We start from the raw sequence: 57,671 nt of genomic DNA on the forward strand, positions 1-57,671 counted from the left end.
AAAAATAGTCTCGTCTGGAGACTTAATAGTAAAGAACCCTTTTTTTTCCTGTGCGTGTAATAAAACAGATTTCCCATCTTTTTTAGACATCTGGAATTGACCCGGAGCTAATTCCACACAATAATTACACCCAATACACTTATTTCTCTGTAAAGTAATTACGACCATTAGGCTTCTACTACGTTTTCTACTATTTTATACAACTTATCCGATGGACGAATTTTAAAGTCTGTTTTTAGGGTAAAAGTTTCTCCTTTACTTGCCTTTTTGGCCGATTGCTCATCCACATACAACTCTTTTACTTGCATTTCTTGAGCTCCTGTTGTTGGACCCGTTATTAAAATAGTATCGCCTACAGCAACATCGTAAGCCTCTATTTTAAACTCTCCTATTTGAGCTTTAGAGAAATAATGCATTCCTTTTCCTAAATACACTTTTTTCTGAGTGGCATGAGAACCTGATCCTTTAGACCATTCTCCTAGTTTCTGACCCAAATAGTACCCGCTCCAAAAACCTCTATTATATACTTTTTCCAACTCTTGCATCCAAGAAATTACTTTCTCTTTATCAAAAGTTCCTGCGTATAAACTATCAATAGCTTCACGATAGCACTTAATTACCTTTGCTACATACTCTGGTGCTCTTCCTCTTCCTTCTATCTTTAAAACCTTAATCCCAGCATCGGCAATTTCGTCTAAAAAGTCGATGGTACACAAATCTTTAGGAGACATAATATACTCGTTGTCCAACTCCATTTCAAAACCAGTCTCCTGATCTATGACCGTATATTTCTTTCTACAATTCTGCTTACATGCTCCTCTATTTGCCGATGAGTTTGCAGAATGTAAACTCATATAACATTTTCCAGAAACGGCCATACACAAAGCACCATGTCCAAAGATTTCAATCTCTACCAACCTACCAGAAGGCCCTTTAATTTCTTCTTTTTCTATTTGCTCCGTAATTTTCTTTACCTGACGTAAACTCAATTCACGACTCAACACCACTGTATCTGCAAACATAGCATAGAAACGTACCGACTCTATATTGGTAATGTTTATTTGAGTAGAAATATGCACCTCCATACCTTCTGCTCTTGCCATACCTATTACTGCCTGATCCATACAAATTACAGCAGTAATTTTAGCTTCTTTTGCTCTTTTAATCAACGTTTTTACAATCGATAAATCGTGATCGTAAATTATGGTATTTAAGGTTAAATAAGAGCGAACTCCTTTTTCCTCACATCTTCTAGAAATTTCTTCTAAATCGTCCAATGTAAAGTTAATAGATGCTCTAGCTCGCATGTTTAACTGCTCTACCCCAAAGTAAATAGAATCGCATCCGTTATCTAAAGCCGCCTGTAAAGATTCAAAATTTCCCGCAGGAGCCATCAACTCAATTTTGTTCATAGCACTACTTTTTAAATTTCAAAACCTCGGATCTTCCTTTCTTAAAAATCTTATTGCTATTGGATTTACCCTTTCGCAATTCTTTTTGTTCTTCGTATGGCAATGCATTTATTTCTTTACAATCATCAGAACAACATTCGTCCATTTTTTCTTTACAAGAATCGCACTGAATAAATAATAAATGGCAAGCTTCGTTAGCACAATTTACATGTACATCGCAAGGAGCACCACATTGATGACAGTTAGAAATAACATCCTCAGAAATTTTTTCAGACTTACGGTGATCAAAAACAAAGTTCTTTCCTTTAAACTTATTTTCTATTCCTTCTTCTTTTACCTGACGGGTATATTCTATAATTCCTCCTTCTAATTGAAATACGTTTTTAAAACCTTTGTGCTTGTAATAAGCACTTGCTTTTTCACATCGAATTCCACCTGTACAGTACATTAACAAGTTTTTATCTTCTTTGTGTTCTTTTAAATCTTCTTCAATAATATCTAACGAATCTCTAAAAGTATCTACATCTGGTGTAACCGCCCCTTCAAAATGTCCTATTTCACTTTCGTAATGGTTACGCATATCCACACAAACAGTATTAGGATCTGCTAACATTTTATTAAAATCCGATGCGTTTAAATGCACTCCTTTATCCGTTACATTAAAAGTCTCATCGTTTAAACCGTCTGCAACAATTTTATCTCTTACTTTAACTTTTAACTTTAAAAAAGATTTATTGTCTTGCTCTACGGCAATATTTAATCGGATGTCTTTTAAAAAAGGAATACTATCTAAATGCTCTTTAAAAGAGTTAAAGTTCTCTGCCGGTACAGACAATTGCGCATTAATTCCTTCTTTGGCAACATAGATTCTCCCTAAAACTTCTAAAGAATCCCATGTTAGAAATAAATGGTCTCTAAATACCTGTGGATTTCCAATATTGTGATACTGGTAAAATGAAATGGTCAAGCGGTCTTTTCCTGCCTCGTCTATTAACTGGGCACGTTCTTCTGCGCTTAACTTATTATACAGTTGCATGCTATATGAATTTAGTTAAACAAATAATTTTTGCAAAGGTACTACAATAGTTGAAAGTATTAAAGTTACAGGTTAAAAGTTGATTCTCGACAAAATTTGAAAAAGGTAAAAACAAAAAAACTGCCCTAAAAGGACAGTTTCTAATCTAAACTAAAACTTATGAAAAACTAATATCTTATAAACTAAACTAACTATACATATTAGTAAACAAATAGCGTGCCAAAAACAAAAAAGGTGCAATGAAAATTCATTGCACCTTTTAAAATATTGTTAGAAACTTTACTATTCTACTCTAAACACTAATGGTAAAGAGAATAATAAGTTTACTTTTCTACCGTTTTGGCTTGCAGGTACCATTTGTGGTAACTTTTCAATAGCTTTCTTAAATTCTTTAGTTAACTCAGGGTTTTTAGACCTTACTCTAACATCAGTAACTTTTCCGTTAATGTCAATTTTAAAGATAGCAGCCATTCTAATTACTCCAGACAATCCTAACTCATCAGCTAAACCTGTATCAAAGTTCTTACTAATGTGTTTGTTTACCTTTTCACTAAAACATTTCTTTTTATCCTTCTTTTTCTCACATCCAGGAAAAATAGCAGGATTTTGAATAGCAGCAAAAGGAATATCTTCGTAAACAACTTCCTCTACTTCGTCGCTATATTCAATTTGCTCGATTTCGATTTTGTCTTCTAATTCTACTTCCGTAGTTTGAATAACTACTTCTTCGATTTCCACATCATCTTCTACCTTCTCAAATTGCTCTGGAGATGGTGGTGGTGGTGGTGGCGGTGGTGGTGGAGGTGTAGAAGGTGGTTTGATTTGCATCATAATCATGTCTTCCACTTCCTCAGACTGGATGGTAGCAGCTTGTAGTTCTTCTACTACTCTGTCGTAAGTTTTATGCTCTATAGCTACGTAAACAACATATAGTGCTAAAACCAACCCCAGCAAGGTGAAAACCTTCGTGAAATTTTCAAGGTTCGATTTAGGATTCTTTTTAACTTCCATTTTTATTCAGTTGAATTGAATTTTAGTCCGATAAAATAACGAAATTAGAATTACACTTGCAAATATAAAGGCCTAACTAATTTCAAAATTAAATAGCCTAGAATCACACCTGTAGAATTTGCCAAAACATCAAGTAAATCGCCAGTCCTATAGGTAGTTAGACTACTCTGTAATACTTCAATAATCACACCATAAATGATAATTATTAAAATTAAATTCAAAAATTTAATATTTATTTTACCTAACTGGCAAGATAAAAGCCAAAAAAATGACAAAACAGTATAAGCAATTAGATGTTTTACCTTATCTGAATTTTCGAATTCTCCTATGTTTGGAACATAACTAATCTTGGCCAAACTTAGCACCATAATAAGTACCGAAAAGCCAATAGCCAAAATAAGACTACTACGCTCCAATAAGTTTTTTATACGCTTCAGCATCTAATAAATTTTGAAAATCTTCAACGTTTTCAGGCTTCACTTTTATCATCCATCCTTTACCGTAAGGGTCTTCATTTACAGCCTCTGGTTCGTCTTCTAACCCTTCGTTAAATTCTATTACCTCACCTGTAATTGGCATAAACAAATCAGATACTGTTTTAACTGCCTCTACAGATCCAAAAACACCATCTGCTTCTACTGTATCATCTAACGTATCTACATCAACATATACTATATCTCCTAATTCGCTTTGTGCAAAATCTGTAATTCCAATTACAACCTCATCTCCTTCTAACCTTACCCATTCGTGGTCTTTGGTATACTTTAATTCTTCTGGAAAGTTCATTTTTTATATTTTAATTGATTATCTCCCTAAATTATAAACTAAGCTAATTCCTGCATTAATAGACTGCCTTGGGTATAAGGTAGAAATAGCATAGCTTGTTACGTTTTGATCGTAGTATAACGATGCCGTAAAATTACGACTTAAATTATAATCTGCCGCAACTTTAATTCCCAATAAGTTTTGACCTCCAACTGGCTGATTCGATTCGGCATCTACACTTCGTATATAAGTCTCATCGGTTCTATAACTAACATCTGCCTTTATATTGATATCTCCTTTTAAAATTCTAGTTTTTCTAAAGAATCTCGATTTGAATTTTACATCTTTAAAACGGTATCCCAAACCAAAAACAAACTCACTTCCAACCATTTCTGACAACGTAGCATTGTTTAAATTTAATGACAAAGATCTGCTTGTATTTACAACTCCTCTTACTGTAAAAGAGTTCTTTAATTTAACATCTAGTTTTATCAATGGAGAAAATGCATCTGTTAGCGTTACTCCAGAATAAATGTAACTAGATTGATAAGGGTTTGACTCGTCAGAATTTAAGTTTGTAGCAAAATTATTTATGGTATACGATGAATTGTAACCATGGGTAAGTGTAAAGTTTGAGAAGTTTCTCTTAAAGAAATCTAAACGCATTAGTCCTTTATAGGTTAATTGCCAATTTGGCACAGGTATCTTTCTAAAAATAGTACCATTAGAAACCTCTTTACCGCTATATGCTGCTAAGAAAGATTGTATTAATACCTGTTGGCTATTTAAAGCTTGCGGATCGTTTACATCTGCTCCTGGATGTATTTCACTTAAAATCTTTGCTCTATTCTCTCTAAAAGTATTAAAAAGCGTTTCTGGATTGCTACCCAATGCTGTTCTTATTAAAGAATAAGAAATATTAAAATTCCCAGAATCGTTTCTTGGAGCCAATTCTAATCCATCTACTCCTTCTGAATTGATAAACTGTTGCTGGCTATTTTCCGTAAAACTTCTATTTGCTGTTAACTGAATATTTAAGTCTTTTATTGGCTTTAAGGTTAAGCTATAGTCCAAATTGGTTAACTCATTCGCACTAAATATTCTATTGTATCTTGTATCGTCACTTGGTGTTTGGCCTATTAACCAAGTTCTATCTACAACATCTATAGTATTATGCCACCCAAATACATAGCCCAAACTTGGTGCTAAGGTTCCATTAAACCTATTTCTTCCTAAGAAACCAACTTGTGGAGTATATCCATTTAAAGAACTATTTAAGTTTTTAGTATAACTTACTCTACCTTGTTTTACACTTGTTAAGACCCCATAAATAATATCTTTAGCAGAAACCTTCTTCTTGGCATTTCTATTTAATGACTTTTTAGAAGCAAATAACTTTTTTAATCCTATCTCCTTGTAAAATTTACTAAAGTCTAAATTCCCTGTTAAATTATGCGTAGCACCGTTGCTTATACTATTTCCAACAATCGCTTCAAAATCTGGAGAAGCAGCCTGCCAGTTAAAATTACCTGTATAAGAGTAATCTGCATTTACAAAACTTAAAAACGGTATTTTATTAATAGGTAGCTTATAAGTAGCTGTTAAATTCTGATTGTAATTGGTAGGTCTACCTATCTCAAAGAAATTAGAATAAATGCCTATTTGGTCTATTTCGTCTTCTGTAAGATTTCCATCACTTTCAAAAGCATCGTATACATAACTATTATTAGCGTTAAAACTTAAGTTAATAGCATCGGACAATTGATATCCTACCCTATAATCCCAATTAAACATAAAGTTACGTTGTTTTAAGGTTGGTATCTCCAACCCTGCTGTTTCTAACAGATCTCTAGATTTAAACTCGTTATAGGTTCTATTGATATTACTATTTACCGTAATATCTGTAGGTAATAAGTTAAAATTAAAGTCTTTTAATAGTTTTAATCGTTTGCTATTAAACAGCTTAGATTTCTTAAAAGGTCGTATTTCTATTTGTTTGAACTTAAACGAATAATTTGCCGATGCATTTACATTTTGCTTTAAATCCTTTTCTATCACATAGCTTTCGTTTAAGGCATCGCTATAGCTATAAGAAACACTAAAGTTTTCTATATCATAAATTTTAGGTTTACGCAAAGATCCAGTAGTTCTGTCTTTTTTAACATTGATAAAACTAATTCCTCTACGTTTGTTCTTAACCTCTATATTTTTAGTATCAACATCTGAGCCTTTTACTTGTACGTCTTCGTATCTAGGATCGAACTTAGGGGTTCTAATTTCTTCTGAAACTGTATAGTTTACTGGAATACGAACGTTCCATTTTTTAGGTAGTAACTGCCCTACATTTACACTGGTATTTACACTATACCCTTTTATTTCTTCCTGACTACGTTCGTTAACTGTTTGATCTATATTACCAAACCCAATAGATTGATATCCTCCTGTTGCCGAAATTTTAGCAAAGTCTGCAATGGTTGCATCTGCAGATACCGTAGTTGCCCAACCTCCCTGATTGTCGAACCCAGCCATACGTAGTTCGTTGAACCAAATTTCTGCCGATTTTTCCGTTACATCTGCATTTTTAACCCCTAAAAATATAGTTCTTACATTGGATAAATTTGGATTTCCTTTTACACTAATAACCGTTCCATTATTTTCGGTAGGAGTATAAATTTCCGAAGCAGAAAGTTTTGCGTTGTCTCTAGCCAATTTAACGGCTACTAAATCTTTTAAAGCAATGTCTAAATTACTTTCTTCTGGCCATACTAAATCTGCACTAACCACATTTCTAGTTGCTAAATTGTCTACTTTGGTAACTTTTAATGGAATTTCTACCTGGTAAAAGTTATCGTTTGTATCAGAACCTAAACGGATTACCGCTACTAAGTCATCGTCACTAACGGTATTTAATTGCAATTCTTCTGTATGCATAAACATTTTTAAACGCTTAAACATACGCATGTCTACATTTACATTTTTGTAAACCCCAACCGTATTATCTTGCTGTAATTTGTCTACCCTAACCACCAAAGATTGTTCGTTTTGCTGTAGCACATTAGAAGTCCCTTGCAAACGTTCTCTAGTAATGGTTGGTGGTAAAGTATAATTAATTGGAACTCTGTTTTCGTTTTCTTCAAAGTTTACCACTCCTGTTTCTAGTCTGTTTTCAACAGCATCTGGATCTCTATCCTCAATTAGATTGTTCTCATCAATAATTTTTTCGTAAATACGCCAATCTCCTCTTACCAATTGCATTTCTGCAAAACGTAGGTTGATTGGAATTTCGAAATCTGTTAAGAACATACGCATAAAACGAATGGTTTGGAAATTGTTAATTCCTCCTAAAGATTGTCCGTCGGAAATTGGAATTCTAAACAAATACCACTTGAAGTTTTCTTGGTTTCCATTTTCTAAGGTAACCGGAATATTTTTTTCGTCTATGATATATTGGTTTCTTGCTTTGCTTAAGTTGTTTTGCGACAAATCAACTTTGTATTGCCAATAGGCATTTAAGGTATTCATTGTCTGGTCTCTATCTACATCTTCTACGTCTGGATTATTGGTTGCAGAACTTGGAAAAGATTCTCTGTTTAAACCTGCTGTTGGTGAGTTTCCTTCTGGGTTGTTATAGTTCTTATAACGCTGTAATATAGATGCATTGTTTCTATCTAAAGTTTCTCCTCTAAAGAATTGATAGTTATCAAAAGAAGGGTCTAAATTACCATTTAAATCCCTGTAAGTTAATAAAGCATCAGGTATACGGCCTCTTAAAGTATCTACTTCCGTTTGATTTTTCATACCATCATACCCTACATCCTGATTACTTCTAGCATCGTCTCCTGCTCCAAAAGCGTACAACAGCGATTTTTCTTTAGAAACATGTGAAACATCGGTATATAGAACTTTTGTTAAATCACCATCTTCTGGTAATCCGTTTTCAAAACTCTTCCTATCATCACTTAAAATATCTTCAGATACGTTTCCTAAATCAAAATACAAAGTCCCTTTTTGATTTGTAGGTGTAGGATTTGCAACAATTCCTTCTCCATTTTTAATACTGTACTTATCATAAGGATCTTGTAGCCAAAACTCTATATACTGAATATTAGACCTCTGAAAATCTGTGGTAACCAAACCTCTGGTAATACCCGCCCAGTTCTGCTCTGGATTAGCAACCTCTTCGGGTCCATCTTCCCTAACAGGTTCAGAATAGTTATAAGGTCCTCTTTCGTTTGGATAGTACGTTAAATCAAAGGTTCTTACATTATTCCTTTGGGTAACATCTAAGTTTCTTTCTGGGAATAATTCATTATTTCCAATAGGTCTTGTTTCTGCTCTAGACAATTCATCAGTGTCTATATTCGCTGGTTTTAAACCAGATCTACCATAAAAAAGTTGATCGATATTGTACCATGCCAATTTTCCACGTTTTTTTCCGTTTTCAATCCCTTTAATAAGACCATTGTACTTATTTTCATCGCCTACAACTAAAGGTGTACTTGCCATAGACCAGTTCTGAGCCACTCCCATGTTAATTGGAATTTGCGCTCCTTCAAAATCGTCTACATAAGTGGTAGCCTCTCCTCCAATATCTATACTAGAAGGAGTACCTGGTTTTAAATACGCAATATCTCCACGAACCGAAATGGTAGACGGTGCATCGGTATCTATGTTTGGTAAATAATTTACCATGTCTGTTAAGAAAGGAACGTCTCCACTATAATTAACATTTAACCCATACATAGAGTTGTTAATTGGGTCTTGTCCTAACTGTACTTTGTTACTAATAGGTCTCTCTCTAATATTTAAATAGGTAGCACCTAATACAAACTTGTCCGTAAATTTATGCTCTACGTCTACTCCAATAAACGTTTTTTGTTGCTGATTAAAAAACGTATTGTTCTCTAAAGAAACATTAATGGCTTGTCCCGAAGATTTAATAGCTGGGTTGATAACTTTTACCCTACCCGCAAAATAATCTACGGTATAATCTACCCCCTCAATTAAAGGAATACCACCAGAAGTTACCGTAACCGAACCTCTTGGAACGTTAAAAGCCCCTAAGGGAATTCCATCGTCTCCACTAGAAGTATACAAACCTGTTACAAAGAATTTATCTTTATTCTGATAATCGTTTTCTGCCACAGAAGCGGTTGTGGTATACAATTCGTTAAATGGATATTTTTCTTTATCCTCTGTTTCTTCTAAAATATTTTCTAAATCACGACCAAAAGGCTCAATGGTTGGAAAAATAATGGCTCCATTTCTAGAGTTTACCGTAATACCTTCTATAAAATCAAAGAAACCATCTCCTTTTTGGTAGTCCTTACCTTCTTTTATACGGGTTAAATTATTATTTGCATCTAAACGGTCTAATCTAGTAGCATTTAGAATGGTACGTTCTTTTATATCATCCCCTTTAGCATTTAATAAATTATTGGTTGCTTGTCCTGTAGCATCTTCTCTATACAACAAACTAAATCTAAATCCTTCTTTATCTAAATTATAAGCTCCAATATTATATACGTTCTTCATCATTAAGTCCCACACCTTCTCTTCGGTGTTAATTAATTGAGGTCTTAATAATTTTACAACAATATTATCATCACTAGAAATACCATCGGTAGACAATTCTCCTACTCTGTGTACTTCTCCATTCTCTAAATATTCAAAGGCAACCGCTAAAATATCTCCATCATTTAAACGAGCATTTAAGGAAATATATCCTAATTGCCTGTTAAAAGTAAACTCATCTGCCCTTAATTGTCTTGCATTTTCTACAATGGCATAGTCAGAACCATTTCTATAAGCCGCTAACTCTGAAGTTACATTTTGTACATCTCTTAAAGCTGTTACATTAGTTCCTATATAATTTTTTAAACTATTAACTTTGTTATCTGGCAATACATTGTTAGGGTCTCCTGTAATTGGTTCTTCTACTACATTGGTACTGCTTATATTGCTTTTGGTAATGTCGTATCTGTCTTTACCAGCTTCTCCTAAATCTACCAAACCAACAATATTCCTTACATCTTGTGTATTGGTATTACGGTTGGTTACCCAAACTTCTATTTTGGTAACCTGAATATTAGAGTTGATTAGTGGCAATCGTTCTAAGGCATCGTTGTAGGTATTTCTAAAATATTGTGAGATAAAGAAATGTCTATTGTTGTCGTATTGAGTTGTTCTTAGTTCGAACTCTGTTAGTGCCGAAGCTCCTTCTGCTACAATATTTTTAGCCTGAGATTGTTGTTGCGAAAACACCCCTGTAATGGTTGTTGGACCAAATTGAAATTGAGCCTTTACCCCAAATAAACTCTGAGAACCATTGATAAGGTTGTTCTTAATATCCATATTGATATTACCCACCTCTAATTTTTGAATTAAATTGTCTTCGTTTGGTTGAAAATCTAATTTTAACTGGTTCTGAAAACTAAATGTTGACTGTGTATCGTAGTTTACCTCAGCGGTTAATACTTTTCCAACTTTAGCGGATAAGTTAGCTCTTATTTGCTGCTCAAAATTAGGCGTAAAATTACTTTGATTGTCTTCTGAAAGTAACGGGTTCTCTATTTTTTGATAAAACCCTCCTATGTTTACGGTTAAAGAACCTCTGGGTACCAACTTAATCTCGGTTCCACCAAACAAGGTTTCAAAGAACTTATTGTTTACATACATTGTAGGCAATAAATCTTTCTGAGCCTCTTTGCTCCCTTTTTTCTTACCATCTACAGCAGCAGACTTATCTCTAAAGTATTTATGAATGTCTTTTCTAAGTCGGTAGTTCTTGTATTCCTCTTCTGTGTAGTATCTAGGCAAACCAAAACTAGTTCTTCCTATACGCTCTCTAACAACATACCTTCCAACACTTGGATCGTATTTTACTTCTTCATCTGCAGGATTATTTAGGTACAAAGAACCTTCCTGAAAATTGGTAAAAGGATATTTCATTTTTGGAATGGAATCCTTTTGCAACTCGTTGGGTTGTTTATCTTGTGTAAATCCCTTGGTTAGGGATAAAGAAAAAAATAGTAGTATTAGAAAATTTCTTTTCAATCTAAGTTATAATTTTTTAAGAGCCAACTTAATAAGCCCTTCCACATTTACACTTGGCTCTTCTTTTAAAATAGAAGTTACCACTTTCTCTGCCTGCCTTTTTACAAAACCTAAAACTTCTAATGCAGATAACGCTTCTTCTTTAATACTATTGTTATTCGTCACTTCAATTTCTGGCAATCCAATAGTTTTGGTCACTTTATCTCTTAACTCAATAATTACTTTCTGAGCAGTTTTGGCTCCAATTCCTTTTACAGACTGTATTACCGCTACATTTTCCGAAGACAATGCATGCTGAATTTCTTCGGTTGTTAACGAAGAAAGCATGGTTCTGGCAATACTAGGTCCTATTCCTGAAACAGAGATTAGCAATTTAAAAATTTCTCGCTCTAAAACAGAAGCAAATCCGTATAAAGTATGAGAATCTTCTCTAACTATTAAATGCGTGTAAATTTTTACAGATTCACTGTCTGGTAAAACAGAAAATGTATTTAGTGATATGTTTAAAAAATAACCTACGCCATTGCATTCCACAATGGCGTAAGTAGGATTCTTTTCAACAAGTTTTGCTTTTAAATGTGTAATCATTTAATTTTATTGGTTTTGTGCATCAATAACAGCAACGGCAACCGTGTTTACAATTTCGTCTACACTTGCTCCTAACTGAACCACATGTGCTGGTTTATTTAGCCCCATTAATAACGGTCCAATAGACGTTGCATCGGTTAATTCCTTAATCATTTTATAAGAAATATTTGCTGCATCTAAGCTAGGAAAAATAAATGTATTTGTCTCCTTTCCACACAAGTCTGAGAAAGAAAATTCTTTTTCTAACAAATCGTGGTTTAAAGCAAAGTCTGCCTGAATTGGTCCGTCTACATTTAAATCTGGTCTTTTGGCCTTAATAATCTCTACTGCTTGCTGCACTTTTGCAACTCCTTTAGACGGTACACCTCCAAAGTTTGTGTACGATAAGAAAGCAATATGCGGCTCTATAGCAAAGATTTTTGCCATACCACTGGTCAACTCGGCAATATTTGCCAAAGTTTCGGAATTAGGGTCTATGTTTACTGTAGTATCTGTAAAAATTAAAGGCCCTTTTTCTGTTAACATAATGTTTGCAGCAGCTATTTTAGCAACCTCATCTCTTTTACCTATTGTTTCAAAAATTGGTTTTACGGTAGACGGATAGTTTCTAGAATACCCAGATACCATTGCATCTGCATCTCCCTCGTTTACCATCATAGCAGCAAAATAATTACGTGTAATCATATGCTTTCTAGCATCTAACAAACGAATTCCTTTACGTTGACGTTTTTTCCAATACTTAATTGCATATTCCTCTGCTTTCTCAGCATACTCATCGCTCTTAGGATCTATAATTTCTATTTCTGTATCAAATCCTATTTCTTCTTTTAATGCTAAAATTAATTCTTTGTTTCCTAATAAAATTGGAATGGCAATTCCATCATCCGAAGCAATTTGTGCTGCTTTTAACACATTCATATGCTCTGCCTCTGGAAACACTACTTTCTTAGGATCTTTTCTAGAACGTGTAATCAACATACGCTCAAACTTACTACCTGCTCCAGAACGCTCCATTAATTCATGAATATACGCATCCCAATCTGTAATTGGTTCTTTGGCAATTCCACTGTCCATAGCTGCTTTTGCAATGGCTGGTGGCAATTCGTAAATTAACCTTGGATCGAATGGTTTAGGAATAATGTATTCTTTACCGTATTGTAAGTTCTTTTCTCCGTAAACAATATTTACTTGTTCTGGTACATTCTTCTTAGCCATATCTGCCAACGCATTTACAGCTGCCATTTTCATTTCTTCGTTTATTCCGGTAGCTCTAACATCTAACGCTCCTCTAAAAATAAACGGGAAACCTAATACATTGTTCACCTGGTTAGGATAGTCCGAACGACCTGTAGCCATAATAACATCCTCGCGAGTAGCCACCGCTACATCGTAGTCTATTTCTGGAGTTGGGTTAGCCATAGCAAATACAATAGGATTTGGTGCCATGGTTTTTAACATCTCTGGCGATAAAGCTCCAGCTACAGACAATCCAATAAATACATCTGCACCGTGAATAGCCTCTTCTAAAGTTGTAAAATCTGTATCTACTGCAAATTCTTTCTTTTGCTCATTTAAATCCTCACGCTTGGTAGAAATTACACCTTTACTATCGCACATTAAAATATTTTCTGGTGCCACTCCTAAAGCCTTGTACAATTTGGTACAAGATATTGCTGCAGCTCCTGCTCCGTTTACTACCACACGTATTTTGGTAATGTCTTTTTCTGTTAATTCAACCGCATTTTTTAAAGCGGCAGCAGAAATAATCGCCGTACCGTGTTGGTCATCGTGCATTACAGGAATGTCTAATTCCTCTTTTAAACGTCTTTCAATCTCAAAAGCTTCGGGTGCTTTAATATCTTCTAAGTTAATTCCCCCAAAAGTTGGAGCAATTGCTTTTACAGTTTCTATGAATTTGTCTACATCTTTGGTATCTACTTCAATATCAAAAACATCAATATCTGCAAAGATTTTAAACAATAGCCCTTTTCCTTCCATCACAGGTTTTCCTGCTAAGGCTCCAATATCTCCCAAACCTAACACCGCGGTTCCGTTAGAGATAACAGCTACTAAGTTTCCTTTAGAAGTATATTTGTAAGCATCTTCTGGGTTCTTTTCGATGGCCAAACAAGGAGTAGCAACTCCTGGTGAATAAGCCAACGCTAAGTCTCTTTGTGTAGCGTACTTTTTAGTAGGTACCACCTTAATTTTACCCGGTTGTGGGTGCTGGTGATAGTCTAAAGCTTCTAGTTCTTTTTTGGTATAAGTCATATTCTGGTTTTTGTAGCCACAAAGATACTATTTGTAAGTTCTCATAAAATTAATAGCTCTTTTTTGATGAATCTTTACTATTTTGATACTTAATGGAAAAACCAATGCAAAAAAACAAACGATACTAGAAAATACTTGCGATATTTTTAGGAGAATTGGCCTTTTTAACTCTTATTTAAAGTAATCTCTAGTGCTTATTTTAAGTACGTATTCATTATTTGACTTACTTTTACCTAAGATTTAGGGCTACAAACCATCCTTTATTTTAATAATCTTAGCAATGCATCTTTGTAAAAAAATCAGTTTCTTTTTGGGAATAGTAGTCTGTCTAATAAGCTGTTCCAATACAGAGAAAAAATCGCTGTCTGTTAAAGAAATAGTTAAAAGTGAATCAAAAGCTGTTATTAGTAAAACTAAACTTTCTCCTGTCCTCTTAATTGCTCCTAAAAACCAATGGGTATCTACAGAAGATAAAACCATCAGCAAAGTTAAAAACAACGTAACTTTTGTATGGAAAGCACCAGATAATACTATTACTCACGAAATTATTCTAAGAAATTTAAGAACCGGACGAGTTATAAATAAGCGAACTTCTAAAGAAACACTCACGCTTTCCCTCTTTACAGACACTCCTTATGAATGGTTTGTAGTTTCTAAAACCAAAAACAAGGAACATACTTCTAGTAAAAAGTGGCAATTTTACACTCACAAAAAAGTAAATAAAAACCGTGCTCCAGAAAAAGCCATGGCAGAATTTCCAGAAGATAAAGCCATCGTAGATTATTGGAACCAAACTCCTGAGCTTAGGTGGGCTGCCAACGATGCTGACGATGATATTGTAAGCTATGAAATCTATTTTGGAAAAGACAAACTTCCTACAAAACCTACTATAATTACCACCAATACCAAATACAACTTTGATGCAGATACTATTGTATTTGGATCAAAATTCTTTTGGCAGATAAAAACCATAGACTCTAAAGGAAATACTTCTGTTTCTAAGGTCTATTCTTTTACGTTGATGTGTTCTAAGTGTCAGTAGATAAGGTTTATTATAGACTAGGATTGCAAATCCGAGTCTATAATAAACATTTACAAAAAACTCTTTCTGTAGCAAGAATATTTTATCATGCTAACTTGTTTTAATCATAGAATACTGGTTAACAATAGAACATAGGTATCAATTAACTGTAATATTTTTAACTGTATATTTAATATTTTGAAGTTTCTCTCTAACCTCTTCAATCCATGGCAATTTACTTAAGTGTGTTGATGTTGGAATGTCTGATTCGAAATAAGGTAGATTTTCAATATTATTATAATATATAGTCAAAATATTAGCTTTTTCTAAACCATTAGACTCATCTATGTCCCCAACAAGAATATCATCAATTATATTATAGGTTTCCGTATTTTGTAGAAACAACTGAATTCCTAAACAATAAGTTTTATCACCATCAAATGGAGTAGAAATTATGTGATAATGAAAAATCTGATAAGGCAAACTGTCTAACACTTTTTTAACACTGCTTCCCTTGTATAGACTTAACTTCTTCACAAAAATATTATCTAAATTTTGAATGGTATCAACTTCGTTTTGAGCTGATAAATTGTATGTGCAAATTATACACAAAATAAATAAAATCTTACTCATGTTTTTTACATTTAGTTGAGGTTAATCTAACTGCTTTTGTTATTGGATCGACTACACCAGATGGCTCAGATTTTAAATCCGAGTCTTTACCCAATTCGCCTTAGTAGTACTTATAAAGTACCCTTTATTATTTTCTATGGATTTGTATCTAGAGGGCATAGCTTTTTTTCTAAAAATAATAAAAAATGCCAACTAATAAGTAGTTGACATTTCGTGTGATATATATAGATTTAGATTGCAAATATGAGTCCTCTAATTTACTCTTCAATTTTATTTTTCAAAACTTTAACAGCCTCTGATTTAATTGGTTTCCAGAAATAATCAATTAACGATTTTTTATCCTTGAATTTACCCTTATTCAATATTTTTTGAACACGTTCTTCGTTGTTTAATAAATCGTAAATAAAGTCTAAAGGTGAGATAATAACAACAGAGCCTATATCCATTTTATATATAGCCGCGTATAAAATAAACACGGATAAATCATGAGTATCTCCATTTAAATAAGGATAAAGTATTTTGGGGTTATTCTTAACAAGATCAGACACTTTAGTGAGCCATTCACCATCTATACTGCTATCTTTTAGTTTAATTCTATTCTTTAGAGGTGTGTCACCTAAAACTGAGTTTTCTAAATAGATTACACCCTCCTCTTCTTTAGACTTGTCATATTGGGAATAGAGCTCAGAATCTAGTATAGCTTTGTTATTTGTAAAATTTATCATTAAACTATCTATCTCTTGTGCTGTTCCCCTTAATGAAACTAACAAAATAAGTATTAATATATTTCTCATAAATTTAATGATATTTACATCAGATGGTTCGGATTTGCAATCCCGGTCTTTACCCAATTCACCGTAGTAATACTTATAAAGTACCTCGTATTCTTTTCTGTGGATTTGTATTTGGAAGGCATAGCTTTTTTTCTAAAAATAATAAAAAATGCCAACTAATAAGTAGTTGACATTTCTTGTTATGTGTTATACTATAGACTCGGATTCCAAATCCGAGCCATCAGGTAAATGCACTCGAAAGTCCAGAACCTTTTATTTAGATTCGGGACTCTTGTTATAGATTTTTACTAGGTCTTTGTCGAGTATCAAAAACTCTAACAATGTATATTTTCGTCTTTCCTATTCTGTAAGTAATTTTACAATGATTGTTTACCAAGTAGCGATATTCATGTTTTAGATGTTCAAACATTTTATCAACTTGTCCGTATTCTGTTACATCTAATTCTGAACTTTCTAATATTTCTGTGCTCTTTCTTAAATTCGTTGAGATTTCTAAAGCTTTTAATGCTCCGTATAATTTTAGATTGAACTTTGTTACTTTTTCTAAATCTTTAGTGGCTCACTTTGACCAGGTAACAGGTTTGATTACGATACCCAACCTTCAATCATTTTTTGAACTTCTGACTGGCTATAAACTCTACCAGCTTCGATGTCTTCTTCTCCTTCAGCTATCATTTTATCCATATGTTTTTGAGCAACATAAGATTTCATTACTGCATAAAGTCCTTTCAACGTAGACTCATCTTCGTTCTTGATTAACTCAAACATTTCTTGTTGCATTTCTAAACTACTCATAACTAACATATTTATTACAAATTTAAGGTTTTATATCTACATTCACCTAAAACAAAGGCAAACAAACTACCTCTAAAACTGATTCTAAATCAGAATAGTTTCTTGCAGAACTAAACAAATAATCTTCCGGATTCTCCACTATTCTTTCTTTAACAGGATTATTATGAATATAATTAATCTTTTGTTTTATAAACTTCTGAGAGAAAACTTTCTCTGCATAATATCCGTTTTGCCAAACTTTGAATTCCTGGTTTCTTTTTAAATGTTCACAAGCATCTGCAAACATTTTTAACAACCACTCTCTTCTACTATCTGGTTCGTTTTGTATGGTTTCAATTATCTTCTTTGCTGTAAACTTCTTAAAATCCCTCATAATTTCTGAAACCGTTTGTTCCCCATCGTCTCTACACAATAAATGTATATGGCTAGACATAATACAATAAGCATAAATTTCTAATCCTTTGTTTTTAGAACAATATTGTAAACTGTCAACTATTACGCTTCTTAATGACAAACGTGTAAATAAATCTACCCAATTCACCGTTGTAATTGTTATAAAATATCCCTGGTATCCTTTTCTATTGCTTTGTATCTGGAAGGCATAGCTTTTTTCCTAAAAATAATAAAAAATGCCAACTACTCAATAGTTGACATTTCTTGTTATGTGTTATATTATAGAATCGGATTCCAAATCCGAGCCATCAGGTAAAGGACTTATATAAATACAATCCTCTTTAGTTCCAATAAAACTTAGAAAAGCCCTGAAGAATTTGAATTCTTCAGGGCTTTTGTTTTTTATAAATTCGGATTACAAATCCTAATAAAAAATAGTTACTCGTTAGCAAACGAGAACCAGCAGGAGATTTACTTATGCTACTCTCAATCAGTTACAAACTGGTTGAGAGTATATTACTCAAAAAAAGACTAACAAGATTAAATGTTACAATAAAAAAACCTCCTAGAACAATACCATTAGAAAAGATATGTTTCAAAAAAAAAGTTCTTGTTAAAATTGAATACCTAATTTCTAAAATTAAGAATAGTAGACTAAAAAGAACATTTAAATAGCTAAAAATGATAGTAAAAACAGATGGAAACACAAAAGAAAAAAATAAAAAGAGACTAAAAATAAAAATGTTTATCACCCTTAATTGTTTTGTGATACTAAAGCTTTTTACATCCCCACCTGCTTCCCTATTCTTCATATTAATTTTATATTGGTTGATAATTATTTGCTGCCAAAATATTATTAATCTGATTTAATAATACTTCATTAAATTCCTCAGAAACTAAGTGTATCTCATTTCTAACTTTTAAACGGAGAATCGGGATATAAGGCTTATCAACATATTCATCTATGATTTGTTCCATCTCTATGGTTGTAAAATTATTATTTAGTGCATCCATAATCAAATTTTTAAAAACCAAATGGCTCGGATTTGGAATCCCGGTCTTTACCCAATTCGCCTTAGTAGTACTTATAAAGTACCCTTTATTATTTTCTATGGCTTTGTATCTGGAAGGCATAGCTTTTTTTCTAAAAATAATAAAAAATGCCAACTACTCAATAGTTGACATTTTTTATGATATGTATAGGCTCTGATTGAATACTTAAATCCGAGCCATTCGATAAAATTCTCACTCTTCTATCTTATTTTTCACAAATTTTACAGAAATTTCTTTAATTGGGCTCCAGAAGAAAGTAACTATTTCCTTCTTATTTTTAAACTTCCCTTTACTAATTATTTTATTTACCTCATCAGCATCATTTAATCTTGAATACATAAAATTTATAGATGGTAAAGTTTCTCTTGCTTCAAATAGATCAATATTATATGTATGTGCTAGCAAAATAAACACTGCTAAATCATACTCATCTTTTTCCAAATATGGAAATAAAATTTTCGGATCCTTTATAACTAAACTTGAGACCTTATTTAACCACTCCTTATTGTACTCATTATTTAATTTTATCCTGTTTTTAATAACCAATTGGTCAGCATAGGAGTTTTCTATATAAGTAGAATCGTCAGCTATCATTTTTTCAGAATCATAACTCGCATAAAATTCTGAATTATTAAAAGCTTCTAGATTTGTAAACTCTTTCATTAAATCGTCTATACTTTGACCATAACACAAAGTATTAAACACACAAAATAAGATTAACATTATATTTCTCATAGAACTAATATGTAAAAACAGATAGCATTCTATAAACACTAACCTATTTAGTTATTCCTTCTTCTCCAAAAAATCTTGGAACATTTTTTTTGCTTGTACACTTTTTTTCCCATCATCCCATGAAATCAAATGAATTTCATTTTCTGTAAGTGTTGGGTATTTTTTCTTTGTATCAGGATGAATCTCTCCATCTGGATATAAAATCCATAAAATATCAAAAAAAGCTGGGATACTACATCCTTCCGCTCTTAAGGTATAGGTATACAAAAACAATACAAATGCAGCTATTTTATGTTCGTCACTATCAAAATATGGCAATAATGCGTTTGGATCTTCCTTTATTAATTTGGTTATGTTTTCTAATACCGATGTATTTACCCCCTCTTTAAATTTTACAGAAGAGTTTTCTACACAAGGATTTGCCAAATAGCGAGAACTACCTCCAGGCTCTGCAGGAAGCCACACATCGTAATTATCGGTATCTGTATAGGGCTCTAAATACTTAATAGCATAGCTATTCGTAAAAACATCCATTCCCTCCTTTAAAGTCTGACCTTTTGTGTATAAGGAAACAAAAAGTAAAATTAAGAGTGTATAGTAATTCATAAAAATTTAAAGAAACTGTATCTCATAATGTTTATCAACAAGTTAGTCTTTCGTTTTTGCTTCAACTGCTGCTTTTAACCTCTGATTAGCTTCTGAAGCTATATTTAACCATATAGAATTCAACATGTACTTTGCGGGATTTTCGCCACTAGGAACAGGGTCTTTTTCAGTTGTATAATAGTTAACCTCTTTATCATTAAAAACATCTCTCTTAAGATTATTTATATAAATTCCTTCTTCTGTATTATTTGTTATTGGAGGTAAATCAATTTCAAACACAGTCATCAATAAAATATATGCTGCTAAATTTTTTTCCTTCGAATCTAAATAGGAATTAATAATATTAGGATTTTCTTTAATAAGTTTTGTTATTTGTGTTAACCAAATAGAATCTACACCCACAATTTTAATACTTCTATGTGTAGAAAAAGGTAAAGGTATTTCATCATCTATCTTATGTTGTTCTTTTGTAAATAATTCTATATGTTCTAGCGCATACAGATTATCAAAGTCTTTCATTAAATCATCTAATGTTTGACTGTAACACAAAGTATTAAACACACAAAATAAAATTAGTATATATTTTTTCATTTTTTTATTTAAGTTAATGAAAATCCAAGATCAACTGTCATATTAGGTTGTAAACCAGATGGCTCGGATTTGCAATCCGAGTTCTTATACAATTATAACAAAGGCAATATAAATCTAACTCTTTGTTTTTAAAGCAATCTTTTAAACTATCTACGATTCCTATTCTTAAGATAAACACATAAATAAATCTACACAATTCACCTTAATTAACTTTATAAAATACCCTTATCTTTTTCTATGGCTTTAACCTGTATGTATTTTTATTGCTACAATTATTATGTTAGATTCGAATTGTAAAATTAAATACTAATCACCCTTCTAAGTTATTTACTCTTGTAAAAGAAGCTCTGTTGCTGGATCATTTTTGTTCTGTTGTAACTTTTTTACGCGCTCATATAACTTATTTAAGTTTAGAACACCATCCTCCCATAAATTTTCTATTTCTATGTTCAACGTTTGATTGTCTGTATTTTGATGTTCTACAATTTGACCAAAAACAGACATTTTTATTTTATCAAATAAAAAACCTTTAATATAAAATCTAGCATAAGATTCTTTCCTGTTATCTTGATACCATCTGCCACTTTTTTCCATAAAGAGTAGACTAATAGGGCTATTTGATTTATAAGCACCCCAACCCATGTTAAAATAAATAAGACTATACTTGTTACTCTTATATTCAAAATTTACTTTATGAATAAATTCAATAAAACAATTGTTGTTCTTGTTTTCACTTCTAAATTTTAATAACTCTTTTGCTTCTTCCTCAGTTTCACTTTTTAATAAGTTGTAATTATTCCAATCTAATGTTGTTGAACTCATAATTGAAACAGCAACATCTTCTGGTGTTAAGTTTTTTACTTGCGATTTGGAAGTATATTCTGATGCATATCTCTTCGCTTGTAATGGATATTGATAAAATTCTAAATTAAATTGATTCCCATCTAAAACGGCATTACAAGTGTATAATTTTTGTGACATCATTTTTCCTGTAAATAATAATAGTCCTATAAATACTGATATATTCTTCATTTTTTTATTTAAGTTAATGAAAATCCAAGATCAACTGTCATATTAGGTTGTAAGCATAACTTTGCTTCCTTTATACAATAACTTGAATCTTCCTTTCTTGTTCTATTTGGGTCATTTAATGTTAATATATCGTGAACGAACCCTGTTTCGACACGTCCTACTATACCCATAGCTTGGATTTTAAATCCGAGTCTTTACCTAATTCACCGTAGTAATTAGTTATAAAATATCCCGTATTATTTTCTGTGGCTTTGTATTTGGAAGGCATAGCTTTTTTTCTAAAAATAATAAAAAATGCCAACTAAATTAGTAGTTGACATTTATTATGATATGTATAGGCTCTGATTGCAAATATGAGTCCTCTGGTTCATTCCTGTAGAAACCAAAGAATGATGTTTTACGATATAGCAAAAGACCCTTTATAAACTATTTTATGGTCACCAACTGCTTAAAAGCCGAAAAGAAAAATAGGATTAAATACGATTGGTAGAGACACCAGAACCACAAGTTTTTTAAATTGGTTTGGAACTCCATGGGTTCTGGAGTTAAAATGTTTCCGTTATTAGTTTTCCAAACTAAAAAACCAGAGTATAATAAACCTAAAGACAAAGCCGCATGTCCTACAATTACCAAGAAACGGATTCCTATGTTTGCTTTGGGTAAAAAAGCCTTTTTAAAGTAAATAACACTCCCTAAAAACAAACCATAAAATGGAACTGCCCAAATAATATTAGGCATTAGAAATTGTGTTCCTAGAACATCAAAATTAGATAAGAATAAGACGGTACAAAGTGTTAAAACAACTATTAAAACGTTAAACTTTTTCATTTTTTAGGATTTGGTGAATGGTTTGCATAATGGTATTGGTAGCTCCTAAATTCTGAGTTACATAATTTTTGGTAATCGTTGCTTTTTGGTCTCTTACTACCTCATTATCTCTTATTTCTGTTAAAAAAGAAACTAAATTTTGAGTATTATCTACGCTTGTAATTCCTTCTAAAGCAACTAAGTCTTGTACTTCTTTAAACTTTTTAAAATTAGGCCCAATTACAATTGGCAATCCGTAAGTAGCCGCTTCTAGCGTGTTGTGTACTCCACTCTTGGTATATCCTCCACCTACATAAGCTACGTTTGCATAGGCATATATCTTAGACAAAATACCATAAGTATCTACAATAAACACCTGGTAGTCTGCCAATGCTTTCCCTTCTTTTTCGGTAAACAGAATGGTTTTCTTTTCTAAACTTTCTTTTAGTTCTTGAATCTGTCCTTCCTTTACATTGTGCGGTGCAAGAATAAATTTCTCATTCTCCTTAGCGTGCTTGTTAATGTATTCCACCAACTGAACCTCATCTTCTGGCCAAGTACTACCCGCCACTAGTAAATAAGAATCTCCTACAAATTCGTTTATAAAATCTAACTTTTCATTGGCATCTAATAACTTCTGAACTCGGTCAAAACGAGTATCTCCTGCAATGGTTGCATTGGTAAAATTAATAGTGGCTAATAAAGATTTAGAAGTTTCATCTTGTACAAAGAAATGGGTAAAAGCTTTAAAGGCTTTGCGCATTAAACCACCTAAGGGTTTAAAATAAATTTGTCCTTCATTAAAAATTCCCGAAACCAATAAGGTTGGAATTTTGTGTTTTTGGAGTTCGAATAAATAATTTGGCCAAAACTCATATTTAATAAATACCGCCAAATTGGGCTTTAAACTAGCAATCCACTTTTTTGCATTGCTTGCGGTATCCATAGGTAAATAGCAAACGGCATCGGCTAAATTGTAGTTCTTTCTAACCTCGTAACCCGATGGTGAAAAAAAGGTAACTACTATCTGATAATGAGGATACTCTTTCTTGATTTCTTCTATAATAGGTCTCCCCTGTTCAAATTCACCCAGCGAAGCTGCATGAATCCAAAAGACAGGTTTAGTGCTATCTATTTGATTTTCTATTTTTGGAAAGCTCTCTTTTCTACCTTCTACAAATAGTTTCATTTTAGGATTAAACAGCGCTACAATCCTTAATGTATTGGTTGCTAAATGTGTAGAAATATTGTACAATAATTGCATAGCACAAAACTAAAAAATTAGCGTTTGGTTTACTCCATATCCCTTTTATTTTTTATTTTGGAATAGGTTTTGATATTTCTATCAATGAACAAAATGAAAATAACTATGAAACACTTAGTATATATATTGTTTTTAAGCATTTTAAGTGTAAATGCACAAAGTAAAAGTGCTTATAAAAATGGAGAAAAAATTACCTATAGAATTCACTACGGTGTAATAAATGCAGGTTATGCATCTATAGAAATGAAAGAAATTGTACAAGACAACAAAAAAATAGAGCATGTAAATGGAAAAGGTTGGACTACCGGAATGTTGCGTTGGGTATTTCCTGTAAAAGATAACTACCAATCTTTTATAGATAAAAAAACGGGATATCCTGTAAGAGCCATTAGAAAATTAAAAGAAGGTGGATACACCAAAAATGTAGAGTTATTTTTTGAACAAGACAGCGTGGTTACTGTAGACCATAAACGTAAAAGAGAAAAAGCAGTGGCTGCAAAAAATGTTCAGGATATGATTTCTGCTTTTTATTACCTAAGAAATAATGTATCGGATACTTTAGAAATAAACGAGTCTGTAGAAATAGATATGTTTTTTGACCAAAAAAAATTCCCCTTTAAATTGGTAAAACTTAGAGAAGAAAAGCTAAAAACTAAGTTTGGAGAAATTAATTGTATTGTGTTTAGACCTTTGGTAAAATCGGGTAGAGTTTTTAAAGCTAAAGAGAGTTTAACCTTGTGGATTACTGCCGATGAAAATAGAATTCCGGTACGTGTAAAAGCAGATTTGGCGGTAGGTTCTCTAAAAGCCGATATTGATGAATATAAAGGGCTAGCACATCCTATTGCTTTTAACTAAAAGTCGTAAATAAATTGTACTTTTGTTTGCCGTTTATAAAAGGTAATTCATTTTGAAAAACATCCTCCTATATTTTTTCGCTTTTCTATTTCTTGTAGCTTGTAAACCAGAGAAAGAAAAGCAAGAAATCCCAAAAATAGAAGTTGAGAAACCAGCACCTCCAAAAAAGATATTTGGCTACTTATTAGACAACTACAAAGTGGTTAAAAGCAAAGTAGTAAGAGGAGAAACTTTTGGAATTTTATTAGACAGACATCATATTAAACCTGCAAAAGTATACGAAATTGCCAATAAGGTAAAAGGAGATTTTGATGTACGAAGATTAAGAGCTGGTAAAAATTATACCATACTCGCTAGTAAAGATTCTTTAGAACAGGCAAAGGTATTTATCTATCAACACGATTTGATAAACTACTCTATTATAGAATTTAAAGATTCTATTCTTACCAAGAAATTTAAAAAAGACGTAACCGTTAAAATTAAAAAAGCTTCTGGGGTTATTACTAGTTCCCTTTCTCAGGCTTTAGACGAAATGCATGTGAGTCCTATTGTTGCGAATGATTTATCTGAAATTTACGCTTGGACTATTGACTTTTTTAGATTGCAAAAAAACGATCGTTTTAAAGTAATTTACGAACAAAAATACATAGACGATACGATTCCTGCTGGTATTGGACGAATTAAAGCGGCTAACTTTGAGCATGTAGGTACTCCTTTTTATGCTTTTCATTACATTCCAGATTCTATTACAGGAATTGAAGAGTATTACGATGAAAAAGCAAACAACCTAAGACGTGCTTTCTTAAAAGCTCCCGTTAAGTTTAGCAGAATTTCTTCTCGTTATAATTTAAGAAGACGTATTGCCCATTACGGTAATAAAATTAGACCCCACAAAGGTACAGACTTTGCAGCTCCTATTGGAACTCCAATTATGAGTACAGCCAATGGACAAGTAATAGAATCTAGGTACAGAGGAGGAAACGGAAACTATGTAAAAGTAAGACATAACTCTACTTATAGTACCCAATACCTGCACATGAAAAAAAGGAAAGTTAAAAAAGGAGATTATGTAAAGCAAGGTGATATTATTGGTTGGATAGGAATGACTGGAAGTACGTCGGGTCCGCATGTTTGTTATCGTTTTTGGAAAAACGGAGTACAGGTAGATCCGTTAAGACAAAAATTACCCTCTGCAGAACCTATGGCTAAAGACTTGCAGGTAAAATATCTATCGCATATAACCGCTATTAAAGAAGAACTAGATGCCATTCCATATAAAAACAAAAATTAACAAGATATGTCTTTAAAAAACATTAAACCAACAAGTACTAATGCTTGGAAAAAATTAGAAGAGCATTTTAAATCTACACAAGACCTAAACTTAAAAGAACTTTTTGCTGCTGATGAAAAGCGTGACGAAAAATTCTCTATTGCTTTAGACGATTTTAAATTAAACTTTGCTAAAAATAGAATTAACGACGAAACTATAGGATTATTAGTTCAGTTAGCTAAAGAAACTGAATTAGCAGATGCTATAGAAAAATATTTTGGAGGGGATACCATTAATGCTACAGAAGGGAGAGCTGTACTACACACTGCATTAAGAAACAACAGTGGTAATGCAGTTTTAGTAGATGGAGAAGATGCTATGCCAGAGGTAAAAGCTACCAACGAAAAAATTAAAGCTTTTACAGAAAAAGTAATTTCTGGAGCGTGGAAAGGATATACTGGTAAAGAAATTACAACGATTGTAAATATTGGTATTGGAGGTTCTGATTTAGGACCTGATATGGTAGTTAAAGGTTTGGAATACTACAAAAACCATTTAACTACTCACTTTGTTTCTAATATTGATGGAGATCACGTTTCTGAAGTAATTAAAAAATTAGATCCAGAAACAACATTATTTGTAATTGTTTCTAAAACATTTACAACACAAGAAACAATTGGTAATGCAACTACTATTAAAGAATGGTTCTTAGAAACTGCTTCGGAAGCAGATGTTGCAAAGCATTTTGTGGCAGTCTCTACTAACTTAGAAGCTGTAGCCGATTTTGGTGTTGATGCTGATAATGTATTCCCAATGTGGAGTTGGGTTGGAGGTCGTTTCTCTTTATGGTCTGCTGTTGGATTGTCTATTGCTTTATCTGTAGGTTATAAAAACTATGCAGATTTATTAAACGGTGCTTACCAAATGGACGAGCACTTTAAAACAGCTGAATTCGATCAGAATATTCCTGTAGTATTGGCTTTATTAAGTATTTGGTACAACAACTTCTACGGTGCAGAAAGTGAAGCTATTTTACCTTATACACAATACTTAAATACATTACCTGCTTACTTACAACAAGCGTTTATGGAAAGTAATGGTAAATCTGTAGATAGAGACGGAAACGAAATAGACTACCAAACAGGAACAATTATTTGGGGAGCTGCTGGTACCAACATGCAACACGCTTTTATGCAGTTGGTTCACCAAGGAACTAAATTAATTCCATGTGACTTTATTGGTTTTGAAGAATCTTTATATGGTAAAGTAGATCACCACAAAAAATTAATGGCCAACTTCTACGGACAACAAGATGCTTTGTGTTTTGGTAAAACAAAAGAAGAAGTATTAGAAAGTGGAGTTGCTGCAGACGCTATAGAATTACCTTTTAAGGTATTTACTGGTAACAGACCTAGCAACTGTATTACTGCAAGTAAATTAAGCCCTAATAGCTTAGGAAAAATCATTTCTATGTACGAACACAAGATTTTTGTACAAGGAATTATTTGGAACATCTTTAGTTTTGACCAATTTGGTGTGGAACTAGGAAAAGAAATGGCTAAAAAGCTTTTGAAATAAAATAATTTATCACTATTTTTTAAAAGCCTAACATTCAGATGTTAGGCTTTTTTTTGGCATCCATCTTGATAGTAAACAAATGTTAACCATATAAACATTTAAAAATGAAAATCAAGAAAAATCCAAAAGCCAACCTAGAAAACTACAGCGGAGTATTTACACTCTTAGGTTTAGTATTAACCCTGTACGTAAGTTTTATTGTAATAGAGCATAAAAGTTATGCTGCAACCAAAGACTTTGATTTTAAACCAACCAATATTCCTATTGAAGAAACTGAAACGATGGTTACTTACAAAATGGAACAACCTAAAATTGAACAACCTAAGATGGAACCAATATCGGAACCAGAACCAATAACTGTAAAAGCTGACCCTACTCAATTTAAAAAAACCGAAGATGATGTTCTTATAGATGAAACGCCTATAGCTACTACTGACCCTGTAGATGTCAATACAGATTTATCATCTGAGCTTGATAATATTGACTACGTTCCTGAAGAAGCAACAACTATAGTTGATAATATTCCTTTAATGATTGTAGAAAGTGCTCCTGTTTTTCCTGGTTGTGAAAAATATGAGGGAAATAAGGAAAAGTCTAAAAAATGCTTTAGCAAAAAAATGTCTAAGTTCTTCAATAAACATTTTGACAATGAAGTAGCAAACGATTTAAATTTATACGGAATTCAGAGCATAAATTCACAATTCGTAATAAATTCCAATGGAGAAATAAATCCAGGTATTAGAATTTCTAAAACTCATCCTGAAATTGCCAAAGAAATTAAACGAGTACTAAAAAAATTACCAAAAATGAAACCTGCAAAATACAATGGTAAAAAAGTAAATTTAATCTATGCATTACCTGTTAAGTTTATGATAGAATAGTTACTTATTTAGTTTATTAATACAAAAAAATCCCCATTATGAAAATCATAATGGGGATTAAATATATAGATATTCTTTGTTGATTAAGCTTCTAATGCAGCAATACCTGGTAAAGTTTTACCTTCCATGTATTCTAACAATGCTCCACCTCCTGTAGAAACGTAAGAAACATCATCTCCAAAACCTAAGTTGTTAATTGCAGCAGCAGAATCTCCACCTCCAATTAAAGAGAAAGCTCCATTTTCTGTAGCAGCTTTAACAGCCTTTGCTACTTCAATAGTTCCTGTTGCATATAATGGAATTTCAGAAACACCCATTGGTCCATTCCAAATTACAGTCTTAGATTCTGTAATAATTTTAGAGAACTTCTCTATAGTTTGAGGTCCAATATCAAATCCTTCCCACTCATCTGGAATTTGTCCTCTTAATACAACTTGTGTATTAGCATCGTTAGAGAAATCATCTCCTAATAAGTTATCAATAGGGAATACTAACTCTACTCCTTTTTCTTTTGCTTTTTTCTCTAATTCTAAAACGTAATCTAATAGATCGTTTTGACATAAAGATTTACCAATGTTTCCACCTTCTGCTTTCGCAAACGTGTAAGACATACCACCACCAATAATAATAGTATCGGCAACATCTAATAATTTTTCAATAATTAAAATCTTATCAGAAACCTTAGCACCACCCATAATAGCTGTTACAGGACTTTCCCCACTTTTTAATACTTTATCAGCATTTACTAATTCAGCTTCAATAACAAATCCAGCAAATTTATCTTCAAAGTGTTTAGCAACAATAGTAGTAGAAGCATGTGCACGGTGTGCAGTACCAAATGCATCGTTTACGTATACATCTCCTAATTTAGCTAACTGAGCAGCAAACTCTTCGTCTCCTTTAGTCTCTTCTGCAAAGAAACGTACATTTTCTAATAATAAAACTTGTCCTGGCTCTAAAGCAGCAACCGCAGCTTCTGCATCGGCTCCAACAGTTGCACCAGCAAACTTAACCTCTACTCCTAAAATTTCTGAAGTAGTTTTAACAATGTGTCTTAAAGAAAATTTATCTTCTGCTCCTTTTGGACGTCCTAAGTGAGACATTAACACGGCAGAACCACCATCTTCTAATATTTTGATAATAGTTGGCTTAGCTGCCTTTAATCTTGTAGTATCAGTTACATTAAAATCAGCATCTAAAGGTACGTTGAAATCTACCCTTACTAAGGCTTTTTTATCCTTGAAATTAAAATCTTTAATGGTCTTCATTTCTTATTTTATGTTAAAATTCTTTAACAAATATAAACCAAATCCAAGTATTTAAAGCCCCAATGTAAAAAAGCTACTAAAACGTTTTTTATAATTAAAAATCCCATTTACTAGAAAAGCAAATGGGACTCTTAATAAGGATTAAATAATAATATATTTTACTCCTTTATTATTTTTAACGTATTATATCTATTGTTAGAAATTACCTTAGCGTAATACACTCCTTTCGACAAATTCTCTAAACTTAATTGAGTATTATTTGCCTTTACTGCTTTTGTTAATACTTTACTACCTAAAGTATTATATACAATAATTTCATTTATAAAAGAATCTCCTTTTATATTAACAAAATTAGTTGTTGGGTTAGGACTAATATTAAACTTTAGTGTATCATCTTTTGATAAACTTAATGTAGAATTATCAACTCTAAAATTATCCCATCCTGAATAATCTGAACTTCCATTTTGATATATTCTTAAACGCATTCTTACATGTGAATTACCAGAAGGTACTTCATGAGAAAATTCAGTCCACTCACTTAAGCTTCCAGAAAAAACATTTGATAATATTGTGCTAGAATAATCAGGTGATGACCAATCAGAACCGTTATCATAGGCTACATCCCAAATAATATAATCTGGCGTATCAAATCCTGTGTAATAACCACGAAAGGAAACATTCACTGCTCCAGAAATAGCAACAGCATCAAAAGTGATAATATGTTCTAAATTAGCAGGAGTATTACTTCCAAAAAAGCTTTGAGAATGGCCATTATCAAGATCTCTTGTAGCGACCATATTTGAACCCTCATATGGAATTATTGTATTAGCAGACGATTCAATATTCCAAAAGTCCCCACTACTTACTGCCCCATCATAAAAGGTAATATTTGAAGAATAATTCCAAGTATCTGAAGCTGAAGACTCAAAACCTTGAAATGCTATTTGTGCGTTTGTTGTTATAGCTAATAACAATAAAATAAAAAAAGGGGTATTCTTTCTCATAATTACTATTTTTAATATTAAAAATCATTATTTATCACATCAAAAATATAAATATATTCCACATACCTCAAAATTAAGGCCCATATTTTAAATCAATCTCTATAACTCCGTTTCCACCTCTCATTCCCCAATGTGCTGCTTCATTTCCTTGTAGTATTCTAACTTCTTTTACCTCCATAGGAGTAATTCCAGAAATATCGTTTACTACTCTTCCATCTAATACCAATAGTGCGTGTATATCTGCAAAAATTGAGTTCTCGCCTCTGGCATTTAATAAAATTTGTGTAGTACCTTCTACATCGGCAAGTTTTGCTGCTGGATATTGGTATTGTATAATATCGTAGATAGAAGTAAGCGTTTCTAATACATTGTTCTGAGCTCTTTTGTACGCTAATGCATAATCTAGTATTTTCTTAGTTACATGCAAAGATTTGGTTGCACGTTTAAAAGATCTTTTGCTGGTTTCATCGTAATATAAATTGACAACTAAATCTTCTTTGACTCCTTTTTCAATTTTAATTTTATCATCAAAAAAACCATCTGCTTTTAAATAAAGATAATCTTTGCTTTCGCATAAAATTTTAAAATTCCCCAAGCTGTCTGTGTAAACTATATTTTTAGACTTGCTTGCTTTTATCTTTACTTTATTTAAAGGATATTCTTTAAAGGTTACCACCTTTCCTTTAATCCATTTTTGTTGACCGTAACAAATATTGATTAATAAAAAGAAAATCGGGATTAAGTATCTGACTTTCATACTATTATTTTTCATAAAGTTACAAAAACTTTTTGTGTATTAATCTTTTAAAAATCAAAGTTCATCATTCTTAAAATAACTTATCTTTGGGTATGCTTTTTAACGAAATTATAGGTCAGGAACACATTGTAAACCACTTAAAAAGAACCGTTGATACGGGTAGAATTGCCCATGCTCAATTGTTTGTTGGTAATGAAGGAGTTGGAACACTTTTAACTGCTATAGCTTATGCTGAATATGTTTTATGTAAAGACAATGAAGCTTGTAGTTTAAAGGTTAAAAAATTACAACACCCCGACTTGCATTTTGCCTTTCCTACGGCTGTTAACGATAAAGTTAAAAAACATCCTGTTAGTAATTTGTTTTTAGAAGACTGGAGAGCATTTATAGAAAAAACTCCATATGGTAGTTTATTCCAATGGTACCAAAAATTAGGGATTGAAAACAAGCAAGGGCAAATAGGAGTTGATGAGGCTGAAGAAATTGTTAAAACTCTAAAACTTAAATCTTACGAAGGTGGTTATAAAATAATGATTATTTGGATGGCAGAAAAAATGAATATTGCTGCCAGTAACAAATTGTTAAAATTGATTGAAGAACCTCCACAAAAAACAATATTTCTATTGGTAGTAGAGCAAAAAGAGCTTTTAATTAATACCATTTTATCTAGATGTCAAATTTTAGAATTTCCTTTACTTAGCGAACAAAATATAGCAGATACATTAGTTGCTAAAGAAAATACTTTTCCTGCCGAAGCTTTAAAGGTTGCCCATAGAGCTGAAGGTAATTACAAAAAAGCCCTAGACCTTTTAAAAAATGAGGGGAACGATGTAGAATTTGAACAATTATTTATTACTTGGGTAAGAGCTGCCTTTAAAGCCAAAGGTAATGCTAGTGTTATTCAAGATTTAATTGTGTGGTCTGATACCATTGCTTCTTTTGGAAGAGAAAAACAAAAACAGTTTTTAGATTTCTGTTTGCAATTTTTTAGACAAGCCTTACTTTGGAACTACAATGCTAAAGACTTGGTTTTTTATGAACCACAAACGCAAGGATTTTCTTTAGACAAATTTGCACCTTTTGTAAACAGTGCTAATATTCTAGAAATAAATAAAGAATTAAACGAAGCTACATATCATATAGAACGAAATGGTAATGCCAAATTAATACTGTTAGATACCTCTATAAAGCTTACTAGATTGCTTCATAAAAAAGAGACTCCTTTAAACTCTTAAACCTGCTTAAAAACAGAAATAATTGTTATTTAATTTAAAACGTATTATTCTACTTTTCAGTAATTTAGTCTTATAAATATCAAGACACTTGTCTTTCTCTTTGAAATAGTAATCTGTATTAAAATTGATTGCTTATGTATAAAAGATGTCCAAACTGTAATACTAGAAATAGAATAAAAATTAAAAAACAAGGGATTCATAAACTATACTTTTGGAAAAAAAATTATAGTTGCGAAAATTGTTTTACAGAGTTTTGTTATTCTTTAATTACAAGAAAAAGCTCTGTTACAAAAAAATGGATCAACACCAATTAAAGTCTATTTACCAAGATAATCTAAAAATTAAATTGGGAACAAAACCTAAAGAAATCTTATCTGTTTGTACCAAAGCCTGAGTAGGTTCTCTTTGACTAGGATCTCCTGGTTGTGAATTTTCAATTACATTTTTAATTTCATAATCTCTAATTAAGATATTTCTTTTATTCGTTAGATTTTGTAATGTTAATCCTATTTTACTTTTTATGTTTTTATGGGTCTTAAAGTTATAAAACACCGTGAAATCTATTCTCTGATAATTAGGAAGTCGTTCATCATTTAAATCATCAAACTCTAATCTTAATCTTCTAGGTCCTTGTACTGCGGTTTTAACAGTATAAGGAATTCCAGATCTAAACCTCCACCCCAACGAAAATTCAAAATTATTTAACTCATAATTATGAGACCAAATAAGGTTATGTGGAGTATCAAAAGCTCCATTAAATTCTTTACCATCGTTAAATGCATCAAACTGATATTTACTTTGCGAAAGAGAATAACTTATCCAAGTATTGTAATGATTCCATTTCTTTTTTAATAGCAAGTCAAATCCTACTACAGTATTTGTTCCAATAAAATATTTTCTTCCCCTAAGAGTTTCGTTTAAAACGTAAGATATTCCATCTACAAACTTGTAATAAACCTCTGTATCTATAGTCCATCCATTTTTTTGATACCCAAAACCCGTACTTGTTTGGAAACTATCCAATACAGGTATTCTATTATCATTAGAAATAGCCCAAAATCTATCAAACAAGCCTCCTAAGCCATCTGCCCTAAAATCTACTAGCTGACTAACAGATTGGTGTTTAATCTCTGAAGAGAGCTTTAAATTAAAATGATTATTAATTTTATAATTTACATTCAACCTAGGTTCAATATAATTTTTGTTAACACTATTAAAATGCTGAAATCTTGCACCTAAACTAAACAACCATTTGTTGTTTTTGTTAAACTCGTATTCAGAAAATACAGCATAATCATAAGCTTTATTCAAAATAGTATCGTCCAATGAAGTATCATTTCCTTCGTTTAACCTACTAAACCTATAAAAAACATCGTAATTAGTATACTGAAAACCTAATTGTATCTTTTTTCTTTCTGCTATTTGATAAGTTAGTGAATAATCTACAGCACTCTCATTAATATAATTGTGTTTATAAAAATCAGTTCTATCTTCTGTATTATCAGACAAGGTTAGTATTCTATTACCTGCATAGAGTTTATCAAAATTGGTGTGGTTTAATGACAAATTAGACACCCACTTGCTGGCTATTCTATAATCCCAACCCAAATGAATACCCTTATTTTTTATTGTGATATCATCTCTAAAAGTTTCTGTAATTCTAGAAGCTTCTCCTTTAAATTCTAAATCGTTTAAATTGTATAAATAAGCAATATTTATTTTGTTCTTATCATTTGGTTCCACAATAAGTTTGGCATGATAATCTTCGTAAAAGAAATTATTTTCTACATTCTCAGTTTTTAATTGATCATTATCTAAAGTCTCTGATATGCGGGTATTCTGAAAAGAAACATCTGAAAATTTTCTAAAAGTAATGGTTTTAAATATGTCTGTTATAGACCTTCTTGCAGATGCTATAACTGCTACTTTGTTACTAAACAAAGGAGCTTTAATATAAACATCGGAATGTGTTAAAGTACTTCCTATTCCAAAAGCTAATTTTTCTGGAATAGAATTTTGTGTATGTATATCCAACACTCCTCCTACATTGTTTCCATACCTAGCATGAGTACCAGATCTATACAATTTTATATCATCTGTTATGTAAGGATTAAACGAAGAAATTAAACCAAAAAAATGAGAAAAACTATACATTTTCATCCCATCGAATAACACTAAATTTTGATCTGGAGTACTCCCTCTTACATGAATTCCAGAAGCAGTTTCGTCTGGACTTTGAACTCCTGGGATTAATTGTATTGTTTGCAATACATCGGGTTCTATTACACCTGGTAATGCTCCCATTTTTTTTGGGCTTAGCACAACACTACCATCTTTGTTTTTAGTAAAACCTTTGGTTAAATAGTCTGTAATAATAATTTCGGACAAGAAATTAATATTTTCTTCTAACTGTATTTTTAAACAGTCGCTACTAAAATCTGAAACTAAAAAAGACTTTTTCTGAAACTCTAAATCTCCAATAGTTAAAAAGTCGTCTTCTAATATCTTATCAATACTAAAACTACCATCGCTAGCTGTTAAAACAGTTTTTCCATTAAACTGTACATTTATAAAAGGAAGTGTTTTCTTAGTTTCATTGTTATAAACAATTCCACAAATAGATCTAACTTTCTTATTTTTTTCTCTAACAATATAATTTGTCTGATCAATTTTTTCGTAGACCAAATTCGTCTGAATTTGTAAACTTTTAAGAGCATTACTTAATGAAGTATAATTTTGTAAATCAACGTCATTGTACTCCGTAATTAATTCATCACTGTACGAAAAATCTACTTTATAAAGTTCTGATAATTTGGTTATAACTTCTTTTAAAGTATGCTTTTGACCAAATGTAGAAAACGATATTAAAAAAAGGAAACTTAAAAGTTTCTTCATAATCAATTATAAATATGAATGGTTTTTCCTTCAAATTTATAATTAATATTCATTGATTTACATAGAATGTCCAAAGCTTTCTCTAAATTATCATCAATAAGCTTACCTGAAAACTCCTGATTGGTATCAATAGTGGAATAATCTACCTCTATTTTATACACATTTTCTAAATCTTTAAACACAACTGCCAAAGGAACTGCATTGTATTGATAGATAGCATTTGTCCAATTAGGCTCGTTTAAATTTATTTCATAGGCTTTTTTAACATCGTTAACAAACTTTACACCTTTACCGGGCGTTAATACTGCTTGTAAACCTGCATCTCTAACCCTTACTTTTCCTTCGTAACACTCTACACTTAAATATTCATTATCAACCAGCACATTAAATTGGGTTCCTAAAACAGTAATTGTTCCTTCTTCTGTTTTTACAGAAAATGTTGCTCCTTTTTTTACTTTAAAATACCCTTCTCCTGTTAATTCTAGTGTTCTTTCACCTTTTTTCCATTCCTTTTTGTTAAAAGAAACCGAAGATTGCCCATTTAATTTTACAAAAGATCCATCTGGTAAATCTACAGCTAGTTGTTCCCCTACAGAAGTATGAATTGTAGTTCCTTGATTTATAAACTGAGTAACCGCAAATACAACTAATACAGCAGCAGCAACAGCATACATCCAACTAGGAATTAATTTGCGAACTTTTGTTTGTTTCTTGGTTAATTCTGTTTGAATACTGTTATATAATTCTTCCTTTTTAAAAGTAGGAATACTAAATAGCTTACTTTTTTCTGCAATGTTCTTGTATAACAAAAAATCTTCAGACAATTTAAATTCTTCTAGCTCTTTGTCAGACAACTCATTATTAAGCCATCTTGCTAGAAAAGTATCATCTATATTATCGTTTTGTTTCATAATCGTCCATTTGTAACTATAACAAATTCAATAGTTAAAACCCTACTTAAAATTTAAATTTTCTTTCCAATGGTCTTTCGTAACTTAACCAAAGCTCCATGCATTCTTTTCTCCACAGCTTTTACAGATATTTCTAATAATTCTGCTATTTCTCTGTATTTTTTATTTTCAATCCTATTCATTAAAAACACTTCTCTTTCTGCAGGCGTTAAATTAGCAATTGCATTTTCTAATTTTAACATAAATTCTTGCTCTTCCATTATAAAATCTGGAGATTCATTGTTACGAATGTCCTTGTTATGATTCTGTTGGTACTTAAGTCTTACTTTTTGATGAGCAACTTCATTAAGAAATTGGTTATTTGCGATGGTATAAAGGAAAGATTTTGCTTTTGTAAAAATAACTTTTGAACAATTTTTCCACAATTTTATAAAAGCTTCTTGAACTAAATCGTGTGCTCTATCTTCGTCTCCACATTTAAAATAAACAAAACTATATAGAGATTTACTGTGCTCGTTGTATATTGACTCGTAAACTTTGCTTTCGCAAACAGAAGTATCTTTGGACATATTTTTCTTTTCTATCCTCAAAAATAATTTTTTTTATGGTTCCTAATTTTTTAAATGTTATGTAATTACTAAAAATAAATTAAATTTGCTGCATGGTATTAAAAAAGTGTTAAACTGTGAACACACAATATTAACACTCAATTTTACGTTTAATACTTGTAATAACTTTTGATTACAAGCCATTTTGGCCTTAAAATAGTTTTTTATTCATAGTAAAAACAACCTGTCCCTGTAATAAATGCCCAATTATTGCAGGGACTTCTTTTTTGTTTTATTAAAGTAAAAAGAAACTTTATAATAAACAAAAATCTACACTAAAAACATAAACTAAACATATATTTACGCAGTAAATCATTTTATGTAATTCAGTAGTTTTAGATTATGTTGTTTTTAAAAGACTATAAAAGAAAAAAGAACTCTTTATTTCTAAGCTTAACAGTTGTGGTTAGTATTGCTACAATTTCTTTTCTACAATGTTCTAAACAAAAGGGCATTACTATAGAAACGAGTACTACGGCAATTGATACTATTACAATAAATAAAAATTACAAAGTTTACTTAAACAGAAACTCAAAAGTATTTTATAACTATACATTAAATAGTACTTTAACTCTTAACCTTACAGGGGAATCTTATATAGAAAACACCAAATTTAACCCCATTAATATAGAAACAGATTTTGGCTTTATAGAAACCAAAAATGCTAGTTTTAATGTAAAATCTAAACTAGATATATTACAGGTTACTTGTTATAATGGATCTTTAAAAATACATGCATCCAATAAAGAAATTTATGATTTAGAAAAAGGGGCTGTGTTTCAAATTCTAGGTGATAAAATTACTCGTAAAAAAACTTTTGATACACACCCTAAATGGATCTTACAGAAAACTAAATTTACAGAAGCTCCTTTTTTTGAAGTAGTAGACGAATTAGAAAAATATTACAATGTTAAAGTAGTTCTAAGAAATGTAGATGTTGGAATGCTTTACACAGGTATGGTTGATTTAAATAATCTAGAGAAGGCTTTAGAAACTATTTCCGATTCCTTAGATCTAAAGTATCGTATCTTTGACAAGAAAGTTGTAATTACTCAATTCTTAAAATAATTTATGCTTCTTTATATCTTCTTATTTTTAACTCTTTCTTTTGGATATTCTTTATTCGAAAAAATTAAAGATAAAAAAGGCTACACTCTATTTTTAGCAAATCATTTAAAAAGAGAAAATCTGGCAAATTTGTTTTGGTGGATTTTAGTTTTTGTAAATACTTCAATATGTATTTTTCTTACAATTGGAATTTTTCAAATTTTATTCGGTTTCCAAATTTTAGATTCAAAATTAATTTTTGAGCTAAATGCTATTGTAATATTAATTTTACTTTTTGGTCAAAGAATGGCAGGAGATTTTCAAGGAGCTGCAAATTTGGGAATTTACTTTTTAATTGTCATTTTTGGTTGGTACCTCACTTTTTCTTCTTAAAACCTTACTATAAAAAAACTTTATAGTAAAAAAACAAACTATTGATAATACCTTTAAAAAACAACCTTTTTTAAAGCGTTTTAAGACGTTTTAAAAATTCACCAACCCGATTACAAAGATTATCTACTTAAAGCTTATTAAAAAAGCTTATTGTTCGTTTTTCATGTTTTTTAATACATATATAAGAGAAGAATACTCTCCTGTGCGTTTAGCAGCACGATTTGATTTGATTCCGTTTACAAATGCTTTTAAAAAATTCTTTTTCCCAGTTTTATATTCTTCGCTTAAAAGTGATACATAAAATGCATCAAATTTCATAGGAAGTGTTTTTACCACTTTCATTAATTCAGTAGAAAACAATCTATGGATAGACGTTTGAGAAAAATGCCATAAGTGCCTTGGTACATCATAAGCTGCCCAAAATTCTTTGTAATGATCTGCATCGTAACTTTTAAAATTAGGAACTGCTATTACTAAAACTCCATTTGGCTTTAACAACTGTTTTAATCTATAAATGTATTTATCTAAATCGTGTACATGTTCTAAAACATGCCATAATGTTATCACATCAAACTGATAAGGATTCTCGTTTGTTGGCTCAAAATTATCATCAAACTTTAAAACTTCATTTTCTATATTTTTAGTTTCATGTTCATTATGATGATACAACTTTGTATGCTTATAACTTTTTTTAAAATCTAAGTTCTTTTCTTCACCAGCAAAATCATCTTCAAAAAAGGCATGAATATCAGAATACAAATAAGTAGTATCTTCTAGTTTTTCTTCTGCCTTATTTCTTGCTTTAGCATTGGGTTCAATTCCTGTTACCTTCCACCCTGCTTGCTGACATGTATTTAAAAAATCACCTGTTCCACAACCTATATCTAACAATGTTTTTTTCTCTATAGGAAAAGAATCTATCAATTCTAGTTTTTTATTTAATGCATATTTTTTAACCCTATTATAAATAAACTCGGTTAAAGTTTTTTTACGATCAGTATGAGAAATATAATCTTCACTTTCGTAATACTTTCCTAAATCTTCTTTTTTAGGCCTAGGATTGGTAATCAACAAATCTATTCTATCATCTAATAATAGGTTAAATTCTTCTTTCGAAACAGAATAATCTTTTGTTTTTAAATACGATTCTAAAGCCATTATTTTATCAAAATTTTAGGTCCTAAAAATTTAGGTTGTACATTAAATAAAACATCAACAAAAACTTTTGTTCTTGCTAAATACTCGCGCAAATATACTTTAAAGCCATATTTTTTATTCACATCTTTTGCATTAAATCCTACAGTTTTTATCCCATTTAAAGAAGCTATATAAACAGCTCTCTTGTTGTGGAACTCTTGAGAAATGATGGTAAATGTATTTTGGCCAAAAACTTTTTGTGCTCTAATCACGGAATCTAAAGTTCTGAATCCTGCATAATCTAAAACTATTTTATCTTCGGGAATTCCTTTTTTAATTAGTTCGTTTTTAAAATCTATAGGCTCGTTATAATATTTGGTTCTATTATCTCCACTAACCAAAACAACATCTATTTTACCTTGCTTAAATAACGCAACTGTAGCCTCTATTCTATATTTAAAATATAAATTAATATAGCCATTTCTTAATCTTTTTGAAGTCCCTAAAACCAAACCTACTTTATTTTTTGGAATGGATTCTACATCGTTAAAAACATTCTTTTCTGTTTTTAATTCGATAATATAAAAAGGTACTACAGCAGATATTACTAAAACAACAAATAAAGAAAAGAGTATTTTTTTCATTCTTTTTCTTTCAAAGATACTAAGTGATTTTATAAAATTTAGCCCAATTTTAGAATCATTTTAAAACGATATTCATTTAGCGTTTTATAATTTTTTCTAACTCAAAAGTTGTATCTGATAAAAGAACTAAAGAATATAGCCCACTAGACAGACCTTGTAAATTTATAGATTTGGTATTTATTTTTTCCTGTTTTACAATTCTACCATGAATATCTAAAACTTTAAATTCATCTATTTTTTCAATACTTCCTTCTAAGAATAACACCTCGTCTACTGGATTAGGAAATACTTTTATATCATTTACCTTATTCAAATTTTCTAAAGAAAGACTACAATTATCTACATCAATTGGATTTATTTTACCAAAGTCCCAAAAAGCTGTAAACTCCAAACAGAAGAAAAATACAGTATCATAATCTTTTAAATCTACTCCTACAGGTACAGACATTTCTATTTCCTGCTCTCCAGAAAAAGTAACCAAACCAAAAGATATATTAGGAAGAGTTTCGGGATTAGAAGCAATTAATTGTTGGTCTGTTTTCCCTTCTGAGTTTACCAAATAAACCCTAACATCTGGACCATTTGCAGTAGTGTAATTTGTTCCTGTCTTAAAAATTACCTTATTATTCTCATACGTAATAGACACATCTCCTATTACATTATAGCTTGGAACATTTACGTTATTTCCAAAACCAATTGCAGATGCTACGCATTGAGAAAACATAGAATTTACAGACAGAACAACACAAAGTGATAGGAAAAAGGTTCTCATATATAGAAAGGTTTTAATAGATGTTTTTGTCTTAAAAAAACTAAAACCCTTACAATGTTCCACGTGGAACTTTTAAAATTGAAGCATAAAAAAAGGGAGTAGTATTTATAAGTACTACTCCCTTAATTAAATTTATCTTCCCATATAGACTAATAAAACAGAAACATCGGATGGAGATACACCGCTTATTCTGCTTGCCTGAGATATGGTTACTGGCTGTATTTTTGTTAATTTTTGCTGAGCTTCTATAGAAAGTGATTTTACTTTGTAATAATCAAAGTTCTTAGGAATCGAAATATTTTCCAAACGCTGTAGTTTATCAGCATTGTTTTTTTCCTTCTCTATATAACCTGCATATTTAACTTTTACTTCGGCTTGTTCTAAAATTTCAGCATCTATTTCATGCTCTTTTATAAATTCTGCTACCCCAGGAAACAGAACTACATCGTTAAAATCAATCTGAGGACGAGAAGCAATCTTATACATTTTCATAGATTGAGTAACCAGAGCTGAACCTTTAGCTTCTAAAATGTGATTTACATCATTTGGTTTGATACTAGTTTCTTCTAAGAATTTAACCAATAAATCAGATTTTTTCACCTTCTCTTTTACTCTCTCTAAACGCTCATCAGAAGCCAATCCAATAGCATTAGAAATTGGTGTTAGTCTAATATCTGCATTATCCTGACGTAATAAAGTTCTATATTCTGCTCTAGAAGTAAACATTCTATACGGCTCTTCTGTTCCTTTAGTAATCAAATCATCTATTAAAACACCAATATAAGCCTCATCTCTTTTTAAAATAAATGGAGGTCTGGATTGCACTTTTAAAGCTGCATTTATACCTGCCATTAAACCTTGAGAAGCTGCTTCTTCATAACCAGTAGTTCCATTAATTTGTCCAGCAAAGAATAAATTCTCTACCAATTTAGTCTCTAAAGTATGTGTTAATTGCGTTGGCGGAAAGTAGTCGTATTCTATTGCATAACCATATCTAAGAAACTTTACATTTTCAAATCCAGCTACTTTTCTTAAAGCTTTGTCTTGTACATCCTCTGGCAGAGAAGTAGAAAAACCATTTACATAAATCTCTACTGTATTCCAACCCTCTGGTTCTACAAAAATTTGATGCCTATCCTTAGTAGCAAAACGATCTATTTTATCCTCTATTGAAGGACAATATCTTGGTCCGGTAGATTGAATTCTACCATTAAACATTGGAGATCTATCAAAACCAGAACGTAATAAATCATGTACTTCCTGAGAAGTGTAACTCATATAACAAGAACGTTGCTCTGTTAAAGATTTAGTAGTTTTAGCATAAGAAAACTTTTCTGGATTCTCATCCCCTGGTTGTTCAATCATTTTAGAAAAATCTAAAGAACGAGCATCTACTCTTGGAGGTGTTCCTGTCTTCATTCTTCCTGCTTCAAAACCTACTTTTACCAAGTCTTCTGTAATTCCTGTAGAAGCTCTTTCTCCAGATCTACCTCCACCAAAAGACTTTTCTCCAATATGAATCAATCCATTTAAAAAAGTACCCGCTGTTATAATCACAGTTTTAGCAGAAATAATAAAACCTAAAGTTGTTTTTACTCCGGTAATTTTTCCATCCTCAATTACCAAACCATTGATCATATCCTGATAAAAATCTAAATTATCGGTATGCTCTAACATAATTCTCCACTCTTCTGCAAAACGCATTCTATCAGACTGAGCTCTTGGACTCCACATTGCAGGTCCTTTAGACTTGTTCAACATCTTAAATTGAATAGCAGTATTATCGGTAACAATTCCACTATACCCACCTAAAGCATCAATCTCACGAACAATTTGCCCTTTGGCAATTCCACCCATAGCAGGGTTACAACTCATCTGTGCTATGTTCTGCAAACTCATAGTTACTAATAATGTTTTAGCACCCATATTTGCAGCAGCAGCAGCAGCTTCAGAACCAGCATGTCCTCCTCCTACTACAATTACATCGTATGTTTCCGTAAATAAACTCATCTATTTTGTTTATAAAGTTTTAAAGTTTAAGGTTTATAAAGTTTTCAATAATCGGATAAAATTAAATTTCAAACTTTAAAACCTTCAACATGATAAACTGACTTGTTCCACGTGGAACAATCAAATTATTTTTCTAAAATGTTTAGATAAAAATCTTCCTTAGCTCTCATTTCTTTAGCTTCAATATCTGACTTATCTTTATAGCCACAGTAATGTAAAATACCATGAATAATAACTCTAGATAGTTCGTCATTAAAATTTATACCTAAATCTTTTGCGTTCTCTTTAACTCTTTCAACAGAAATAAAAATATCTCCCGATACCAACTTTCCCATTGTATAGTCAAAACTTATAATATCAGTTAAGGTATCATGATTCAGAAATTCTACATTCAATTTATGCAAGTATTCATCATCACAAAAAATATAATTGATATCTCCCTCTTCATAACCTTCTAATTCTATCGTTTTTGCAATCCAATTAGAATACAAATCGGTATTAACTAATTCAAAATCAGTTTCGTAGTTAAAAACAACCATATTAATTTTTTAGTTTTGCAAAGGTACTAAAAAGGATGATACCTTAAAACACAATAAATTAAGGTATTTACTATAAAAAAATAACGGATAAAGTATATTTGCAAACGAAACAATAAATATCACTTTCATGGAAAATGTACGTGTAAGATTTGCACCTAGTCCAACAGGACCATTACACATTGGTGGAGTTAGGACAGCTTTATTTAACTACTTATTTGCTAAAAAAAACAACGGAACGTTTGTTCTTAGAATAGAAGATACAGACCAAACAAGATACGTTGCCAATGCAGAAAAATATATAGTTGAATCTTTAGAATGGTGTGGAATTCCTTTTGACGAAGGTCCAGGTAAAAACGAAAAGTTTGGTCCCTACAGACAGTCTGAAAGAAAAGATATTTACAAAAAATATGCTGATGCTTTAATTGCAAGTGGACAGGCTTACTATGCTTTTGATACACCAGAGGAATTGGATGCATTAAGAAAAGAAGCAGAAGCAAATAAAGATGTCTTTACTTATAATGGTGTTTCACGTGGAACGTTAAATAATTCTATAAACCTATCTAAGGAAGAAGTAACTCAAAAATTAGAGTCGGGTCATAAGTATGTAATACGTTTTAAAACCCCACAGGATCAGAAACTGATTTTAGACGATATGATTCGTGGTGAAATTGTGATTGACACCAATACATTAGATGATAAAATTTTATTTAAATCTGATGGAATGCCTACCTATCATTTGGCAAATATTGTTGACGATCATTTAATGGAAATTTCTCACGTAATTCGTGGTGAAGAATGGTTACCATCGCTTCCACTACACTCTCTTTTATACGAAGCCTTTGGATGGATAGCTCCTAAATTTGCACACTTACCATTAATATTAAAACCTGTAGGGAAAGGTAAATTAAGTAAACGTGATGGAGATAAATTAGGGTTTCCTGTTTTCCCATTAAATTATACGAATGATGAAAATGGTGAAATAACAAAAGGTTATAGAGAAGAAGGTTATTTTAATGATGCCTTTGTAAATATGCTAACTTTCTTAGGTTGGAATCCTGGAACAGAACAAGAAATATTTTCTTTGGAAGAATTAGCTAAGGAATTTTCTATTGAAAGAGTTTCTAAAGCTGGAGCAAAATTTAGTCCTGAAAAAACAAACTGGTTCAATCAGCAATACATGCAACAAAAAAGTAATGAAGAAATAGCCGATTACTTTGTGACTGAAAACGAAACTAAACTTAAAAATTACGAAAAGGAATTTATAGTAAACGTTGTAACTCTGGTTAAAGAGCGTGCTGTATTTGTTAAAGACCTGTGGGACTTGTCTGATTACTTTTTTGAAAATCCAACCACTTATGATGCGAAAGCATCTAAAAAACAATGGAAAGAAGGTACTGGGGCTATTCTTACAGACGTAAAAGAAATAATTAATAACACAGCAAACTTTTCTAGCTTAGAAGTAGAAACCAAGGTTAAAGATTATTTAAAAGAAAAGGAATTAGGTTTTGGAAAAGTAATGCCACCATTAAGACTTGCTATAGTTGGTGCTATGAAGGGTCCTCACCTATTTGATATTATTGAAATGATAGGTAAAGAGAAAACTATTCTTAGAATAGAAAACGCCATAAAAGAATTGAGTTAAAACTCAGCCAAAATAAATTTAAAAGTCCTTATAAATAACTAATTTTATAAGGACTTTTTTTATAATAACTTAAAACAGAATAAAATGGCAGGGATTTATATTGGTGCAATCATCGTAGTATTGATAGTACTTAGTTTTTTTACAGTTCAACAACAAACAACTGCAATTGTAGAACGATTTGGAAAATTTGTTGGAACAAGACAAGCAGGTTTAAATCTTAAAATTCCAATTATCGATAAAATTGCAGGGAGATTAAGTTTAAGAATTCAACAATTAGATGTTTTAGTAGAAACTAAAACTAAAGATGATGTATTTGTACAATTGAAAATTTCAGTACAATTTCAGGTATTGTTTGATAAAGTAGATGATGCTTTTTACAAACTTCAGAATCCCCATGATCAAATAACAGCCTATATTTTTGATGTTGTACGTGCAGAAGTGCCTAAGATGAAGTTAGACGACGTTTTTGAGAAAAAAGATGATATTGCACTAGCCATACAAAGAGAATTGAAAGAATCTATGTTAAATTACGGATATGACATAGTTAAAGCATTGGTTACAGACATAGATCCCGATGCACAAGTAAAAGCAGCTATGAATAGAATTAATGCAGCTGAAAGAGAAAAAATTGCTGCACAGTTTGAAGGAGATGCTGAAAGAATTACTATTGTAGAAAAAGCACGAGGTGAAGCTGAAAGTAAAAGATTACAAGGTAAAGGTATTGCAGATCAACGAAGAGAAATAGCAAAAGGTTTAGAAGAATCTGTAGATGTGCTTAATAATGCAGGAATCAATAGTCAAGAAGCCTCGGCTTTAATTGTTATTACTCAACATTACGATACTTTGCAATCTATAGGATCTGATACCAAGAGTAATTTAATATTATTACCTAACAATCCTAATGCTGCTAGTAGTATGTTAAACGATATGGTGACAAGTTTGGTTGCTGCTAATAAAATTGAAAAGGCCGATAACAAAGAAGAATAAACTTATTAAGAATATACAGTAAAACCCAATTGAGTTTTTTAATTCAATTGGGTTTCGTTTTTTAAAGACTCATTAAATTCTTTTCTATACTTTTTACTGTAAACAGGAATCTTAAAACCAAAATTAAAATCTAACTCTGTTGCATATTTAGTTAGATGATTAAAAAAAGAACCACTACCCATAAAAAAGTACCCCGTTCTAAAACCTATTCCCGCTCTAGCTTCTCCAAAAACATTAACGCTTAAGGGTATGAAAGCCGAAAAATGTTTTGATTCATATCTTGGAGATACATCTATTTTTGATACATTTTTAACAGTAAATCTATGTGAATATGGATATAAAAAAGCATCTACATTTAAATTTATAAAAAATTTATGATTAAAATTATAATCAAAATTAAACCTGGCAGTAGCTGGTAAAAGTAGATTTACAGAATGATTATATGTTGTGGTGTAATCAAAATTATCTAACATAAAACTTCCCAACAAGGGTGCAGATATTTTTATTTTATTTGTTGATTTTACTACATTATTAAATAATAAAAAACCTAAATCTGTTACAGAAAATCCTATTCGGTATTTATAAGGAGCTGTTTTATAATATTTAATTGCATAATTTTCTTTTACAGCTATTGGTGTTGTAACAGACCTTTTTTCATAAACAAACCCAAAATCTAAGCCTAAACCTAAATCGGTACCGGGTAAATTTGATATATTAATAATCTCTCCTTTTAAACCAGAAAACACCTCTCCTGTATTTAAAAAATCATTGTTAAAATTTAAATTTACAGAGATATCATCACCAAAAACAGATCTTGTGTAAAGCCCTTTTAAAACTTTAAATGTAAATCCCATTTTAAAGTAATCAATAGGTTTTATTTCTGATACAAAAGCATAGGTAAAAGCTATTTCTTGCCAAGCAGTTAGTTCAAACAAAAAATCTGTTGCCATAGAATATTTACCTACAGAGAGTAAATTATAGAATATTCTATTAAAAATTTCTGAATCTACATTGTAGACATTTGAGTATAATTTTATTCCAGTAGAAACCGCAAAAGCTTTATTTCTGTTTATAGAAAACAAAGCAGACGGGCCTTGAATATTAAAACTTCCATAAAAATTACTGTTCTTAGATGGGTTCTTATAATACACATATTCATCTGTATCCCCTACTCCATAATCAGAACTTAAACCTCCTGTAGTATTTATTTCTTGAATTGCAGGTATTACATCATCAATACCAAAATTTAAATCTGAAAAGAATTTAGGAATGTTAAATGAGTAGTAAGTATTTCCTAAGTTTCCATTTACAGAAAATATATTAAAATCTCTTTTGTATGGTGTATTTAAAATTGAAGCTGGATTATAAATGCTTGCATTCACCCCAGAATAGTTATCTATAAAGCCTATGGAACTTTGTGAATATCCAATCTCAGATATAAGAATAAAAAAAATTAAAAACTTCTTCAAACTCAATTTATAGCAATAGTTTTTTCAATTAGCAATAAAACTTTAATACAAAAAAGGGATTTTAAAACCCGTAAAAAAATGATAATTATAGAAATTAAAATTTGAATTATACATTAAGAAATCTCCTCCTAAAAAAAAGAATTTACTTCTTAAATGCATCCCATATTTTACATTATTAAAACTATCTAAAGAGATACTATTTGATAAAGAAAAATTTAGTTTTTCATACCTACAACCTACTGTAATTGAAGATATTGATTTTATATGATTTGAATTGCTATAACTCAAAGGATATAAGTTCAAATTAGAATTTAAATAGAAATTATTTTTTAAAGAATAGTCGTAGTTTAAATGTACCATCATAGGCAACAAATAAGTAAACTTTTCTCTAGGTAAATCTTTATCTAAAGTAACATAATTACTGTAATCTATGGTAGTTGGAAATGTAAGATTTACTGGATTATCGTTACTTTTTACCTTATTAAAATTAATATAACCTATATCGGTAATAGAGAAAGCCAACCTATATTTATAAGGAACACTGTTAAAATGAATTTTATCTTTCTTACTCTTATAAAACGAATGGTAATTTTTTTTATTCTTTTCAAATACAAAACCAAAATCCAACCCTTGTCCTAAATTGGCACCGCTAAAAGTATTTCTTACATGTACAGAACCGTTTAAATCTAAAGTACTACTTAAAGGATCAGGTAAAAACAAATTTAACTGCGATTCGAATTGGTTAAACTTTATAGAATAAAGTCCCAAGCCTTTTAAAACTTTATATGAAAACCCAAACTTTACAAGTTTATCGTACTTATGATATAAAATAGTTGCATAAGAAGCTCCAAGTTCTGCCCAAGCTATATTTTCAAAACTTCCATGAAAATTATTTCCATGTAGTTCTGATAAATCTTCTAGGTTTTGAATGTTGTTAATTTTATCTAGTAAAACAGTATTAAAATCGTAGCCAAAACTCTTAAGTTTTAATGCACTAAATACAGCAACTGAATTTCTTTTATTGATAGAATACATAAAAGAAGGCCCTAGAATTGTGGTATCAAAATATGCATAAGAATTATGATTGGCTTGATGATCAGAATAATAGTTTTCTATATCATTATTTTTAAAATTTGATTTATTATAGATAGAATCTAAAGGATTAAATTCATTATTATGATTAAAAAATAACTTAAAATCCTGAATTTTTAAATTGGAGTCTTTGTATAATTCTCCAAATTTTATGTCGGTTATATTATTCCCAAAAGAAGAAAAATTTGATATAATGTTAACATCTGCTTTATATGGAGAATTTACCATATAAGCCGGATTAGAAAAAATTCCTAAAACTCCAGAATACTTATCATTAGAAATACTTGTATCTTGACTTGATACTTTGCAACAAGTTAAAAAACAAATTATTAAAAAAAAAAGCTTCATTAAAGATAAATAGTTGGGGTATACTCTAAGATAAATAAAAAAACCATCACACTAAAGTATGATGGTTTATATTTATATAAAATGAAGAAAAAATTATTCCTTATTCTCTTCTACTTTCTTTTTGTCTTCTTCGTCATCTTGGGTAGCTTTTTTAAACTCTTTAATTCCACCACCAAGTCCTTTCATTAATTCAGGAATTTTACGTCCTCCAAATAATAACAAAACAATAACTGCTATAATTACCCATTGTCCTGGTCCTACAAATCCTAAACTTATATTTAAAACATTCATTTTTATACTATTTATTGATACAAATATACATTTTTTAGCAATAGTCTAACAAATAAGAAACTAAAACTAATCTACTCTAATTATATCTCCCATAAACGATTTTTCGTTTACAGAAAAAGGATCCCCTTTGTAATTTATCTTGGCTTTCACTCTAGAATTAGCCTCCAAATATTCGCTTACATATATATCTGCTTTTGATGTAACAGCCTTTATGTAAGTTTTTTTACTTTTAAAATCAAAACCATTGTATTCACTTTTAGTTAATACTTTTAGTTTTTGGCTTTCGGTAGTCCCTTTTAAGCTAATATTAGACCCTAACTCAAACCTACCTACAAAATCTTTAATTTTTAACCTTAAATCTACCTTTACATTATTAATAGCTATTAATTCTAATAAATTTTCTGTTAATATACTTTTAGAATGCAAAATTACATTGTTAGATAACTTTATATATCTAATTCCTGGTTTGTAAAATATCTTAACTTTTATATCGCTCTTAAACTTTTTAGTTAATGATGTAGATAAAGAAAGTTCTTGACTTTTATTCTCTACATTTAGCTTACTAACATCTTGTCCTACAGCTTCTATTTTAAAAACATCTGCTTTTATTAATTCTACATCCATTGCACTAGAAATAGTTACAGATTTAAACTCTTTAAGATTTCTCTCTAAATCTTGAGAAAACACAGCTGTAGTAACTAGTAGTAATGCAAAAAATATTTTTTTCATAATCATAAATCTTAATTATTCTTCTATTAAATAAAAATCTAAATATTTACGCTCTAAATCGGCATTTTTAACTTTAATCCAAACTTCATCTCCCAAACGATACATGTCTCCATGTTGTTTTCCAACTAATGCATATTCATCAGAATCAAAAATAAAAAAATCGCTTTTTATATCTCTAATTCTTACCATTCCTTCACATTTATTTTCTATAATCTCTACATAAATTCCCCATTCTGTTACCCCAGAAATTACTCCTTTAAATGCTTCTCCAGTAAAATTTTGCATGTATCTAATCTGCATGTATTTAATGGAGTCTCTTTCTGCTTTAGAAGCTAACATTTCCATTTCTGAGGAATGTTTGCATTTTTCTTCAAATTCTTCTTCTGAAACAGATTTTCCTTTATCTAAATAATGTTGTAGCAATCTATGTGCCATTACATCTGGATACCGTCTAATTGGCGATGTAAAATGACTGTAATAATCAAAAGCTAAACCATAGTGTCCTATATTTTCTGTGGTATATTCTGCCTTACTCATAGATCGAATCGTCAAAGTTTCAATCATATTAGATTCAGCCTTACCATGTGCATCCTTTAATAATTTATTTAAAGAATTAGAAGTAGACATTCTAGATTTGGTATTGATATTATATCCAAATTTTGTAACTAAATTACCTAAAGCTTCTAGTTTATCAACATTAGGTTCATCGTGCGTACGGTAAATAAATGTTTTTTTCTTTTCACCTGATTTTGTTTTCCCAATAAATTCGGCCACTTTTCTATTGGCCAATAGCATAAATTCTTCTATTAATTTATTAGCATCTTTAGACTCTTTAAAGAATACACCTGTAGGTTCATCTTTATCATTTAAAAAGAACTTGGTTTCTATTTTATCAAAAGCCAATGCACCAGATTTTAATCTTTTAGCACGCATAATTTTAGCTAAAGCATCCATTTTAAGAATTGCTTTGGCTATAGGTTCATCTACAGTATATGCTTCGTTTGTTAACGAAATTTCTTCTGGAATTGTATGAATATTTTCCTCTGGACTTTCTAAAATAACCTGAGCTTCTTCGTAAGCAAAACGCTTATCAGAATAAATAACAGTCCTACCAAACCATTGTTTTACTACCTCTGCTTTCTCATTTATTTCAAAAATGGCAGAAAAAGTTAGTTTCTCTTCTTCGGGTCTTAAAGAACAAACCCCATTAGATAGCATTTCTGGTAACATAGGTACTACCCTATCTACCAAATAAACAGAAGTTGCTCTATTAAATGCTTCTTCGTCTAAAATAGAATCTTCTTCTACATAATGCGAAACATCGGCAATGTGTATTCCTATTTCGTAATTACCATTTTCTAGAGCTTTAAAAGATAAAGCATCGTCAAAATCTTTAGCATCTCTAGGATCTATAGTAAATGTTAAAACATCTCTTAAATCTCTTCTTTTAGAAATTTCTTCTTCTGTAATAGTGATGTCTAATTCTTTAGCTGCATTTTCTACTGCAGATGGAAATTCGTACGGTAAATCGTATTCTGCTAAAATGGAATGAATTTCTGTATTGTGTTCTCCTGCTTGTCCTAAAATTTTGGTAATAGTACCAAAAGGATTTTTAGAATCGGATGGCCAGTCTGTAATACTTACCACAACTTTATCACCATCAAGAGCTTCACCTATTTTATCTTTTGGTATAAAGATATCATTAGGCATAGACCTATCATCTGCAACCACAAAACCAAAACGAGCGCTTAATTGTAGCGTACCTACAAAACTTGTTTTTTTACGTTCTAAAACTTCTACAACTTCTCCTTCTAACTTGTTACGTTGTTTGCGTTTATAAACATAAGCTTTTACAGTATCACCATTTAAGCCTCCACCTAAACTTCCTTTATTTATAAAAGCATCGGTTTCAAAATCTTCACAAATAAAATAAGCATTACCAGAACTTGTTACATCTAAAGTACCTATATGGTAATTTTTAGCAGTGTCTAACAAATACTTACCTCTGCCCTCTTCTTTTATTTTTTTTTGAGCTTTTAATTCTTCTAATTTAACTAACAACTGTTGTTTGCTACCATGATCTTCTAAACTTAAAGCTGCAGCAATTTGTTTATAGTTTAATGGTTTACTACTATTTTCATTCAGTACTTTAAATACTTTGCGGGTTAAGTCTTTTATTACTTTTCCTTTCTTCTTAAAAATACCTTTCTTTTTACCTCTTGGCATATAAAATAAAATTTACGAAAGTAAAGGTACGTAAATAGAACTCTCAATACCTAAATTTTTAGTTTTTCAAATAAACTGTCAACAACTATATAATATCTAATTTCTTCTTTTTTAAAATTTAAAATAAATATTATGTCTTATTATTAGCTGTTCATTTTAACAATAAATTTACATTTAGATATTTTTGATTAACACTAAGTTTACTTTATTAACAACTTGTTAGATGATTAATGTGTTGTATAATAGTTCTTTGAATATAGTTTTCCACAGTTGTTAATAACCGTTTTAGGATCTTTTATTCAATAAAATTTTAGAATTTGATTTTTGAAAAAGTGTGAATTAATTGTTAACAACCTGTGATAAGTTATTCGTAAATAAATTTGGATAGAAACAGGTAAGTCTTGTATTGTTTTTTCAACTTTAAAATCAAAATTTAGTTAACATTATTTTATCACAGTTTATCAACATTTTTATCATTTATTTAACTCCTTGATTTTAAAGGATTTCTATAAAAGTTATTAAATCTATTGTTAATAATTGAAAATATTGTGAAATACGTAAAAATATAAGTTTTAAAATGAAAATATATAAATTTACTATACTGATACTAAGTATTTTAAATATTAAGATTAGCTAAACATAAGTATTCATAGTTTATTGGTAATTTAGCCGACTTAAAAATTGAAACAATCATTATGAATGTACCAAAGTCAGATTTACCAAGAGTTGTAGTAATTGGAGGAGGTTTTGCAGGTCTTAATTTGGTAAAAAAATTAAGAAAATTACCTATTCAGCTGGTAATGTTGAATAAACATAATTACCACTGTTTTCAGCCTTTATTATATCAAATATCTACTAGTGGAATAGAGTCCGATTCTATTGCTTATCCTTTACGAATGTTTATTAAGAAGCAAAAGAATTTTTACTTTAGAATGGCCGATGTTGAAAGCGTGGATCCTGAAAATAAGGTTATTAAAGCTGATGTGGGTGAATTGTCTTATGACTATTTAATTATAAACACAGGAACTAGAACTAATTTCTTTGGTAATAAAGAAATTAAAAAGCATGCAATGCCAATGAAAACCATTCCTCAGGCATTGAATTTACGTAGTTTAATTTTGCAAAATTTTGAACGTGCTACTATAGAGTCTGATAAGGACATGCAAAAGTTTTTATTAAATTTTGTAATTGTAGGTGCAGGTCCAACAGGTGTTGAATTGGCTGGAGCAATTGCTGAGTTTAAACATAAGGTATTGCCATTAGATTATCCTGATTTAGATCCTAATTTGATGCAAATTAATTTGTTAGAAGGAGCTAATAAGGTCTTACCTCCTATGAGTGATAATGCTTCTGAAAAATCAGCAAAGTTCTTAAAAGATTTAGGAGTAGAAATTCATACCAATACTATTGTTACAGAATACGATGGTAAATTGGCAAAAACCAAAGATGGAAAAGAATTTTCTTCACGTACTTTAATATGGTCTGCAGGAGTAGTTGCAAATAAAATTGAAGGTTTTTCTGATGCATGTACGGAACCTAGAAGCCAACGATATTTTGTAAATGAGTTTAACAGAGTAAAAGGTTTTCAAGATGTTTTTGCTTTAGGAGATGTTGCTTTAATGGAAACTAAAGATTATCCAAGAGGACATCCACAAGTTGCACAACCGGCTATACAACAAGCTAAAAATTTAGCTAAAAACTTTCCTAAAATATTAAAAGGAGATAACAAACTTACACCATTTGTTTACAATGATAAAGGATCTATGGCTACCATTGGTAGAAATAAAGCAGTTGTAGATTTAAAAAACTTTAAGTTTGGAGGATTTTTTGCTTGGCTAATTTGGATGTTTATTCACCTTATTTCATTGGTTGGTTTTAAAAACAGAATCACCATTTTGGTAAGTTGGATTTACAACTATACAAATTATAACAAAGGTTCGCGTTTAATTGTAAGAAGATTTAGTGTAAGAAAACGTAGAGTAAGAACCAATGCAGAATTATAGTCTTTTTTGCTTAATTTTGCACTGAATTTAAAATAGTTAAGATGAAAATAGCCATAGGAAACGATCATGCTGGGCCAGATTATAAACATGCCATTGTACAATTATTAGAAGATAAAGGAATAGAAGTAGTAAACTACGGAACCGATACTTTTGATAGTGTAGATTATCCAGACCATGCGCACAAAGTTGCAAGTGCGGTAGATACTAAAGAGGTAGATTTTGGTATTTTAATTTGTGGTAGTGCTAATGGTGTAGCTATGACAGCTAATAAATATCAAAATGTAAGAGCTGGTTTGTGTTGGACAGAAGAAATTGTAGAATTGGTAAGATTACACAACAATGCAAATGTATTGTGTATTCCTGCTCGTTTTACAGCAATTCCACAAGTTTTAAAAATGGTAAACAAGTTTTTAAATACAGAATTTGAAGGTGGAAGACACCAAGATAGAGTAGGTAAGATTGCTTGTAGTTAAGTAAAACAGCTTCTTAAATAAACTTAAAAAATCCGAACTGAGAGTCTCAGTTCGGATTTTTTAAGTTTATTAATTTATGCGTAACAAGAAAAGGCATAAATTTTGTAGTGTTTATTATTCAATTTTTAACTAAATGCTATGAGAACAAAATTACTTTTAATACTCCTTTCCATTAGTTTTTCTGTTTTTTCGTTTTCTAAAGTTAATTCAGAAAGTACTTTTAATATTTCAGATAGAATTATTGTTGAAAATGTGAGTTCTAAATTTTCTTTTAAAGAGCACTTTTCTGTTGTAATTTCAAAAAATACCATAAAGGTCTATTCTAAAAATAATGAAAAAATTAATAGAATAGAGTTATTAGATTTAAATGGAAATATTATAAAAAGCAGTAATGAAAATATAATCAATCAATCTGGATTACCATCTGGTGTGTATATCCTAAAAGTGATAACAAATAAGGGAATTTTTGCTAAGAAAATAGTTAAATAAGACTAAAAACCCTCACTAATTAGGAGGCTACTGACAAAGTATGCTTATTTTGTAAAAAAGGTTTTTCAAAAAGAGATTTGACATGTAAATGTTGAATCTCTTTTTTTATTTCAATACTTTTTTGGGTTAATTTTTGAGACTTTAAAAGAGTTTGAAGAGGTTGTTTATAGCCTTTTTATAGGCTTTAGTTTTAGAACTATTCGTTCTTAGCTTAATTTCAAAATTCTTTTAAGATTTACAGCAAAAATGGTCAAAGCACCTTGCATTTGCATATTTTCAATACCATACGAGGTAGCTCTTCCATAACCATGAACATTTTTTAGTTCACCATTTTTAGCTTCTATCTTATAGCGATGCTTTGATTTTTCTTTAAAATAGTCTGTTTTTTCAAAATCAATTTGCTCTTGGTGTATTTTTGATTTTATGGATATCGAATATGTTTTTGACTTAGCTCCTTCTTTATAACATCCTTTTCTTAAAGGGCAGTTTTTACATTTTTCGACATTAAAATAATAGGTGATTACTTGATTTTTCTGAGTATTCTTCTTGCCTTGAATTGCTTTTTTTGTTGCTAGATGTCCAGCAGGACAAACAAACATATCTGCATCTTTATTATAATCAAATTCATTTTCTTTTTTTCTGAATCCTTGACTAATCGCAGGATTTAACTTTGCTACTATTTGAATGTTTTTTTCTTTGGCTAATTCTAAATTTTTCTTGCCTGAATAAGCTGCATCCCCAATAACTGTATCTACAGCTATTCCATTTTTTTGACTTTGCGCTATAAGTTCTGGCAAAATAGGTCCATCTCCTTTTTCGCCTGAAGTAACAACGGCTCCTGTGATAATTCTTTCTTGTGTCATGGCCAGATGACTTTTAAATCCAAAAAAGGAACTATCTGATGACTTGTGTCCTATTTTAGCATCCATATCTTTAGATACAACTTCTTGTTGGTGTTGTTCTATATCATCGATAGATTCTTTTAATAGGTTCAATTTTTCTTTTACAAAAGGTACTTCGCTAATTGTTGGGGAAGCTTCAAGTAAAGTTTCTAACTTTTTACTATAGGTCATTTCTTTTTCTAAATCATTACAATCGTTTTTAGTAGGCATTTTATGTTTCCAATCTTCCTTGTAGGTATAAACAGCTTTTCGAAGTTGTTTTGATCTTTCTCGCAAGATATCAATAGCTGAAGATGGATTAGATTTGGATAAAGTATGCGTAGCATCAACAATGATAGAACCCGAACGGATGATTCCTTTTTCGACAGCAATACTTACGGTTTTGTTAATTAATAAATCTAGTAAATTGGTGTCTTTAAGACGTTGCCTACGGAATTTTGTTAAGGTACTTGGATTGATTACTCCCTGCTCAGGTAGCATTTCTAAAAAATACTTAAAAGACATGTCATAACGAGAACGATCTACCACATCAACATCTGATAAAGTGTAAATCACTTTTAATAATAGGTACTTGAAAAGTTTTACAGGGCATTCAGCTGTCCTACCTTGATCTATGGAGTATTTATCTAAAAGTTCTTCATAAATAAAACTAAAATCTATTAAGTCATTGATTTTTCTTAATAAATTATCTTGGGGAACTATCAAATCGTAAAGTGAACTATATTCACTTAGACCTAAAGTTTGTTGTTGATTCAGCATAAAGAAAAATACAAAAAAAGAGGAATAGAATTTAATAATTCTATTCCTCTTTTTTATAAATATACTTTTTCAGTAGCCTCCTAATTAGTGAGGGGTTTATTTTTAGTTTAATGCCTGATAGAACTGGATGTATTGTTGATTGTTAGGTTGAAGTTCTAGCAACCTACTTGCTTGTTCCTTGGCTAAATTAGTTTGCTTATTCTGATGGTAGATATAAGCTAACAAATAAATTAAATCAGTATTCTCAGAACTTGTTTTTAACTGTTTTTTAAGTACAGAAGTAGCATTTTTAGCTTGTTGGTTCTGGAAGTATAATAAACTTAAATTATAGGCTATTCTATCGTTATTTGGTAACAAACGCAAAGCTTCTTTTAATTGTAAAATGGCTTCTTTAGGCTTTCCTAATTCATTCAGTAGTAAACCATAGTCAAAATTAGTCAATCCAAAACCTGGTTCTTGTTCTAGAATGGTTTTGTATGCTTGTTCTGCTTTAACCAGTTGTTTGTTTTGGTAATATAAATTAGCCAAGCTAGTTCTAACAATATTGTTAATAGGGTCTAATATTAGTGCTTCTTCTAGGGTTTTAATTGC

General features: G+C 30.8%; 51 protein-coding genes (2 of these 51 only partly in view). 13 read left to right on the top strand and 38 right to left on the bottom strand.

Features of this window, described 5'->3' with window-relative positions; translation table 11 throughout:
• The 9 genes from ACXHHC_RS10565 to ACXHHC_RS10605 all read right to left on the bottom strand — a co-directional run.
• Window positions 1–168 carry the 5' portion of a ferredoxin gene (locus ACXHHC_RS10565; RefSeq protein WP_458226343.1) on the bottom strand. Its footprint begins 63 nt before the window's first position, so only the first 168 of its 231 coding nucleotides appear in the window; it begins with the start codon at window positions 166–168; the stop codon falls past the left edge of the window.
• Window positions 168–1,412 (bottom strand): peptidase U32 family protein, encoded by a 1,245-nt coding sequence (locus tag ACXHHC_RS10570; RefSeq protein WP_458226344.1) that lies wholly within the window; start codon window positions 1,410–1,412, stop codon window positions 168–170. The genes ACXHHC_RS10565 and ACXHHC_RS10570 overlap by 1 nt, the downstream gene beginning before the upstream one ends.
• Before the next feature lie 4 nt (window positions 1,413–1,416).
• On the bottom strand, window positions 1,417–2,448 hold the full coding sequence (gene trhO, locus ACXHHC_RS10575) for an oxygen-dependent tRNA uridine(34) hydroxylase TrhO (RefSeq protein ID WP_458226345.1): 1,032 nt from the start codon (window positions 2,446–2,448) through the stop codon (window positions 1,417–1,419).
• Between the two features lie 282 nt (window positions 2,449–2,730).
• Complete coding sequence (locus ACXHHC_RS10580; protein WP_458226346.1) at window positions 2,731–3,459, bottom strand: energy transducer TonB; 729 nt, start codon at window positions 3,457–3,459, stop codon at window positions 2,731–2,733.
• A gap of 50 nt (window positions 3,460–3,509) precedes the next feature.
• A complete protein-coding gene (locus ACXHHC_RS10585) occupies window positions 3,510–3,899 on the bottom strand; it encodes a VanZ family protein (RefSeq protein ID WP_458226347.1) in 390 nt (129 codons plus the stop codon).
• Window positions 3,865–4,245, bottom strand: a complete 381-nt coding sequence (gcvH, locus tag ACXHHC_RS10590; RefSeq protein WP_458226348.1) for a glycine cleavage system protein GcvH — start codon at window positions 4,243–4,245, stop codon at window positions 3,865–3,867. Before gcvH ends, ACXHHC_RS10585 begins: the two co-directional genes overlap by 35 nt.
• 18 nt (window positions 4,246–4,263) lie before the next feature.
• Entirely contained in the window at window positions 4,264–11,280 is a 7,017-nt protein-coding gene (gene sov, locus ACXHHC_RS10595; RefSeq protein ID WP_458226349.1) for a T9SS outer membrane translocon Sov/SprA, read from the bottom strand.
• Window positions 11,281–11,286: 6 nt separating this feature from the next.
• Window positions 11,287–11,868 (bottom strand): Holliday junction branch migration protein RuvA, encoded by a 582-nt coding sequence (ruvA, locus tag ACXHHC_RS10600; RefSeq protein WP_458226350.1) that lies wholly within the window; start codon window positions 11,866–11,868, stop codon window positions 11,287–11,289.
• 6 nt (window positions 11,869–11,874) lie between these two features.
• The gene (locus ACXHHC_RS10605) at window positions 11,875–14,139 is read right to left on the bottom strand and encodes an NADP-dependent malic enzyme (protein WP_458226351.1); all 2,265 of its coding nucleotides are present in this window, start codon (window positions 14,137–14,139) and stop codon (window positions 11,875–11,877) included.
• 310 nt (window positions 14,140–14,449) lie between these two features.
• Between ACXHHC_RS10605 and ACXHHC_RS10610 the strand changes: the two genes are divergently transcribed.
• The gene (locus tag ACXHHC_RS10610) at window positions 14,450–15,181 is read left to right on the top strand and encodes a hypothetical protein (RefSeq protein WP_458226352.1); all 732 of its coding nucleotides are present in this window, start codon (window positions 14,450–14,452) and stop codon (window positions 15,179–15,181) included.
• A 138-nt stretch (window positions 15,182–15,319) separates the two neighbouring features.
• Here the strand turns inward: ACXHHC_RS10610 and ACXHHC_RS10615 are convergent, their stop codons facing one another.
• The 11 genes from ACXHHC_RS10615 to ACXHHC_RS10665 form a co-directional block, all read right to left on the bottom strand.
• On the bottom strand, window positions 15,320–15,793 hold the full coding sequence (locus tag ACXHHC_RS10615; protein WP_458226353.1) for a hypothetical protein: 474 nt from the start codon (window positions 15,791–15,793) through the stop codon (window positions 15,320–15,322).
• Window positions 15,794–16,050: 257 nt separating this feature from the next.
• On the bottom strand, window positions 16,051–16,587 hold the full coding sequence (locus tag ACXHHC_RS10620; RefSeq protein WP_458226354.1) for a hypothetical protein: 537 nt from the start codon (window positions 16,585–16,587) through the stop codon (window positions 16,051–16,053).
• A gap of 585 nt (window positions 16,588–17,172) precedes the next feature.
• On the bottom strand, window positions 17,173–17,391 hold the full coding sequence (locus ACXHHC_RS10625; protein WP_458226355.1) for a hypothetical protein: 219 nt from the start codon (window positions 17,389–17,391) through the stop codon (window positions 17,173–17,175).
• 37 nt (window positions 17,392–17,428) lie between these two features.
• Entirely contained in the window at window positions 17,429–17,923 is a 495-nt protein-coding gene (locus tag ACXHHC_RS10630) for an REP-associated tyrosine transposase (RefSeq protein WP_458226356.1), read from the bottom strand.
• Window positions 17,924–18,594: 671 nt separating this feature from the next.
• On the bottom strand, window positions 18,595–18,909 hold the full coding sequence (locus tag ACXHHC_RS10635; protein ID WP_458226357.1) for a hypothetical protein: 315 nt from the start codon (window positions 18,907–18,909) through the stop codon (window positions 18,595–18,597).
• A 111-nt stretch (window positions 18,910–19,020) separates the two neighbouring features.
• Window positions 19,021–19,563, bottom strand: a complete 543-nt coding sequence (locus ACXHHC_RS10640; protein ID WP_458226358.1) for a hypothetical protein — start codon at window positions 19,561–19,563, stop codon at window positions 19,021–19,023.
• 51 nt (window positions 19,564–19,614) lie between these two features.
• On the bottom strand, window positions 19,615–20,169 hold the full coding sequence (locus tag ACXHHC_RS10645; protein ID WP_458226359.1) for a hypothetical protein: 555 nt from the start codon (window positions 20,167–20,169) through the stop codon (window positions 19,615–19,617).
• 42 nt (window positions 20,170–20,211) lie between these two features.
• Entirely contained in the window at window positions 20,212–20,760 is a 549-nt protein-coding gene (locus ACXHHC_RS10650; RefSeq protein WP_458226360.1) for a hypothetical protein, read from the bottom strand.
• Window positions 20,761–21,087: 327 nt separating this feature from the next.
• Window positions 21,088–21,792: a hypothetical protein gene (locus ACXHHC_RS10655; protein ID WP_458226361.1), complete on the bottom strand. Its 705-nt coding sequence runs from the start codon at window positions 21,790–21,792 to the stop codon at window positions 21,088–21,090.
• A gap of 426 nt (window positions 21,793–22,218) precedes the next feature.
• Window positions 22,219–22,620, bottom strand: a complete 402-nt coding sequence (locus ACXHHC_RS10660) for a hypothetical protein (RefSeq protein WP_458226362.1) — start codon at window positions 22,618–22,620, stop codon at window positions 22,219–22,221.
• A complete protein-coding gene (locus ACXHHC_RS10665) occupies window positions 22,607–23,863 on the bottom strand; it encodes a 3-deoxy-D-manno-octulosonic acid transferase (RefSeq protein WP_458226363.1) in 1,257 nt (418 codons plus the stop codon). The genes ACXHHC_RS10660 and ACXHHC_RS10665 overlap by 14 nt, the downstream gene beginning before the upstream one ends.
• Window positions 23,864–23,968: 105 nt before the next feature.
• Between ACXHHC_RS10665 and ACXHHC_RS10670 the strand changes: the two genes are divergently transcribed.
• The 4 genes from ACXHHC_RS10670 (at window position 23,969) to ACXHHC_RS10685 (ending at window position 28,450) form a co-directional block, all read left to right on the top strand.
• Entirely contained in the window at window positions 23,969–24,721 is a 753-nt protein-coding gene (locus tag ACXHHC_RS10670) for a DUF3108 domain-containing protein (protein WP_458226364.1), read from the top strand.
• Between the two features lie 52 nt (window positions 24,722–24,773).
• Window positions 24,774–26,012 carry a peptidoglycan DD-metalloendopeptidase family protein gene (locus ACXHHC_RS10675; protein ID WP_458226365.1) on the top strand — a complete coding sequence of 413 codons (1,239 nt, stop codon included), beginning with the start codon at window positions 24,774–24,776 and terminating at the stop codon, window positions 26,010–26,012.
• A gap of 6 nt (window positions 26,013–26,018) precedes the next feature.
• Entirely contained in the window at window positions 26,019–27,569 is a 1,551-nt protein-coding gene (gene pgi, locus ACXHHC_RS10680) for a glucose-6-phosphate isomerase (protein ID WP_458226366.1), read from the top strand.
• 104 nt (window positions 27,570–27,673) lie between these two features.
• Entirely contained in the window at window positions 27,674–28,450 is a 777-nt protein-coding gene (locus ACXHHC_RS10685) for a hypothetical protein (protein WP_458226367.1), read from the top strand.
• A gap of 83 nt (window positions 28,451–28,533) precedes the next feature.
• Here ACXHHC_RS10685 and ACXHHC_RS10690 read toward each other — a convergent pair whose 3' ends face one another.
• The 3 genes from ACXHHC_RS10690 to ACXHHC_RS10700 all read right to left on the bottom strand — a co-directional run bounded on the left by ACXHHC_RS10690 (window position 28,534) and on the right by ACXHHC_RS10700 (window position 31,494).
• Window positions 28,534–29,718 (bottom strand): phosphoglycerate kinase, encoded by a 1,185-nt coding sequence (locus ACXHHC_RS10690; RefSeq protein WP_458226368.1) that lies wholly within the window; start codon window positions 29,716–29,718, stop codon window positions 28,534–28,536.
• A 158-nt stretch (window positions 29,719–29,876) separates the two neighbouring features.
• Window positions 29,877–30,722 carry a T9SS type A sorting domain-containing protein gene (locus tag ACXHHC_RS10695; protein ID WP_458226369.1) on the bottom strand — a complete coding sequence of 282 codons (846 nt, stop codon included), beginning with the start codon at window positions 30,720–30,722 and terminating at the stop codon, window positions 29,877–29,879.
• A 73-nt stretch (window positions 30,723–30,795) separates the two neighbouring features.
• Window positions 30,796–31,494 (bottom strand): hypothetical protein, encoded by a 699-nt coding sequence (locus ACXHHC_RS10700; RefSeq protein ID WP_458226370.1) that lies wholly within the window; start codon window positions 31,492–31,494, stop codon window positions 30,796–30,798.
• Window positions 31,495–31,571: 77 nt separating this feature from the next.
• On the opposite strand from ACXHHC_RS10700, the gene ACXHHC_RS10705 reads away from it, so the two are divergent.
• On the top strand, window positions 31,572–32,714 hold the full coding sequence (locus tag ACXHHC_RS10705; RefSeq protein ID WP_458226371.1) for a DNA polymerase III subunit: 1,143 nt from the start codon (window positions 31,572–31,574) through the stop codon (window positions 32,712–32,714).
• A gap of 321 nt (window positions 32,715–33,035) precedes the next feature.
• Here ACXHHC_RS10705 and ACXHHC_RS10710 read toward each other — a convergent pair whose 3' ends face one another.
• From ACXHHC_RS10710 to ACXHHC_RS10720, 3 genes are read right to left on the bottom strand one after another with little or no spacing between them, the layout of a single operon-like run.
• On the bottom strand, window positions 33,036–35,609 hold the full coding sequence (locus tag ACXHHC_RS10710) for a TonB-dependent receptor domain-containing protein (RefSeq protein WP_458226372.1): 2,574 nt from the start codon (window positions 35,607–35,609) through the stop codon (window positions 33,036–33,038).
• A gap of 2 nt (window positions 35,610–35,611) precedes the next feature.
• Window positions 35,612–36,520: a FecR family protein gene (locus ACXHHC_RS10715; protein WP_458226373.1), complete on the bottom strand. Its 909-nt coding sequence runs from the start codon at window positions 36,518–36,520 to the stop codon at window positions 35,612–35,614.
• Between the two features lie 53 nt (window positions 36,521–36,573).
• Window positions 36,574–37,089: an RNA polymerase sigma factor gene (locus ACXHHC_RS10720; RefSeq protein ID WP_458226374.1), complete on the bottom strand. Its 516-nt coding sequence runs from the start codon at window positions 37,087–37,089 to the stop codon at window positions 36,574–36,576.
• Between the two features lie 381 nt (window positions 37,090–37,470).
• Between ACXHHC_RS10720 and ACXHHC_RS10725 the strand changes: the two genes are divergently transcribed.
• Together ACXHHC_RS10725 and ACXHHC_RS10730 are read left to right on the top strand one after the other, a co-directional pair.
• Window positions 37,471–38,196 carry a FecR domain-containing protein gene (locus ACXHHC_RS10725; protein WP_458226375.1) on the top strand — a complete coding sequence of 242 codons (726 nt, stop codon included), beginning with the start codon at window positions 37,471–37,473 and terminating at the stop codon, window positions 38,194–38,196.
• A 3-nt stretch (window positions 38,197–38,199) separates the two neighbouring features.
• A complete protein-coding gene (locus tag ACXHHC_RS10730) occupies window positions 38,200–38,568 on the top strand; it encodes a hypothetical protein (RefSeq protein WP_458226376.1) in 369 nt (122 codons plus the stop codon).
• Between the two features lie 147 nt (window positions 38,569–38,715).
• Here ACXHHC_RS10730 and ACXHHC_RS10735 read toward each other — a convergent pair whose 3' ends face one another.
• The 5 genes from ACXHHC_RS10735 to ybeY form a co-directional block, all read right to left on the bottom strand.
• Window positions 38,716–39,726, bottom strand: coding sequence for a class I SAM-dependent methyltransferase (locus ACXHHC_RS10735; RefSeq protein WP_458226377.1), 1,011 nt, complete (start codon window positions 39,724–39,726; stop codon window positions 38,716–38,718).
• Entirely contained in the window at window positions 39,726–40,349 is a 624-nt protein-coding gene (locus ACXHHC_RS10740; RefSeq protein ID WP_458226378.1) for a SanA/YdcF family protein, read from the bottom strand. The genes ACXHHC_RS10735 and ACXHHC_RS10740 overlap by 1 nt, the downstream gene beginning before the upstream one ends.
• A gap of 76 nt (window positions 40,350–40,425) precedes the next feature.
• On the bottom strand, window positions 40,426–41,073 hold the full coding sequence (locus ACXHHC_RS10745; RefSeq protein WP_458226379.1) for a DM13 domain-containing protein: 648 nt from the start codon (window positions 41,071–41,073) through the stop codon (window positions 40,426–40,428).
• 180 nt (window positions 41,074–41,253) lie between these two features.
• The gene (gene mnmG / locus ACXHHC_RS10750; RefSeq protein WP_458226380.1) at window positions 41,254–43,131 is read right to left on the bottom strand and encodes a tRNA uridine-5-carboxymethylaminomethyl(34) synthesis enzyme MnmG; all 1,878 of its coding nucleotides are present in this window, start codon (window positions 43,129–43,131) and stop codon (window positions 41,254–41,256) included.
• 125 nt (window positions 43,132–43,256) lie between these two features.
• Window positions 43,257–43,670: an rRNA maturation RNase YbeY gene (gene ybeY, locus ACXHHC_RS10755; RefSeq protein WP_458226381.1), complete on the bottom strand. Its 414-nt coding sequence runs from the start codon at window positions 43,668–43,670 to the stop codon at window positions 43,257–43,259.
• Window positions 43,671–43,797: 127 nt separating this feature from the next.
• On the opposite strand from ybeY, the gene gltX reads away from it, so the two are divergent.
• Window positions 43,798–45,312 (top strand): glutamate--tRNA ligase, encoded by a 1,515-nt coding sequence (gene gltX, locus ACXHHC_RS10760; RefSeq protein WP_458226382.1) that lies wholly within the window; start codon window positions 43,798–43,800, stop codon window positions 45,310–45,312.
• An 84-nt stretch (window positions 45,313–45,396) separates the two neighbouring features.
• Window positions 45,397–46,299, top strand: coding sequence for an SPFH domain-containing protein (locus ACXHHC_RS10765; RefSeq protein WP_458226383.1), 903 nt, complete (start codon window positions 45,397–45,399; stop codon window positions 46,297–46,299).
• 38 nt (window positions 46,300–46,337) lie between these two features.
• Here ACXHHC_RS10765 and ACXHHC_RS10770 read toward each other — a convergent pair whose 3' ends face one another.
• From ACXHHC_RS10770 to rnr, 5 genes are all read right to left on the bottom strand, one after another.
• Complete coding sequence (locus ACXHHC_RS10770; protein WP_458226384.1) at window positions 46,338–47,768, bottom strand: hypothetical protein; 1,431 nt, start codon at window positions 47,766–47,768, stop codon at window positions 46,338–46,340.
• A gap of 42 nt (window positions 47,769–47,810) precedes the next feature.
• A complete protein-coding gene (locus ACXHHC_RS10775; protein WP_458226385.1) occupies window positions 47,811–49,208 on the bottom strand; it encodes a DUF5723 family protein in 1,398 nt (465 codons plus the stop codon).
• A 93-nt stretch (window positions 49,209–49,301) separates the two neighbouring features.
• Window positions 49,302–49,499, bottom strand: a complete 198-nt coding sequence (locus tag ACXHHC_RS10780) for a Sec-independent protein translocase subunit TatA/TatB (protein ID WP_458226386.1) — start codon at window positions 49,497–49,499, stop codon at window positions 49,302–49,304.
• Between the two features lie 66 nt (window positions 49,500–49,565).
• Window positions 49,566–50,228, bottom strand: a complete 663-nt coding sequence (locus tag ACXHHC_RS10785) for a GIN domain-containing protein (protein WP_458226387.1) — start codon at window positions 50,226–50,228, stop codon at window positions 49,566–49,568.
• Window positions 50,229–50,243: 15 nt separating this feature from the next.
• On the bottom strand, window positions 50,244–52,454 hold the full coding sequence (rnr, locus tag ACXHHC_RS10790) for a ribonuclease R (RefSeq protein ID WP_458226388.1): 2,211 nt from the start codon (window positions 52,452–52,454) through the stop codon (window positions 50,244–50,246).
• 695 nt (window positions 52,455–53,149) lie between these two features.
• Between rnr and ACXHHC_RS10795 the strand changes: the two genes are divergently transcribed.
• The 3 genes from ACXHHC_RS10795 (at window position 53,150) to ACXHHC_RS10805 (ending at window position 55,419) form a co-directional block, all read left to right on the top strand.
• Window positions 53,150–54,457 (top strand): NAD(P)/FAD-dependent oxidoreductase, encoded by a 1,308-nt coding sequence (locus ACXHHC_RS10795; protein WP_458226389.1) that lies wholly within the window; start codon window positions 53,150–53,152, stop codon window positions 54,455–54,457.
• A 41-nt stretch (window positions 54,458–54,498) separates the two neighbouring features.
• On the top strand, window positions 54,499–54,930 hold the full coding sequence (gene rpiB / locus ACXHHC_RS10800) for a ribose 5-phosphate isomerase B (RefSeq protein ID WP_458226390.1): 432 nt from the start codon (window positions 54,499–54,501) through the stop codon (window positions 54,928–54,930).
• A gap of 138 nt (window positions 54,931–55,068) precedes the next feature.
• Entirely contained in the window at window positions 55,069–55,419 is a 351-nt protein-coding gene (locus ACXHHC_RS10805) for a T9SS type A sorting domain-containing protein (protein WP_458226391.1), read from the top strand.
• Between the two features lie 206 nt (window positions 55,420–55,625).
• On the opposite strand, the gene ACXHHC_RS10810 is transcribed toward ACXHHC_RS10805, so the two are convergent.
• Together ACXHHC_RS10810 and ACXHHC_RS10815 are read right to left on the bottom strand one after the other, a co-directional pair.
• Window positions 55,626–57,080, bottom strand: a complete 1,455-nt coding sequence (locus ACXHHC_RS10810; RefSeq protein WP_458226392.1) for an IS1182 family transposase — start codon at window positions 57,078–57,080, stop codon at window positions 55,626–55,628.
• Between the two features lie 102 nt (window positions 57,081–57,182).
• Window positions 57,183–57,671, bottom strand: partial view of a tetratricopeptide repeat protein gene (locus tag ACXHHC_RS10815; RefSeq protein WP_458226393.1) — the 3' portion only. 1,743 nt of this gene lie beyond the right edge of the window; only the last 489 of its 2,232 coding nucleotides appear in the window; its start codon lies beyond the right edge, outside the window — the gene reads right to left on this strand; its stop codon occupies window positions 57,183–57,185.

The sequence above is a fragment of the Wenyingzhuangia sp. IMCC45574 genome, assembly GCF_054182685.1.

Coding starts and splice junctions, on each gene's coding strand:
- gltX (WP_458226382.1), top strand. CDS start 43,798: ATGGAAAATGTACGTGTAAGATTTGCACCTAGTCCAACAGGACCATTA.
- ACXHHC_RS10650 (WP_458226360.1), bottom strand. CDS start 20,760: ATGAAAAAATATATACTAATTTTATTTTGTGTGTTTAATACTTTGTGT.
- mnmG (WP_458226380.1), bottom strand. CDS start 43,131: ATGAGTTTATTTACGGAAACATACGATGTAATTGTAGTAGGAGGAGGA.
- ACXHHC_RS10765 (WP_458226383.1), top strand. CDS start 45,397: ATGGCAGGGATTTATATTGGTGCAATCATCGTAGTATTGATAGTACTT.
- ACXHHC_RS10585 (WP_458226347.1), bottom strand. CDS start 3,899: ATGCTGAAGCGTATAAAAAACTTATTGGAGCGTAGTAGTCTTATTTTG.
- ACXHHC_RS10795 (WP_458226389.1), top strand. CDS start 53,150: ATGAATGTACCAAAGTCAGATTTACCAAGAGTTGTAGTAATTGGAGGA.
- rnr (WP_458226388.1), bottom strand. CDS start 52,454: ATGCCAAGAGGTAAAAAGAAAGGTATTTTTAAGAAGAAAGGAAAAGTA.
- ACXHHC_RS10720 (WP_458226374.1), bottom strand. CDS start 37,089: ATGTCCAAAGATACTTCTGTTTGCGAAAGCAAAGTTTACGAGTCAATA.
- ACXHHC_RS10660 (WP_458226362.1), bottom strand. CDS start 22,620: ATGAAAAAGTTTAACGTTTTAATAGTTGTTTTAACACTTTGTACCGTC.
- ACXHHC_RS10665 (WP_458226363.1), bottom strand. CDS start 23,863: ATGCAATTATTGTACAATATTTCTACACATTTAGCAACCAATACATTA.
- ACXHHC_RS10635 (WP_458226357.1), bottom strand. CDS start 18,909: ATGCCTTCCAGATACAAAGCCATAGAAAATAATAAAGGGTACTTTATA.
- ACXHHC_RS10705 (WP_458226371.1), top strand. CDS start 31,572: ATGCTTTTTAACGAAATTATAGGTCAGGAACACATTGTAAACCACTTA.
- ACXHHC_RS10640 (WP_458226358.1), bottom strand. CDS start 19,563: ATGAGAAATATAATGTTAATCTTATTTTGTGTGTTTAATACTTTGTGT.
- trhO (WP_458226345.1), bottom strand. CDS start 2,448: ATGCAACTGTATAATAAGTTAAGCGCAGAAGAACGTGCCCAGTTAATA.
- ACXHHC_RS10685 (WP_458226367.1), top strand. CDS start 27,674: ATGAAAATCAAGAAAAATCCAAAAGCCAACCTAGAAAACTACAGCGGA.
- ACXHHC_RS10735 (WP_458226377.1), bottom strand. CDS start 39,726: ATGGCTTTAGAATCGTATTTAAAAACAAAAGATTATTCTGTTTCGAAA.
- ACXHHC_RS10740 (WP_458226378.1), bottom strand. CDS start 40,349: ATGAAAAAAATACTCTTTTCTTTATTTGTTGTTTTAGTAATATCTGCT.
- ACXHHC_RS10655 (WP_458226361.1), bottom strand. CDS start 21,792: ATGAAGAATATATCAGTATTTATAGGACTATTATTATTTACAGGAAAA.
- rpiB (WP_458226390.1), top strand. CDS start 54,499: ATGAAAATAGCCATAGGAAACGATCATGCTGGGCCAGATTATAAACAT.
- ACXHHC_RS10645 (WP_458226359.1), bottom strand. CDS start 20,169: ATGAATTACTATACACTCTTAATTTTACTTTTTGTTTCCTTATACACA.
- ACXHHC_RS10695 (WP_458226369.1), bottom strand. CDS start 30,722: ATGAGAAAGAATACCCCTTTTTTTATTTTATTGTTATTAGCTATAACA.
- ACXHHC_RS10570 (WP_458226344.1), bottom strand. CDS start 1,412: ATGAACAAAATTGAGTTGATGGCTCCTGCGGGAAATTTTGAATCTTTA.
- ACXHHC_RS10730 (WP_458226376.1), top strand. CDS start 38,200: ATGCTTCTTTATATCTTCTTATTTTTAACTCTTTCTTTTGGATATTCT.
- ACXHHC_RS10745 (WP_458226379.1), bottom strand. CDS start 41,073: ATGTTTTCTCAATGCGTAGCATCTGCAATTGGTTTTGGAAATAACGTA.
- ACXHHC_RS10810 (WP_458226392.1), bottom strand. CDS start 57,080: ATGCTGAATCAACAACAAACTTTAGGTCTAAGTGAATATAGTTCACTT.
- gcvH (WP_458226348.1), bottom strand. CDS start 4,245: ATGAACTTTCCAGAAGAATTAAAGTATACCAAAGACCACGAATGGGTA.
- ACXHHC_RS10670 (WP_458226364.1), top strand. CDS start 23,969: ATGAAACACTTAGTATATATATTGTTTTTAAGCATTTTAAGTGTAAAT.
- ACXHHC_RS10580 (WP_458226346.1), bottom strand. CDS start 3,459: ATGGAAGTTAAAAAGAATCCTAAATCGAACCTTGAAAATTTCACGAAG.
- ACXHHC_RS10615 (WP_458226353.1), bottom strand. CDS start 15,793: ATGAGTAAGATTTTATTTATTTTGTGTATAATTTGCACATACAATTTA.
- ACXHHC_RS10805 (WP_458226391.1), top strand. CDS start 55,069: ATGAGAACAAAATTACTTTTAATACTCCTTTCCATTAGTTTTTCTGTT.
- ACXHHC_RS10620 (WP_458226354.1), bottom strand. CDS start 16,587: ATGAGAAATATATTAATACTTATTTTGTTAGTTTCATTAAGGGGAACA.
- ybeY (WP_458226381.1), bottom strand. CDS start 43,670: ATGGTTGTTTTTAACTACGAAACTGATTTTGAATTAGTTAATACCGAT.
- ACXHHC_RS10700 (WP_458226370.1), bottom strand. CDS start 31,494: ATGAAAAATAATAGTATGAAAGTCAGATACTTAATCCCGATTTTCTTT.
- ACXHHC_RS10785 (WP_458226387.1), bottom strand. CDS start 50,228: ATGAAAAAAATATTTTTTGCATTACTACTAGTTACTACAGCTGTGTTT.
- ACXHHC_RS10780 (WP_458226386.1), bottom strand. CDS start 49,499: ATGAATGTTTTAAATATAAGTTTAGGATTTGTAGGACCAGGACAATGG.
- ACXHHC_RS10710 (WP_458226372.1), bottom strand. CDS start 35,609: ATGAAGAAACTTTTAAGTTTCCTTTTTTTAATATCGTTTTCTACATTT.
- ACXHHC_RS10605 (WP_458226351.1), bottom strand. CDS start 14,139: ATGACTTATACCAAAAAAGAACTAGAAGCTTTAGACTATCACCAGCAC.
- ruvA (WP_458226350.1), bottom strand. CDS start 11,868: ATGATTACACATTTAAAAGCAAAACTTGTTGAAAAGAATCCTACTTAC.
- ACXHHC_RS10725 (WP_458226375.1), top strand. CDS start 37,471: ATGTTGTTTTTAAAAGACTATAAAAGAAAAAAGAACTCTTTATTTCTA.
- ACXHHC_RS10690 (WP_458226368.1), bottom strand. CDS start 29,718: ATGAAGACCATTAAAGATTTTAATTTCAAGGATAAAAAAGCCTTAGTA.
- ACXHHC_RS10715 (WP_458226373.1), bottom strand. CDS start 36,520: ATGAAACAAAACGATAATATAGATGATACTTTTCTAGCAAGATGGCTT.
- pgi (WP_458226366.1), top strand. CDS start 26,019: ATGTCTTTAAAAAACATTAAACCAACAAGTACTAATGCTTGGAAAAAA.
- ACXHHC_RS10625 (WP_458226355.1), bottom strand. CDS start 17,391: ATGTTAGTTATGAGTAGTTTAGAAATGCAACAAGAAATGTTTGAGTTA.
- ACXHHC_RS10775 (WP_458226385.1), bottom strand. CDS start 49,208: ATGAAGCTTTTTTTTTTAATAATTTGTTTTTTAACTTGTTGCAAAGTA.